Below are 57,211 nucleotides of genomic sequence, written 5' to 3'. Positions count from 1 at the left end.
TAAGGTTCGAGGCACGAGGTTCGAGGCATGAGGTCACAACCTTCGGTTGCTATGAGTCATTTCGGGAATGTCCCCGTATACGCCACCTCAAAATCTCAAAGCCTTGCGACGCAAGGCGAACTCACAACTCATAGCTAAAAATTCTATATTTGTCGCGCCTATGGAAATCGTGGAAGCAAAGACAAAGGTGAGCATCGCCTACACGCTCAAAGAGATGAGCGGGCGCATCTTGGAGGAAATTCCTCCGAGCCACCCCTTTGTATATATCCACGGCTACGACAACATTATCCCCGGACTTGAATCCGCCCTGGAAGGCCGCAAGCTGGGCGAAAAGTTCACCGTAGAGATTCCCTTTGACCAGGGCTACGGACCATACCGCGACGACCTGCTGCTCCAAGTTCCCAAAGAAGAACTCCAGGACGTAGGGGAACTCTGGCTGGGCATGGAGCTGGAGATGATGCTGGACAACGACATCCGGGAATTCCAGCTGCCCGACACCGCCGACGAGTTTGTAGATGGACTGAACCTGGACGACGAGGACGACGCCGACGGCATCTACATCGTGAAAGAAATCTACAAGGATACCGTGCTGGTGGACGGGAACCACCCCTTCGCAGGCAAGGACCTGATTTTCGAAGTCCAGGTGGTGAACATCGAGGAGCCCAGTTTCACCGAGCTGGAATCGGGATTCCCCGACCGGGACGACAACTACGACGACGGCGACTATCCCGAAAACTACGACGACCGCTACGACGATTTCGACGGGCCGGACAACCATCGCCGTTGGCGCTAGGCAGCACCTGACAACCCCATTTATAAAAACATAAAGCCCCCGGTCCTAAGACCGAGGGCTCTATCAAGCTTTTGGCTTTTCGTGATTATGCTTCGTCGGAGAGTTCCGGAGCCTTCTTGATCACGTTGCGGCGGCCATAGCGGACCTTGGCGGGATCGAAGGTGGTTTCGGCGACTTCCACAGCAGGTTCGGCGGCAACGGCGGCAGGTGCTGCAGGAGCCACGGGAGCGCTGACAGGAGCGGCCGGAGTTTCAACCGGAATACGCGGAGCCAGAGGGCGACGACCTTCGGCGGCAGCAGGAGCGGCCGCTTCGGCAGGCTGGGCCACGGGAGCTTCAGAAGAAGCGGCCTGGGCGTCTGCGTTCATTTCACGACGATTGTTGCGGTCAGGACGACCGTCACGACGGTCACGGCGATTGCCGCGATCGCGCTGTTCGTTGCGGTCACGGTTCTGACCCTGCTGGGCCTGGCCGTTCTTTTCACCGCGGTTGTCTTTATTCTGACGATCCTTGCGATCACCCTTGTTGTTGCGATCACCACGCTGTGCCATTTCTTGGGCAGAGACAGGACGACGAGAGTTAGGCCTCAGGTTCATGTCCGGGGTGAGCTTCTTAACGATAGGAGTGTGAAGGTTGTCAAGAATCTTGTTAACCTTAGTCAGGATAACGATACAGAGCACGACTGCAAGAGCAGAGCATGCGAGAGTGATTATTTCCATCTAGGCACCTCATAAGTAAGGGTTAAACCGCGACTGCAGGCTGGAAAAGACCTGCAGAAGGGGTGATTGCAAGTGAATGTGTTAGGGGGCCATCTTAATAACGCCTCGAGGAGACTTGACGGCCAGGTTCGCTCCAAAATAACGGAGCAGGTTTTGCCGAAAAAACGGCAAAAAGAGCAATCACGGCTGCAAATTTATAAAAAAATATTCCACTGAAAGCAAAAAAAGCAGAAAAAAGCACCTTCTTGCCTAACATTTCTAAATTATAGCCCATGAAAAAGTCCGTGAAGATTATCCTGATTGTCGTCGCCGCCCTGTTCGTCCTGGTTTTTGCCGCCCTGAAACTTGCCCCCGGGTTCGTGAAGGACTACATCGTGGCCCACTCCGAAGAATACATCGGCCGTAAGGTCAACATCGAAAGCGTGAGCCTGAGTCCCCTGACCTGGACCGTCAACGTAGATAACTTCGCCCTCCTGGAACGGGACGGCAAAACGCCCTTTGTCTCCTTCGAAAAGTTCCGCATCAACCTGAACCCCACGAGAATCGTTACCGGAACGGCCAGCGTAGGCGAAATCTACATGAAGGGCCTCTACGTGCACGTGGTCCAGAGCGGCGACCGTTTCAACTTCAGCGACATTCTGGATTTTCTCTCCCAGTCTGACTCCACCGCTGCCGAACCCGCCGACACTACCGCCGCCGATTCCACCGGCATGATCAACGCGGCCGAAATCGCCGACGGACTCCCCGTGAGCATTTCCGTCAAGAACATCGTCTTCGAGAACGGCAACATCATCTACGAAGACGCCAAGGTGGGTTCCAAGATCCACATCAAGGACTTTGGAGTGGCCATACCCGCAGTTTACCTGAGCAACAAGCAGACCGACGTGGGCGTGAGCCTCAAATTCGCCGACGGCGGCGACCTGAACGTGAAGGTGACCGTCAATGCGGCCACCAACGACTTCAACGTGAACGTGGGTCTCAAGGACTTCGCATTGGCTGCAGGCAAACCCTACCTGAACGACTTCGTGAACATCAAGGACTTCAAGGGCAACCTCTCCGCAGACATGGACATCCAGGGCAACCTGAACAGCATTCTCGCCTCCAACGTGAAGGGCATTGTCAGCGTGGATAGCGTGGTGATCACAGAGACCAACGACAAGACCATCGGGGCGGGCCATGTGGGCGTAGGCATTGCCGAAGCCAACCTGGAAAAGTTCAAGTTCCGCATCGACTCCGTCGTGGTAGACAGAGCATTCGCCCACCTGGACCTGTACAAGGGCGGAAAGACCAACATCGACGTGCTGCTCACCCCCAAGGGCAAAGCCAAGGCGGACACCGTAGCCACCGATTCCAATGCGGTTCCGCTGGATTCCCTGGTAGCACCCGCACCTGATGCTGCGACGGACTCAGCCAGTGCAAATGCCAAGGTCGAACCCGCCAAAAAGCTGGACGCCATCGTCACAAAACTCCTGGTGCAGAACACCACCGTCACCGCCAACGACTACACCCTTTCCAAACCTTTCAACTACAAAGTCTCCGCCATCACGGTAAGCGGTTCCAACATCAACTTCGACAAACCCTGCAACGTGAACGTGAGCGCCGCCTTCCCCGAAGGAGGCTCCGTGTCCGTCAAGTACAAGGGCGCCCTCAACGACATCGGTACCATGGACGCCTACGTAAGCGTCAAGAACCTGGCCCTTAAGCATTTCAGCAGTTACAGTCTGCACTTCACGGGCTACCCCATCATCGCAGGCACCATGGCCTTTGCCAGCGACAACAAGATGAATAACTTTAATGTCGATAGCAAGAACACCATTGACATCTATAACATTGACGTGGGCGACAAAGACGACAGCGTTGACCCGGAATACCCCGTGCCCATGAAAGTCGGCCTCTATGTGCTCAAGGACAAGGATGACAAGATCCAGTTCGACGTTCCCGTGAAGGGCAACGTGAAGGACCCGGAATTCTCGTACCTGAAAATCGTGTGGGACACGGTGACAAAGTTGCTCATTAAGGTAGCCCTCTCCCCCATCAAGATTGTAGGCAACGTGGCCAACACGGGAGCCTCTGCCGTGGGCCTGAACCTGGGCAAAGACGACGAAATCCTGATCGACGTTTCTAGCGGAACATTTACCAGCGAACAGTTCGCCAAGGCTTCCAAGATGACCGAGGCTCTGGCCAAAGACAAGAACCTGACCCTCACCTACACCCAGTACTACAACCCCGCCAAGATTTCAAAAGAACACAAGGCCCACAAGCTCAAGACCGAATACTACAAGCAAAAAGAAGGCAAGGCTAGCCTCAACGAGATTGACGAAAAGGCCGCCCTCGCCATCAAGGACAGCGATGCCGGTTTCAAAGCCTACGCCAAGGAACACGACGCCGAATTCGACAGCAAGGCCATGCAACAAGACCTGGCAAACCTGGCCGAAAAGCGCAACCAGGAACTGCTGAACGTGCTCAAGCAGCAGAAGGGCGTCACCGCCAAGAACTTGAAAGTCCAGACCGCCAAGGGCCTGAACAGTTACCGCGGCAAGCCCATGTACAAGGTGACGGTGGACGTGAAGTGACGGCTACGCAGTAGCGATTAGAAGGGGGAAGCCTCCCCCTCGCTACAACGGCTCGTCATCCCCACCTCTTTTTTTGTCATCCCCGCGAAGGCGGGGATCTCCTTGCCGTCTCCGCTACCCCCTCGCCTAGGGGCCCCGCCCCTAAAACCCCCATAAGGCGAAATGCCGTGACAACCAAGTTTGCACGAAATTATCATGGCCGTGGCCGCAGGCGGCCTAGGCCCTGGCGCTAGCCTTCGGCTTGCGCCATGTTAGTCCCGGAGACAACGAACTGAATACCCGTAGTCCTTGCTGTAGTTGCCCAGGCCCCCAAGGTCGTAGTCGTAGAACAGGTACATGCAGTACGCGCTGTTGCTATTGCCCTCCGTAGAACTCCAGAAGCTCGCGTAGTTGCCACCGTAGCGGAAGTTGCCATAGTCGTACCTGCCGCCAGCAGGCAACGCCGAAAACCCGAAGGCGTCCGTGCCGTTGCCGCCACTATTCCAGCCTGTCAGGGACTTGAGCTTTGGACCTGCTGTTGAGAAGCCACCCACGGCCGTGAACAGGGCTTCCCATTCCGTTCGGCTCGGCAGGTGCCAGCCCTTGGGGCAAATGCCCTGAACTTTGCCGGAGAGGCCACACTCCACGCCGTAGCCGCAGGTCAACGGATTCGTGGCATCATTTGCGAGTTTCATCGAGTCTATTGCCGCGGCCCAGGTGTAAAGGCGACCATATTTGACACAACTGTCCAGACTGTTTTTGTAGCACCAATTCCGTTCCAGCATACTGGGATAATTCGCGCTATCCGAATAGTTCAGGTTATAGGCCATCCATGTCTGGGTGCCGATGGTAACGAACCTATAGATTTGTAGATCCCTTGCATCGCAGAAATGGGTGGATTTGTCGTATGTCAAGGCATTACAACTCTTTGGTTCTCCGTTTACACAGTGTTCCTCTTCCACATCATACCCGGAGCCGCCACACAAATCATAGGTTTTACCGCCAGAACAGAATTTTGCCGTCACATCATATTCTTCTCCGCCACACAGGTCGTAAGTCTGGCCACCGGAGCAGAATTTCGCCGTCACATCGTAACTTGCTCCGCCGCACAGGTCGTAAGTCTGACCACCGGAGCAGAATTTCGCTGTCACATCGTAACTTGCTCCGCCGCAAAAATTGTAGACTTCGTCGCCAGAACAGAATTCAGTCGCAGTGTCGTATTTTTTGCCGCCGCACAGGTCGTAAAGTTCTCCTGAAACACAGAACTTTTCACTTGCGTCATACGCTTCCGTGCCACAGGTTCCTTGGACTTTTCCGCCCTCACAACGTTCCCTGTCCACATCGAAACTCTTGCCGCCGCACAGGTCATGGAGTTTATCGTCGATGCAGAACTTCTTAGCAGGGTCAAAGGTCTTGCCTCCGCACATGTCGTAAAGGGTATCCCTGACGCAGAAACGCCTGGTGGGGCGGTAGTCTTCGCCACCGCAAAGGGCGTAGAGGGTATCTTCGAAGCAGAACTGCTTGGCAGGGTCGAAGTCCTTGCCGCCACAAAGGGCATAAAGTTTTTCCGCTATACAGAACTTCTCGGCCGGGTCATAGGACCGAGTTCCGCAATATACCGCGTCATCGAACTCCTGTTCCGTCCATCTGCCATCGCACACCATGACCTTGCCGGATTCCTGGACGTATGCCATCTCCCCGTCCCTGTTGGCCGTGCAGTTGGGCAAGTCCGTCTCCGAGACAACCATCTTGCCAAGAACAGTCCACGATTCCCTTCCGCAGCGATAAACCATTGAACTGTCGGTTGTAACCACAAGCATCGAAATGCGGTCCTTGGTACATTCGGGCAATTTATCTTTGGACTTTACCCTCTGAAGCACAAACCCATCGGGTTCCCAGAGCCCGTCGTCGCAGCGATATATGGAGTAGACACTCTTCACGTAGGCGGAATCCCCATCATTGGAAGAGACGCAGGCGGGCAGGTCATCTTCGGTGTCCACCGAGTCCATGGCCAGGGCCGGAATGTCGGGCAGGGGCTTCTTGTCGCCACCCTGGTCGGTGGAATCCCGCTCAACGCCATCTTCAGGGTCAGAACCCTTGCTGCCACTGTCGCTACCGCAGGCGGTAAAAAAGGCCGAAACCAGCACGGCAAGAAAGAGAAATTTTTTCATAAAGGCCCCGTTCGTTTGTTCTTATAATTCAAATATATATTATTCGCCTCCATTATTAAACATCCGTATGTTAACTTTCGTTTACTAAACAAGCCAAATAAATCACCATTCAAGTGCATACTGGCCAAATATTCTATATTTGGTGCACTATGAGCGAAGAACTGTGTGCGAATTTTTCCAAGAAGGTGCAGGAGATTGCAAAGGCCCCCAAGTACAGGGGCGCGATTTTCCAGATTGAAGCCGACGAAAAGGGCCTTGCCCTTGTAGATGTGAAGGAAGCGAGCCTGAAGGTCTACCTGATGATAGACCCGGAATGCGACAAGATTCTGGAGACCCGGTTCTTCACCTACGGCGGGCCAATCTTTACCGCACTTGCCGACACCTTCTGCAAGAAAATCCAGATGGTCACGGTGGAAGAAGCCTGCGCTATCACCGCCGAAAGCCTGGAACAGGAACTGCGGGACACACCCGACGTGCCGGCTTTCGATGCCTCCGCACCTGAGCTCAAACAAATGAACACGCTTATACAGCGGATTCTGGAAGCCTATCCCGAAAAGAAGGCCACCGCTATTTTGGTCCGCGAGAAGATGGAGCGCATCAAGTACCGCACCCAGACCGCCGAGGGCCGTGCCGAAGCCGACGCCGAATGGAACGCCCTCACCAAGCCGCAGAAAATCGAAAAAATCGAAGCCTGGCTCCACCAGTCCGTGCGCGGGATGCTGCAAGGCGACGGTGGCGACCTGGAAGTGCTGGACCTGACCGACGACAACCGCCTGAAAATCCGCTACCAGGGAGCCTGCGCCGGTTGCGGCTCTGCCATGGGCGGCACCCTTTTCTACATCGAAGACGAACTGAAGAACAACGTCTATTACAACCTGATTGTAGAACCCGAAGACCCGCTGGACAACATCGCGCCCAACCCGAATCTGCCGGGTCTCGACGACAACAACCCTCCGGCAACGATGTATTAAATCGAGCCGCGTTAATTCTTGTCACGCCAGTATTATTCTTGTCATGCCCGCCTCCGAGCGGGCATCTCCTTTCTTCTAATTTCCTATATTATCCTATGTAAATCACAAAGGAAAAAACATGTCCGAAGAACTCGTTTTGAAATTCGTTGACCCGAAGCCCATGCGCTACGGTGAAAACTCCCACCAGTCCGCCGTCTTCTACCGCGACCCGACCTGCACCGAAGCAAGCCTCGCCACCGCAAAGCAGCTCTGGGGTAAGGAACTTTCTTACAACAACATCGTGGATGCCGACGCCGCCCTGGAAATGGCCCGCGAATTCGCAGACGAAAATGCCGTTGTTATCGTAAAGCACATGAATCCCTGTGGCCTTGCTACCGGCAAGACACTGCGCAACGCCATGGAAGCCGCCTGGGAAGGCGACCCGGTGTCGGCCTTCGGTTCCGTGATTGCCGTAACCAAGAAGGTGGACCTGAAAACCGCCGAATTCCTGAAGGGCAAGTTCGTCGAAATTCTGCTCGCCCCGGCATTCGACAAGGACGCTCTGGAATTTTTGAAGAACAAGTCCAAGGACATTCGTCTCCTTGAAGTGGGCAAGATCAAGAAGGCGACCCGCTGCAAGGTCTACAAGCACGTGATCGGTGGCATGCTGGTTCAGGACCGCGACGTGGACGTTTACGAAAAGTTCGAATGCGTCACCAAGAAGAAGTTCGCAAAGAACAAGGAAGCCCTCGCCCGCTTCACCTGGATCGTGACCAAGCACACCAAGTCTAACGCCATCGTCATGGGTTACGAATACGCCCGCGGCTACTTCCAGGTCATCGGCCTTGGCCCCGGCCAGCCGAACCGCATCGATAGTAACCTCCGCCTCTGCCAGCCACGCGTACGTGACAACGTCGCCCGCATGAAAGCCGCCAAGAAGTTCTTCAACGAAAAGGGCAAGTGCATCGACAAGGCCGGTCTCAAGGCTCTCGAAAAGAAGGTGTTCAGCGAAGTCGTCATGGGCTCCGACGCCTTCTTCCCGTTCCCGGACAACGTGGAAGCCGCTGCCAAGGCTGGCGTCCAGTACATCGTGCAACCGGGCGGTTCCAAGAAGGACAACCTCTCCATCGAAGCTTGCGACAAGCTTGGGGTGGCCATGGTGTTCACCGGCATGAGGCACTTCCGCCACTAATCCCGAGGGGCTTGCCATGATTCCCGCTTCGCAGAAAGAAATGAACCAGAGAGAAAAGGACCTCTACTACGCCGTCCTGTCCTTCTTGAAGTCCGTGCGCAAGGCGGGAAAGACCACCAACGTGGAATGGAACGCCTACAAGGAAAAGCTCCTGAAAATCGCCCCCAGCGACGACATGGGCAAGGCCGCCGACATGTGGACCATGGACAACCTGGACCAGTTCAGCCCCGACAAGACCCAACTGCCGCCCCTGAACGACATGGACGCAGTGGCGCGGATTTCCCCGAAGTTCGCCTCCCAGCTCATGGAAGCCATGTACTACGGCATGCTGAACCTGACCCAGGCAAACCTGATTTCCGACGAAATCCAGGACGCCGACCCCGAATGCGTCTCCACTGCCTCCCTGGAAGAACTCCTGGTGAAACTCTGGATCGGAAACGCCAAGAGCTACCGGAAAGTGGTGACGAATTAATTCGGAATTCAGATTTCGAAATTCGGAATTGACCGATGAGTAAAACGCAAGTGTGTCATCCTGAATGCGAAGCATAAAGGATCCAGTCCAAGGGAACCGACTAGCACTAACTGGCAAAAAGGGGAAAGCCTTCCCCTCGCTTCCTTCGACCGTCTCAGGTCCCTGAGCCTGCCGAAGGGCGCTACCCCTTCTCCTAGGGGACACCCCTAAAACCCCGTACCTTAAACCACAAAGCGAATGAAATGAGCGAACAGCAACGAGTAAGAGTCATAGGTGGCGGTCTCGCAGGTTGCGAGGCGGCTTTGCAACTGGCGAGCCGCGGTTTCAAGGTGGACCTGTACGAAATGCGTCCGGTCAAGCAGACTCCCGCCCACAAGGACGGCCACCTGGCACAACTCGTCTGCTCCAACAGTTTCAAGGCGCTGGGCGTCACATCGGCACACGGACTTTTAAAGCAGGAACTCACCATGCTGGGGAGTTTCCTTTTGGACTCCGCCCGCGAAGCCGCCGTTCCCGCTGGCGATTCCCTCACCGTGAACCGGGACATTTTCAGCGAATCGGTGGAAAAGAAAATTGCAGAATCTCCAAACATCACGCTCCACCGAGAAGAAGTAACCAGCCTCGAAGGCGACTGCCCGACCTTAGTCGCGGCGGGGCCGCTGGCCAGCGACGCGCTCGCCGACGATATCTTCAAGCGGCTGGGAAGCGAGCGCCTCCATTTCTTCGACGCTATAGCCCCTGTGGTAGAGACCGACAGCATCGACTTCGACCACGCCTTCTACATGAACCGCTGGGAAAAGGGCGAGACGGCAGACTTTATCAACTGCCCCCTGGACAAGGAAACCTATACGGAGTTTGTCCGTAAACTGTGCGAGGCCGAAGCCGTGGAGCCCCGCCCCTTCGAAAAGAACGAACTGTTCGAGGGCTGCCTGCCTGTCGAAGAAATGGCCCGCCGCGGCTATGAGACCCTCCGTCACGGACCCATGCGCCCCATCGGACTCGGACTCGGCAACAATGGGCATTTGTGGTACGCGGTAATACAGCTCCGAGCCGAAAACAAGCAAAAGACCCTCTTTAACATGGTGGGTTTCCAGACCCGCCTCAAGTGGGGCACGCAAAAAGAAATCTTCACCATGGTGCCGGCCTTGCGCAATGCGAAATTTGCCCGCCTAGGTTGCATGCACCGGAACACCTTCATTGAATCGCCCAAGTTCTTGGATGCCACTTTGAGATTGCGGCCTGAACTGCCCTGCGCCAAGGACATTCCGCCCACCTGGTTCGCCGGGCAGATTACCGGAAGCGAAGGCTACACCGAGGCGGTGGCTACCGGATGGTATGCCGCCTGGAACATGGCCCAGACCATTTTGCACGGGCATGCCGACCCGCTCCCCGACGAGAGCTGCATCGGGTCCTTGATGAACCGCTTGGTAGAGGAAAACGAAAATTTTCAGCCAATGAACTTCAACTTCGGGCTGCTCCCCCACCACGAGGGCCTCAAAAAAAAGAACAAGAAAGAGATTCTGGGCGCCCGTGCGGTCGAAGCCGTGCGCAAGTGGATTGCGGAACGCCGCTCCTTCGAATACCCGCCTAACGGAATTCAGGAAGCCGTTCAATCTTAACAAATCTCTTGGTGGCGGCGTCCATTTCAAAAAAACGCTCACAATCCCCCAACGAAAGCATCACGAACCTGGGCGTGAGCACCTGCAGGTACTTGTTCAGCTGAACCTGCAAAGCCTCCCAGGTGTATTCGCCGGGAGCCTTGCATTCCACCAAAAGCCAGGGTTTCGCCTGGTCGTTCCCGTTGCGGAAATCGTGCACCACGATGTCCACCCGGTCATCCGTCTTGGGGTCCACGGAACTCAGGCCGAACTCCACCGTAATCAGGTGGGCAGGGACCTTCACCTCATTCAGCAAGAACTGCACCGTCGCCTGACGCACCCGCTCCTCGGGGGTGTCGGGCACATCCTTTTGGCGAATCGGGTCATATAATGTTCCGTGGGTCATGTGATTCAAGATAGAAAAAAGCACTAGGTTTTAGAGGTCGGCGGAGATGATAATGCGTCCTGAATCTTCTGCGACTCCTTCAGCACTTCCTCTAGTGTAAAATCTTCTTGTGTAAAGAAAAATGTGTTCTTGCCCAAATCTTTCAACGACGCCCCAAAATGATAAGCAACCTCGTCAATGAACAAAAATCTGTCGTGCATACCATAACTTGGCAGGACCCGCATTGGACTGTCGGGATACTGCTCGTTGTAGGTTGCCAAATCCATCTCTAAAACCTTACTTTTGTCGTAGGTGTAAATGGTAACGGAAACACCTTTCTCCCGCTTGAGCATCATGGTTAACGTCTTTTCGGTTACATAGCGGTCAACAAGAACAATCCTCTTTTTTGCGCTGCGAATCAGGTCACAAACGAACACATAGGCGTCAAACTCCTGATTATTGTAAAACAACCCCTTGGACTTGAGTTCTCCCCGGTCCATCGCTTCGAAAACCTCGTCAAATTTGCGATCATATTCGATGTTTTTGCGATCATGGTCCAAAATTTTGGACTCCACATTAGAAAGCCGATTAACCAGCCCACCATTCGCAAGCATATAATGCCGCATTGCGACGAAAACTTTCATTATGTCGATGCTAACCTTTATCGCTTTTTCACTGTGTAAAACGGTAGATAACATCGCTACCCCCTGTTCGGTGAAGGCATAGGGATTTTTACGACCTCCGCCTTTTTGTCCCGAAAAGAACCCTTCTTTCCGTGAAGTCGCAAGTTGCGACTTCACGAATTCAATTTCATCTCGGTCTAACCGAAAGCAAAATTCCTCGGGAAACCGTTCGATATTACGTTTTACCTGCTCGTTGATACGTTTCGTTTCCACGCCATAAAGCATCGCCAGGTCGCGGTCAAGCAGCACCTGCTTGCCCCGAATAACCTGAATCATCTTTTCCACTCCCGATTCCACGAGAGGATTTGTCGTCACAATCTCCGTCTTTTCGGCCTTTTTGGTCATTTTTCCTCCATTTCAAAACAAAAAAAAGCCCCCAAGGCGAGTGAAACGTTGATGCTTGCATCAACACTTCCGAGCCGCTGGACTTTGTGCTAAAAGCACAAAAGCCGTATTTCCATAGCCCGCAACCATTCCGGTTGCTATGGGATATAGCAATACGGCTTTTCGGGAGGTAATATACAAAAATGGAAGCGATTATTCCAACCTAGAGCAATTTTTTCAAATTATCTTCTTTTTATAAATTAACGATATAAACACTTCAAAACGTGATATTAAAACAGGGGTTTTAGGGGCTACGCCCCTAGGCGTGGGGGTGATGGAAGACTTGCCGAGTGGGTAGATGAAGGGAGATCCCCGCCTTCGCGGGGATGACAACGAAGGATGCGCGGGGATGACAACGAAGGATGCGCGGGGATGACAACGAAGGATGCGCGGGGATGGCAAGAATGGCACGCAGGGATGTGACTCAACGAGGCAAGGCTGCAATCAGGGGGAGACCTCCCCCTCTTGACAACTTCTGCACCTGGAACTATATTTTTGCACATGAATAAATTCTTTGGACAGAACATCGCAGCAGCGGCAATGGCAGCAAGCCCGGCAGCAGCCCGAGCTATTGTGGGGCTGTCCAGAGAAACCAAGGTCTGTAAGGCATAACGCCAAAATCCAGATAGCAAGTTTCAAGGGCAGCCCCGTAAAAGGCTGCTTTTTTCATACCCCAAACCATTAACTTAAAGAAATTTCACTGTTTTATTATTCTATAATTACGCAGTAAAATTTGAGAATTTACGATACCTATATAGGAGCATAAAATGCGCAGAAGACTTTTGAGCGAAGGTGCCAAGGAACTTTCTTACGAAATCCGCGAGATCGTGAAGAAGGCAAACCAGCTCAAGGCCCTGGGTCTCCCCATCCACTGGGAAAACATCGGAGACCCTATCGAAAAGAAATGCCAGCTGCCCGACTGGATCAAGGATATCGTGGTGGACCTGGTCAAGACCAACCGCAGTTACGGCTACTGCCCCTCCAAGGGCATGCTGGAAACCCGCGAATTCCTGGTGAAGGAGAACAACAAGCTGGGCGTCGCGCAGATTAGCGTGGACGACATCCTGTTCTTCAACGGCCTGGGTGACGCCATCGCCACCATCTACGGCCTGCTCTCCATGAACACCCGCATTATCGGACCTGCCCCGGCCTACAGCACCCACAGTTCCGCCGAAGCGGCACACGCCCACACGGCCCCCATCACCTACAGCCTCCAGCCCGAAAACCACTGGTATCCGGACCTGGAAGAGCTCGAGAACAAGGTGAAGTACAACCCGAGCATCGCGGGCATCCTGGTGCTGAACCCGGACAACCCGACGGGCATGGTCTATCCGTTGGATATCCTCAAGAAAATCGTGGATATCGCGAAGCGCTACAACCTGTTCATCATCTGCGACGAAATCTACAACAAGATTACCTACAATGGCGCCCACGCCTACGCCCTGGCCGAATACATCGGCGACGTTCCGGGCATCGCGCTGAAGGGAATCTCCAAGGAATACCCCTGGCCGGGCGCTCGTTGCGGCTGGGCCGAATACTACAACCGCGACAAGGACGAACAGTTCGACGCCTTCTGCCGCGCCATCGACAACGCCAAGATGGTGGAAGTCTGCTCCACCACGCTCCCGCAGATGACCATTCCCCGCGTGCTGGGCGATCCGCGCTTTATCGAGCACCGCACCGCGCTGAACGAGAAGATTGGCCGCCGTAGCGCCATCATCAACGAAATACTTTCAGACATTCCGGAACTGTACTTCAACCCAACCTACGGTGCGTTCTACAACACCATCATCTTCCGCGAAGGCACGCTGAACAGCCACCAGACGCTGAAAATCGACAACCCGATTATCAAGAAGAAGGTGGAAGAATGGTGCAGCAAGACCACGAACCTGGACTACCGCTTCGTTTACTACCTGCTAGGCGCGAAGGGCATCTGCGTGGTGCCCAGCACCAGCTTCTGCACCGACCTGAAGGGCTTCCGCGTGACGCTCCTGGAAGAAGACGAAGAGGAACTGCGGGAAGTGTTCACCACCATCCACGACGCCATCGTGGAATACCTGCACTCGTAATTGTCGCAAACAAGTTAAAAGAAAAGTCGCTCGAAAGGGCGACTTTTTTCTACTGGACTTCTGCTTCGGCAGATGCGGACTTTATGGGCAGCGGAGCGAAGGGCGGCTCCAGCTCGATGCTGATGGGGCAATGGTCCGAACCCATAACCGTTGTGTGGATTTCGGAGCGGACCACGTTGGGCATCAGGGCCTCATCTACAAAGGCATAGTCCAGACGCCAACCCACGTTCCTGCCCCGGGCGCCGAAACGGTTGGACCACCAGGAGTAAACGTCCCGTGTGTCCGGATGCAGATTGCGGAAGGAATCCACAAAGCCGTGTTCCACGTACTTGTCCATCCAGGCCCGTTCCACAGGCAAGAAGCCGCTCACGTTCTCGTTTTCCTTGGGGCGGGCAATGTCTATTTCCTTATGGCAGGTGTTGTAGTCGCCTACTGTAAGCACATGCTTGCCGTCGGCAATCCAGCGCTCCGAATTTTCCAAAAAGGCGTCGTAAAAGCGGAGCTTGTAGTCCAGACGGTCGTCGCCGGAGCCGCCATTAGGGAAGTAGATGCTGTTGAGCACCCAGTCCGGGAACACCAGCTGCAGCACGCGGCCTTCGACGTCAAACTCTTCAATATCGAAACCGTAGTTCACCGCATCGGGCTCGATCTTTGTAAGCACGCCTACCCCGCTGTAGCCCTTTTTGCGCTGGCAGGGGTTCCAGTAGGCAAAGTAGCCTTCGGGCTTGGCCATGGATTCCGGAATCTGGTCTGTCTCGGCGCGGACTTCCTGGAGGCACAGGATATCGGGATTGGTCTCGTGGAACCAGTTTTCCAGCCCTTTCTTGAGGGCGGAACGGATTCCGTTGACGTTCCAACTGTAAATGTTCATTACTTACCGTTCTTTATTTTACGGTATAAAGATATAAAAAAAGAAACCCGACGTTGAACGCCGGGCTCTTACACCCAAGTCCGATACCCTAGACTACCACTCAATGTCGAGGGTAAAAACAAACCTGTATTTTGAAAATACACTTCTTTTTGTGAAAAAGCAAGTTTCTATATTAAAAACATGACTAAAAATTATTCCAACTTGGACGAATATTCCGACCTTTTGGCGAAAAACGCCAAAAAAGCAAGCAAGAACCTGCGCACCCTCTCTGGCGAAAAACGGAGTGCCGTGCTGAACCTGGTGGCAAAGTTGCTCCGGGAACACAAGCCGGAAATCCTGGCCGCGAACAAACTTGACCTGGAAGCTGCCGCCGGCAAGCTCGACGACGCCAAGATGGACCGTTTGACATTGAACGACACCCGCATTGAGGCCATGGCCAAGGGCGCCGAAGAAATTGCCGCCTTTACCGACCCGCTGAACCGGGTGCTGGAAAGCCGCGAACTGAAGAACGGCATCAAGATTAGCCGCGTGGCCGTGCCTATCGGCTCCGTGTTCTTTATTTTTGAAAGCCGCCCGAATGTGACGATTGACGGCGCATGCCTCTGCTTCAAGGCGGGAAACGCCGTGATTTTGCGCGGCGGCAAGGAATCCCTGAATTCCGCCAAGTGCCTCGCCGGGATTTTCCACAAGGCCCTTGCCGAAAACGGCATTGACGAAGACGCCGTGCAGCTGGTGACCGAAACCAGCCACGACCTGGTGGGCATGCTGTTGCAGCGTAGCGACTGCATCGACCTGGTGATCCCCCGCGGTGGCGAACGCCTGATCCGCGCCGTCGTGGAACAGAGCAAGATTCCTGTGATCAAGCACTTCAACGGCATCTGCCACGTGTACATCGATAAGTCCGCCGACATGGACAAGGCGGTGAACATTCTGATTAACGCCAAGACGCAGCGCACCGGCGTGTGCAACGCCATGGAATGCGTGATTATCGACCGCCATATCGATGACGCCAACGTGAAGAAACTCCTGGACTGCCTCGCCGACCGTGGCGTGGAACTCTTCGGAAACAAAGATGCCCAGAGCCACGATAGCCGCATCAAGGACATTGGCGACGACAGCAACTACCACCACGAATACCTGGCCCTGAAGGCAAGCGTCAAGTTCGTGGACAACGTGGCCGAAGCCTGCGAGCATATCGAGCAGAACAGCAGCCGCCACACCGAAGCCGTAGTTGCCGAAGACGCAAGCGTGCAGGATTACTTTGTGGCCAATGTCGATAGCAGCAGCGTCATGGTAAACGCCAGCACCCGATTTGCCGACGGCGGCGAATACGGTCTCGGCGCCGAAGTGGGAATCTCTACCGACAAGCTGCATGCTCGCGGCCCCATGGGCGTGGAAAGCCTCTGCACCTACAAGTGGGTTTTGCGCGGGAATGGGCAGGTGCGTGGCTAGTAATAAAACAAACAACAAGATGATTATATACAATGAGCAATAAATGGTCATTTGTTTTCTGCATACTGATTGCGCTTCTTTTTAATGCCTGTGGTGGGGACTCCGGTTCTTCAGCAGAGGATTCATCCAACAGTTCTAGTTCCTTAGAACAGGAAATCGATTCATGGTGTAACGAACAATTCGGAATTACTGAAACCGATCCATGGGTTGATTCACTATCTGGCAATGATTTCATCGCCAATTATATATGCGATGACCTTAACGAGTACATGAGCAACATGCTAGCGTTCTATGCACGATGCACATCTTCCAGGTACAACAAAGCTCAGAATCATTACGACATTGAAATTGTCACTGAACAACGCTACATGCATATTCGTGCCAAAATTTCAAATTGCTCCTATGTACTAGAAAGCGATGGTGATCTTTCCCCCATGATAACAAACTATGGAGAGAAGTCCCTCGAATCATGTATCTGCAAGGTTGAAAACAATAAAGCATATTACCGTAACGTCATCCCGAAAATTTCCGAAGAAGAATCATCGAGTTCCGTTCCTGAATCGTCTAGCAGTTCTTTTTTAAAAGAATCTTCCTCATCAGTTTATTCGTCGTCTGTACAAGAATCTAGTTCCTCCGAAGAATCTAGTTCAAGCGTCTGGATTCCGACTGTATTACCCGAAGGAAAATACAGTTGCAAGGAGTACAATTGCGTTGCAACCGACTACCTAAATCCAGACATCGAGTATGGAGAATTACTAGACGCTCGTGAAAATAAAGTTTATAGAACCGTAAAAATCTTTGACCAGGAATGGATGGCTCAAAACCTGGATTATAGATACGTTTTGAGTGAAACAGATTCCAACAGCTTTTGCTATAACGACAGCCTTGAATATTGTAAAAAATACGGAAGGCTCTATACATGGGCTGCTGCAGTTGACAGCGTCTCTATAGAAAAAGACGGATATGGAACCTGTGGATTTCAGGCTCTCTGTAATTTTTCGGAAGACGAAAAGTTAAGAGGTATTTGCCCAGAAGGATATAGAATTCCCAACAAAACGGATTGGATAACTTTATTAGAATCTATTATGACAGGCATTGAAGATAAAGGTTCATACGCTTACTATCATGGGGCGGCAACAAAATTAAGAGACATGAAAACATGGGAAGAAAAGGATTTAGATGCAACCGATGAATTTGGTTTTTCAATGCTTTCCACTGGCCTAAAATACCAAGGCAATTATCAAGGAATCGACGCATATACAGCTTTTTGGAGTTTAGAAGAATCCCCTAAAAGCGGAACATTCGCTGGTTATTATGCGTACACCGCTATGAACGAAGAGCTTATCTGGTCAAATATTCTTTGGCATACATCAGAGAAAAATTCAGCACATCCCATTCGCTGCATAAAGGAATAAACATGAAATTCGAGGACCTGATTAAAGAGATTAAATTTGAAGTCGTCGTGGACGGGGTTGCACTTGCGCCGGCAATTGTGCAGGACGCAGACAAGGGCGACGTACTGATGATGGCCTGGATGAACGAGGAAGCCCTCCGCCGCACGCACGAATGCGGCGAGATGGTGTTCTGGAGCCGTAGCCGCAAGGAATACTGGCACAAGGGCGACACCAGCGGAAACGTGATGACAGTCGTTGAATGGGCCGCCGACTGCGACTCTGACGCATTGCTCTTTAAGGTCCGCATGCAGGGCCCGCAGGTCGCTTGCCACACGGGCGCGAGAAGCTGCTTTTTTAAAGTGGTGGACCGGAAGTAAAGACGAGTTGTCAGTTATCAGTTACGAGTTATCAGTTCATAAATTGGCGTCAAAGGCGCGATTATAAAAACTCAAAACTCAAAGGTGCGTAGCACCACTCAAAACCCATAACTAAGCATTTTGACCGGTAATTAACGACATGAAAATTATCATTGCGCTATTGCTCACGATTGTGATTTCTGGATTTGCCCAGGACCGCTACCAGATGGGCAGCAACTACTACGCCTACCCCACTCCCACCGCCAAGTACACCAAGGCACCTGCCGGTTACAAGCCGTTCTATATAAGCCATTACGGCAGGCACGGCAGCCGCTTTCATCAGCCCGCCGACCATTATCATTTTCTTTATAGCACTCTTGCAAAAGCCGACTCTGCCGGCAAGCTTACCGACCTGGGCAAGAGCCTGCTGGAGCGCGCCAAATATCTGGACGAATACGCCGCCCCGCGGGCAGGAGACCTGACTCGATTGGGCGTTGCATAGCACCAGGGCATTGCCAAGTGCATGGTGAAGAACTTCCCTGAAGTGTTCAAGAACGACGCCTACATCGAAGCCTACGCAAGCACCAGTGTGCGTTGCGTGGTGAGCATGGCGGCATTCCTTGAAGAACTGCGGGCCCAGAAACCGAAACTGGATATCCATCAGGAATCGGGCAAGTACCTGATGAGCTTTATCAACCCGCTGGATTTCGGAAAAATCATCAGCGAATCCAACACCCCCGCCTGGCAAAAAGAAAACGAAAAGATGTACAGCCATGTGAATCCCGCCCGCATGATGCACGCGATTTTCAATGATTCGACATACGTACAGAAGAACATCGATGCGGGCGACCTTTACAGCAAGATTTACGAAATCGGAAACAGCCTTCAAGGCAGCCCCGAAATAAGCTTTGATTTTTACGACCTGTGGACCGAAGACGAGCTTTTCTCCCGCTGGCGTGCACAGAACGCCTGGTGGTACAGCGTCCTCGGGAACAATCCCTTCGGTAAAAAAGAAGGTCTAGAAAACGCACGCCCCCTCCTGAAAAACGTCCTTGAAATGGCAGACAAGGTGATTGACACCGACACCGCAAAAGCAAAGACCGGGAAACAACCTGCCGCCACGCTGCGCTTTGGTCACGACACCATGGTGTTCCCCTTCGCCGTATTGCTGCAAATGGAAAACGACACGCGGAATACAGGCATCGAAATCGCCGAAATGGAAGGCCTGCACAAGGTCTGGCGGGACTACGAAATCTGCCCCATGGCCGCCAACGTGCAGTTTGTCTTTTACAAGTCCAGTAGGAAGGGCTCCCCCATTCTCGTGAAGGTGATGCTCAACGAAACCGAGCAGAAACTGCCCGTGACTTGCGATTCCACGATGGTAAAGAATTGCCCCGCCGCCCCGTATTACCGCTGGGACGATTTTCGTGAATTCTACGGCAAGATTGCCAACAAGAATTAATCCGCGTTTTCTGTAGTATCGGCAGCTTTAGCTGCCTTGGCGGCCTTTTCTGCCGCGTGTTCCAGACGGGCCGGCTTGCCGGCGATGTTGCGGATTAGCCCGAACAAGGCGGAAAGTTCATTACGTGTCGGGTGCAGCCTCTGCAAAAGCGTATTGAGGAAATTGTCCCGCCAGGCCTGGTCGTGGTACTGCCCCGTGAGGTAGCGGTCCATGAACTTCTTAAAGCTGTCGATCTGCTCGATGGTGGCAGGCCCCGTTTCGGCAACACCCCGTGTGGTCCGTTTGGCACGGCCCTCGCCGTTGGCCAACGCTCCGCTACGGCAAAGTTCGTACAGGCCTACCGTTACCGCCTGGGCCAAGTTCAGGCTCATGAGTCCCGGCACAGGAATCTCGCACTGGTAGGTACAGGCATTTACCTCTTCGGTCTCCAGCCCACAAGATTCACGACCAAACACGAGAGCGACGGTTCCATCTTCGGGCAGCAGTTCCGAAAGCCCGGGCATCATGGTGTGCTTGATGGCCGAACCGTAGATGCGGCGGCTGAAGGCCACCGCGCAGGCGCAGTCCCCGATGGCGTCTTCGAACTTGTGGACGATAGTCGCCTTGTCCAAAACCTCGTGGCTGTTGGGGGCCGTGTGGTAAGAGTTTTCAATTACCTTGTCGCGCCTGGGGTAAACGATATACAGTTCGTCGAGGGCGTAGCAGTGCATGGCACGAGCTACAAAGCCCACATTGTGAGGGTGTTCCGGTTCAACAAGTACAACTCTGAATTTGCGCATGATTTAGGATCTAGGATTTTGGATTTAGGGGCTAGGATCTAGGGAGGTGTGGCATGTGAAATGAGCACTCATAACTCAACACTCACGACTCATCACTGTTTACCACTTTGCAAGGGCATTGGCTACGATCAGGTCTTGCAGTTTCTCGATGGCGCGGGCCTGGCCGTGGCGGTCTTCGGACTCGTTCTTGGCCACATCGTAGGTTCCGTCCGCCGAAAGGGACTTGTTCTCGTAGATAATCTTGTCTTTTACATTGTCGTAGAACTTGACGCTCACCCGGATGGTGACGCGGTAAGTCTCTACGTCACTCGAGCTGTTGTAGTTTTCGGGCTTGTTGGTGTAACTGAGAAGAGTCATCTCGAAATCGGCGTTGGCATTCTCGTTCACAATACGGACACCGCCCGCGTTGCTCTTGAACATGTCCAGCACGCCTGCGCGGATGTTGTTGGCCAGCACCGGATCCAAAGTCTTGTCTTCGACCTCGTGAATCTGGACCGTCTTGATGTGGCTTGGCAGCGTGGACGCCGTAAAGCTGTAACAGCCCGAAAGAAGGCTTGCCAATAGGACGGCCAAAAACATGGGGACAGACCGAAATAAGCATCTTGCAAAAAGCATGGCTCAAATCTAGAAAATACTGATTAGAAAGCGGGGGTCTTAGGGGGTGTCCCCCTAGGCGAAGGGGTAGCGCCCTTCGGCCCCTCGGCAAGCTCGGGGACCTGAGAGGGTCGAAGGAAGCGAGGGGAAGGCTTTCCCCTACACAATCTAGGAGTCTATTTCATCCTTCGTTCCCAGCCACTAGCCACTAACCACTAACCACTTTTGCTAAATTTACCCGCGTAAAATTTTTATCATCCGAGGCATAAAATGCTTGACATCAAGAAAATCCGCGAAAATCCGGAATACTACATTGCTGAAACCGAAAAGAAGTACACCACAGTGAGCCTGAAGGACGTGCTCGCCATCGACAACGAACGTCGCCCGCTCCTCACCGAAGTGGAACGCCTCAAGAGCGAACGCAACGCCGAATCCAAGAAGATTGGCGACCTCAAGAAGAAGGGCGAAAACGCCGACGAGGCCGTGGCCGCCATGCGCGCCCTGGGCGACAAGATTGACGAACTCGACAAGAAGCTCAAGGATTTGGACTACAAGCAGACCGAAATGCTCATGCACGTGCCGAACATCGCCCCGCGTTCCCCGGAAGGCAAGGACAGCTCGGACAACGTGGTGGAGAAGGACGGCCCGATTCCGTTTGACTACTACACCAAGAACGATGACTTTGCCCGCGTGGACCACAAGACCCTGGGCGAACGCCTCGGCATTTTTGACTTCGAACGCGGCGCCAAGATTTCCGGTAGCGGCTTCCCGGTCTACCGTGGTCTCGGTTCCCGCCTGGAACGCGCCCTCATCCAGTTCTTCCTCGACGAACACCAGAAGAACGGCTTCGAGGAATTCACGCCGCCGTACCTGGTGACCCGCAATACCATGCGCGGCACGGGCCAGCTCCCGAAGTTCGAAGAAGACATGTACCGCTGCGACAAGGACGACGACCTGTTCCTCATCCCGACCGCAGAAGTGCCTCTGACCAACCTCTATGCCGGCGAAGTGATTCCGGAATCTGAACTTCCGAAGCGCATCTGCGCCTACTCCGCCTGCTTCCGCCGCGAAGCCGGCTCCTACGGCAAGGATACCCGCGGACTTCTCCGCCTGCACCAGTTCAACAAGGTGGAAATGGTCTACTTTGCCCACCCGGAACACAGCTACGAAGACCACGAGGAACTCACCCGCTTCGGCGAAAAACTCCTGGAAAAGCTCGGCCTCCCCTACCACCGTCTGGCCCTCTGCAAGGGCGACCTCGGTTTCGGTGCCGCCAAGTGCTACGACCTGGAAGTCTACGCTCCGGTGGAAAAGAAGTGGCTCGAAGTCAGCTCCTGCTCCAACTTCGAAGACTACCAGGCACGCCGCGCCAACATCAAGACGAAGATTAACGGCAAGAACACCTTCGTGCACACGCTGAACGGTTCCGGACTTGCCACCCCGCGCGTGATGGTGGGCATTTGCGACAACTACCAGCAGAAGGACGGCTCGCTGTTGATTCCTGAAGTGCTGCGTCCGTACATGGGTGGTCTCGAGAAGATCGAGCCGAAGAAATAGCCCTGTTTGCGGGCAGCCGCAACAGCAAAAAATTCAAGCAAGGTCTAGCGGCCTTGCTTTTTTGCTGTTATCTTAAAGCAACCATTCAAAAAAAAATGAAATTTTGTGCAGTGAACCTATTGACAAATGCCCAATTGTGCATTATATTTATGGTATAGAAATTCCAAACCCTATACTGGGAGGTTCAAAATGGAACATTCAGGCAAAAAAAAGGACTTGACCGACCGCCAGGCCGAGATTTACGAATACATCAAGAAATATTCCAGAGAAAACCACATGCCCCCTACCGTCCGGGAAATCGGCACCCATTTCGAGATTTCCTCCACTAACGGGGTCCGTTCCATCTTGGCCGCCCTCATCAAGAAGGGCTACATCAACCGTTCTCCCCGCCTTAGCCGCGGCATCGAGATTCTCGATACCGACAATGGCAAGAACGCCTCTACCGCCCGCAGCAATACCGTCGAGATTCCCATCGTGGGTCGCGTGGCCGCAGGCGCTCCTATCTTGGCCGTCCAGAACCTGGAAGGCACCGTCACCGTCGATAGGGATTTCCTCGCCTGCCGTAGCGACGTGTTCGCCCTGAGGGTCCGTGGCGATTCCATGATCGACGCCGGCATCTTCGACGGTGACCTGGTCTTTGCCCGCCAGCAAAAATCTGCCGAACGGGGCGAAATCATCGTGGCCCAGATCGACAACGAGGCTACCGTCAAGTATTACCAGCCATCTTCCGACCATATCGAACTCAGGCCCGCAAACCCCAAGTACCGCCCCATCATTGTCAAGAGCAACAAGGACTTTTCCATTGCAGGGCGCGTCATCGGTGTCATGCGCAAGGTGAACTAGAGTTTCCGCATCTTTAATCGCGCACTTTATTCACACATTTCGGTTCGCAAGATTCGTCGTCGCGGCCATACATATTTAAGCAAAAAACGCAGATCCATCTAAGGGTCTGCGCTTTTTTATTCAACGACCTGTAACGATTAATCGTCCATTTCGGCCAGTTCCTCTTCCGCTTCCTTCAAGTCTGCAGCATCGGGACCGTCCATGAATTCATTGTCCTCATCCTCTTCGTCCAGGGAATCCTGGCCGAGAAGACCCATCTGGTAATCTACCTTACGGGCTTCCTTGGACTGGCCAAGCTTGAGGATGGCGGCACATTCTTCGCAGTAGCCCAGGTGCTTGTCCACCCAGAATTCCGGAGAGACCAGGTTCTTGTTGCAGCGGGTGCAAATCTGGGTCGCCGCTTCCCGGGTAAACGCCAGGTTCTGCTCTTCCAGTTCCTTCAAGATGCGTTCCGTCAGCTCTTCCTGGGTCTCTTCGGCAAGAGAGGCCTTGCGGCGGATCGCCATGGTGGGCTTCTTTTCAAGATTCTTGAGCTCAGAGGACACCTTCTTCTTGTTGGCGCCGTCTTCGTGCTCGTCGATTTCGTAGAACATGATGGTCTTGGAAAGGCGCTTGCCACCTTCCAGGAGCACGGCAAAAGGCAGTTCGATCTTGGGCTTGCCGCCCTTGCCCTGCTTTGTTCCCTTGACTTCGGCAGCAGTTTCCATCACTTCTTCAGCTACAGTTTCCGCTTCAACAGGAGCAGACGCAGGCTTCTTGCCGCCCTTGACCTTCTCGACCTTGTCCTTCTTGACGGTCTTCGGAGTTTCCTTGACGGGAGCGGGCTTCTTGACAGCAGGAGCCTTTGTAGGAGCCGGTTTCTTGGCAGGAGCCTTGGCGGGGGGGTTCACCGCAGGTTTCTTTGCGGGAGCGAGCTTCTTTGCCGGAGCTACCTTTTTGGCAGGAGCAACTTTTTTCGCGGGCACAGCCTTCTTGGCGGGAGCCTTCGCAGGTGCCGCCTTTTTCGCGGGAGCAGCCTTCTTGGCCGGAGCCGTTTTCTTGGCTGGAGCCTTTGCCGGAGCAGCCTTCTTTGCAGGGGCCTTCGCAGCAGGCTTCTTGGCAGCAGCCTTTGCGGGAGCGGCCTTCTTGACAGCAGCCTTTACAGGGGCTTTTTTCGCAGGTGAAGCTTTTTTCTTTGTAGCCATAGATTACTTCTTTTCCAGAATTTTGATGTTTATAATGGGATCGCCCTGTTCAATGCGGCAAACGACGTCTTGCCCGGACAAAACTTTTCCAAAGACAGTATGCTTGCCATCTAGATGATGTTGTGGCAACTGTGTTATAAAGAATTGTGAACCATTGGTGTTGGGGCCACGGTTGGCCATAGAAATCACGCCAGTTTCATGTTTTAGTTCACTAATTTCGTCATCGATGGTATAGCCCGGGCCACCCTTGCCATTGCCCTCGGGGTCACCACCTTGAATCATGAAGCCCTGAATAACCCGGTGGAACGTCAGTCCGTTGTAAAAGCCCTTATTTGCAAGTTCCACAAAGTTCGCCACCGTATTGGGAGCAGCCTTAAAATCGAGGGAAAGGACAATTTCACCTTCGTGGGTGGTAATAATCGCCTGAATTTCCTTAATCTCCGAATAGTCCTTGTTAAAAACCTTGCCCTCGGCATGAGAAAGCACAACGGCAAACAGCAAAGCTGCAAAAATGCGGAAAAACAACTTCATAAGCGAGCAACTACCCCATTTTAATTATCGGTCGTAATATAGAAAAAGTAAAGGGTCAAGGCAAAATAAAATGGAAAAACTATGGGCAGATTTCTATATTTGTGCTGACTTTAAAAGAAATTCCCTATGCCGCAAAACGACAACATCAGAAATTTCAGCATTATCGCCCACATCGACCATGGCAAATCCACCCTGGCCGACCGCCTTATTGAACTGACCAAGACCGTTTCCAAGAACGAAATGACGAACCAGCTGCTGGACGACATGGACCTGGAACGGGAGCGCGGCATTACCATCAAGGCCCACGCCATCCGCATGGTTTATGAGCGGAATGGGCAGGAATACATCCTGAACATGATCGACACCCCGGGGCACGTGGACTTTACCTACGAGGTGAGCCGTTCTCTGGCGGCCTGTGAAGGCGCCATCCTGGTGGTGGACGCAAGCCAGGGAATCGAGGCCCAGACACTCAGCAACCTTTACCTCGCCATCGAAAATGACCTGACGGTGATTCCCGTGCTGAACAAGGTGGACCTGCCGGGAGCACAGCCCGACCATATCGCCCAGCTGGTAGGCGACCTTTTGGGCTACGACCCCGACAAGATTCCCCGTATTTCGGCAAAGACGGGCCTGAACGTGGGCGAAGTCCTGGACAAAATCGTCGACGAGATTCCCGCCCCCAAGGGCGATAGCGGAAAGCCCCTGAAGGCCCTGATTTTTGACTCCGTCTATGACAGCTACCGCGGGGTCATCAACTACATCCGTATCGTAGAAGGCTCCATCAAGGCGGGCATGAAAATCCGCATGATGAAAACCGGCGGAGAATACATGGTGACCGAAGTGGGCACCTTCAGTATGCACCGTGACCCCAGGCCCGAACTTACCGAAGGTATGGTTGGCTATGTTCTTGCCAACGTTAAAACCATCAGCGACGTCAAGATCGGCGACACCCTGACCGACACGGCAAACCCTGCCGCAGAACCGCTCCCGGGTTACAAGGATATTTTGCCCATGATTTATTCGGGCATCTACCCTATCGACCCCGAAGATTACAAGGATTTGCGCGAAGCCCTGGAAAAGCTACGCCTGAACGACTCCGCCCTGAGCTGGGAACCGGAAACTTCCGACGCCCTGGGCTTCGGTTTCCGCACCGGATTCTTGGGACTTTTGCACATGGAAATCGTGCAGGAACGCCTGGACCGCGAATTCGGCGTGGATATCATTACCACCGTGCCCAACGTGGAATACCACGTGTACATGAGCGACGGTACCATGGTGAAAATCGAGAGCCCCTCCAAGCTCCCCGACGCGAGCCGTTACGACCACATCGAAGAGCCCTACGTAAAGGCCCAGATTTTTACACCCAAGGACTACGTGGGTGCCCTCATGACCCTCTGCGAAGAAAAGCGCGGGGAATTCGAAACCATGGAATACATCGACGAGGAGAAGGTCATTCTCAAGTATAACCTGCCTCTCGCCGAAATCATGTTCGACTTCTACGACCGTCTCAAGTCCGTGAGCCGTGGCTACGCAGGCCTGGACTACGCTCCCAGCGAGTATAGGCGGAACAACCTGGTGAAGCTGGACATTTTGCTGAACGGCGACCCGGTGGACGCCTTCTCGGTGATTATCCACAGGGACAAGGCAAGCACCTACGCCAACGCCATCTGCGTAAAGCTGAAAGACCTGATTCCGCGGCAACAGTTCGACGTAGCCATCCAGGGAGCTATCGGCGGAAAGATCATCAGCCGTTCTACCGTGAAGGCCGTGCGCAAGGACGTGCTGGCCAAGTGCTACGGCGGTGACATCACCCGCAAGCGCAAGCTCCTGGAAAAGCAGAAAGAGGGTAAAAAACGCATGAAGAGTATCGGCTCGGTAGAAGTACCGCAAAAGGCGTTCCTGGCTGTGCTTTCCCTTTCGGACAACTCCAACGGAAACGGCGACTAGTTCCGCCATTCACTTTCTGGTATGGCTTCTCTCAGGCACATCGTCAACAAGCGTCAGCTACGGAATTCCAAGACATTCATCTTCTTCTTGGTGTTTCTGCTGGTGCTGTTTTTCGCTGCGGCCCTGTACGGCAGGTTTTACGTGCTGGAGCCCTTAAGGCTCAGTGACTCCGCCATGTACCCCAAGTTCAAAGAAGACGACGTGGTCTGGATATGCAAGCTCCCCCGCTGCATCGATGAACTAAAAGTAGGCGACATCGTCTGGGCCCGCCAAAAGAACAGGGAAACTTTGGTCCGCAGAGTGCTGGCCATGCCGGGCGACAAGATCAAGTTCTACAATAACGGTAAAGTCCGCGTCAAGAACAAGACCAAGCAGCTTGAAGACGAAGAGGTGTTCATCGAAACGCGGAAGATAGATGTTCCCAAGAAGGGCGATACCCTTTACATGAGCAAGCTGAACGATGTGGAACAGGATTACGCCATCAACATCATGATGGAGCAAGGCATTCCCTTCTACATCAAGACATCCCTTTGGCAGGGCGAGCGGGAACTTCCCCTGGACATGCTGGGGGCCCTGAAACTCGGGAACCGTCAAGTCAGCCTTAAAGAGGTGGACCTTCTCCCCTGGCAAGACCGTTACTTAATGGAACTGCAAGTTTTCCAGCGGGAAATCGGAAGCACTCCTGTAAAAATCAAGCGGGAATTCTACAACAAGACAGACTCCAGCCGTATTGAAAAAATCGTCGCACAAGACGACTATTATTTCATCATCAGTGAAAAACTGAAACACGCCCCGGATTCTCGCGAACTGGGATTCTTTTCCAAGTCACAACTGCTCGGTAGATACGTCTACTCTCACCGGCACATTCCAAAAATCGCCGGCGGTTACCTGAACAAAGTTACGGCATTCCTGAAAGACGTTCTGGACCTGAGTTCCGCTAACTAAGCTTGTCCTTGACCACCATAATGCCGCTCTGTTCCAGCTTCGGGTAAGAGCGCATTCCTTCGCCACCCTTGCCTTCGTCCAGGACCTGCAAGAGTTCGCCCTTGGCAGAGTATAGCAAAAGCTGCCACGGACCATTAGGGGCGTTGAAATAGCCGGAATTCTTCTGCACATTGCGCTGGAAGGTTCGATTCAGGCGGTCGGCCACACTTCTGGCCTGCACCAAGGAGATGTCGGCCAGAGACCAAGAAATCGGAGTGCCGCCCATATCAAAAATCAGCAGGGCTTCAGCATCGGAATCCTCTTTCATGGTGAACTTCCAGCTGAAACTCTGCCAGCTGGTGCTCAAGTCCAGGATACGGCCGTTAGCATAGGGCGTGTAAATTTCGGCATCTTTCTTAATGTTCACGTTCAAGGTGCGGGGTTTGTCCGCCTTGGCGCGCATACTGAAAATGTAGGTGACACCGTTCCGAAGAGGCAGGTGCTGCTTGAACTGCAGGCCCCAGGTTTCCTTGCCGCCCTTGGTGATGTTGAAATGGACCACACCGTCTTCGACCTTGACGTCGGCCTTGCCACCCCAGAAATCGGTGACCCAGTTTTCCAGCGGATTCTCGTCAGAAAAATCGCCATTCTGGATAAGGTTTGTTCCTGTTCCCTGGAACCCGGTGACGTAGTCCTTGTTCTGGATAAAATTCGGAATCACGCTGGTGTTCTGGATACCGAGAGGGCTATCCACCGCCACTTCCTTGCCCCAGCCCACAAGCGTATTGAAGGAACTATGGGCGGTCATGTCCATTTCGGGACTGTCGTAATTTCCGGGACCCCAGCTCCAGGCCATCCAACCAATGTTCAGGCGTTCCGCCTCGGCCATGATATGCTTATAGGGGATTTCTTTTGCACCACCGGCAGCCACCGGAGCAAACTCGCCCACCACAAAGGGCAGTTTCAGTTCCACGGATTTTTCAAGGGTCGCGGTAATGCGCTCCTGAACGGTTGCAAAACCCGTACGGGCGGGGTCGTGCTTTTCGCTGGGCCACCACATGTGGATAGAAAAAATCAGGTTGTGTTCCGGATCCGCCTGCAAAAGTTTCGGACCCACGGAAAGCAGAATCTTTTCGTCTTGACCCCACATGTCGGCATCAATCATGATGGGCACGCGGATTCCGGCGGCACGCATCTTGGTCACAATCATGCGGTACACGTCAAAAAATTCGCTTTCGGGAATCTCTCCGGCGCCGGGCTCGTTGCCCACATTCAGAATCATGTATTCCTGATGGTTGGAAAGCACCTGCAGGGTTTCTTCACGAAGCCAGTAGTCCAGAGCATCCGGAAGACGGTCCCAGTTACCCGTGGTATCGTGAATCTCGGGAATGGGAATCATGCCGTTGGCTATGCATAGCCCCATGATGTTGTCCAGGTCGCTGATACGACCGCGGGTATTCCAGACGATACGGACACAGTTGGCCCCGGTCTTTGCGATTTCGGGAATGGTCTTGCCTTCCCGGTCGGTCCAGATGAACATGTGGTTCACCCCGCGAAGGATGACCTTCTCGTTGTCCTTGCTGTAAAGGTACCTGTCCTGAACAAAAAATCCCGGTTTCGCAGCCGTTTTTACCATTGGAACACTCCAGTTATCATTTCTTACATAAAATATATAATCTGGAAAAAGAAAAAGGCCAGGATTTTTTCGAAGTTTCGTAAAAAGAAATCAACCTAGACGGCGAAAAACCGCAAAGTCAGGCGGGTCACATGGTCGAGCACTACGTAACCGCCGTTGCTATGGAGCGCTCCGGCAGGTGGTTCCAGTATCGGACCGGCAGGCAACGCCTCAAAAGCTTGGGGTTCTCCCGTTCCTTGATGGCGATGGACTTGTAGAATTCCCTCCACAGGTCGGTAAAAGAATCTTTCAGGTCCATGGCGCCAGACTTGTAGCCCGGTAACGTCACCACTTGACACCCCGTCCGGTCGTGAAACAGGCCGTAGTCCCGCTTGGAATCGTAAATCAGCCATTTTTCATTGGCGAAACGCTTGGAGAAATGAGTTTCCATAAGGGTCAAGATGTCGTATTTCGGTTCAATTTCGGCACAGAGCATGTTATCGGGCCCTACGGCAAAACGGACCAGGCCAAGCATTCCCCCCGCTTCCCTACGCACGGACTGGCCCAGCTTGTAAAGCGGGAGCATTTCCGCCGAAGCTGGATTTTGGCCGTAACTTGGATCAGCTCCTGAAAACAGCTTTTTCAAGAAGGCGAAAATCTTCATTTCGACCCCCTCCTCTTCGGACAAAAAAGCCGCATGAAGCAGGTTATAAACCTCTTCGCTTGCAAAGTTTACGATGGCGCGATGGAGGCGGGCCGCCGACTCCTCGCTGGTCTCGATATGGAAAGGCTGCAGGAACATATCCGCCGGAGCCGTAGAGCGATCCGGACGGATTTCGCCCACTTCGAGATGCTGGCGGTAAATCTCGAAGACTGCACTGAGAAAGCCTTCGAATGTAGAATCGTATTGGATGGAGAGGGACATAGGCGGTGTGAGGTGTGGGGTGTGGGATTAGTAATGAGTTGTCAGTTATGAGTTGTGAGTTCTTATAGTCGCGCCTTTGGCGCCAAATATATACTGAGGACTGAAAACTTTTTAGGATCTAGGATCTAGGATTTAGGGGTTAGGGGAAAGCCTTCCCCTGGTTCGCACTGCGTAGCTCACCACCCCTTCTTGCCGGAATCATAGTCGCGCCTTATGCAGGCAGGGCCAGCGGGGTGTTGCTGAACAAGTCCAGCTGGCCGGACTTGGGCCGCGGAAGGAGCAGGGGCCGCACCATCTCGGGGTAAAGCCTGCGCAGGCTTGCGGGAGTGTCCGGATGGTAGATGAAGTACTTGGCCCGCTTAAGGACCACCCCCATCTTTTTCAGCTGTTCCAGCCGGATTTTGGCAAAGCGACGGCCCGAAACGATAAGCTGGGCCGACTTGACGCCGATTCCCGGGACGCGCAAAATCATCTCGTAATCGGCATGCTGAATGTCCACCGGGAACATTTCCGGATGGCGCAACGCCCAGCCGATTTTCGGATCCAGCTCCAGGTCCAGGTTCGGATGGGCCTCGTCCAGAATCTCGTCATAGCGGAACTTGTAAAACCGCATAAGCCAATCCGCCTGATAAAGCCGATGTTCCCGAACCAGAGGAGGCTTGGTGGTAAGCACCGGCAGGCGCTTGTCTGCATTGATAGGGACATAGCCCGAATAGTAGACCCGCTTGAGTTTTTGCTTGTTGTAAAAGCCCGAGGTCAGGGAAAGAATCTGGTAGTCCGACTCCCCCGACGCCCCCACGATCATCTGGGTGCTCTGACCCGCCGGCAAGAAACTCGGAGTGTAACGGCTTACGGAAGCCTTGTATTCCAGTTTGCGTTCAGCAAAGAAGTTCATGGGCGCATATACTGAGGCAAAGTTCTTCTCGGGAGCGAGGTACTGCAGGGACTTGTCAGAAGGAACCTCAATATTCACGCTGCTCCGGTCGGCATATAGACCCGCCTCGTACAAGAGACGGGCGCTAGCCCCCGGGATTGCCTTCAGGTGGATGTATCCACCAAAGCGGTGCACTGTCCGGAGCTCCCGGGCGATTTTCACCAGAAGTTCCATGGTATAGTCCGGATCTTTAATCACTGCAGAGCTCAGGAACAGGCCCTCGATATAGTTCCGGCGATAAAACTCTATGGTCAGCTGGATAAGCTCTTTAGGCGTAAAGGTGGCCCGGGGAACGTCGTTGCTCCGGCGGTTCACGCAATAGGCACAGTCGTACTTGCAGGCGTTGCTGAGCAATACCTTCAAAAGTGAGACGCAACGCCCGTCGGCGGCCCAGGTGTGGCAAATGCCGGCACTGCAGGCGTCACCCAGCCCGCCAGGAGGCGCACAGCGGCTGGACCCGCTAGAGGAGCAGGATACGTCGTACTTGGCTGCCGCCGATAGAATCCGCAATTTTTCACGAACATCCATAATTGCCTTTTTGTATAGTTGCTCTTACGAGCACTAATATACATAAAACTGCACAAAAAAGCAATAGGTCTTTCTTTACAATCAAGACTTTTTTGCCCGTTCAGGCAAGATTCAACCATCGATGATTTATGTTAAAAACACTCGCGGATAGCCTGGATGATAGCATCCTGCTGTTCGGGGGTCATCTTGTTGTCGCTGGGGAGGCAGAGCCCGCGGGCAAAGATGTCGGCGCCCACGTCGGTGATGCCGCCCGCGATGTAGGCGTTGGTGCGGGCACGGCCGTTACCCTGCGCGGTGATAAAGGCGTGGTTCATGTACATGGGCTGCATGTGCATGGGTTTCCAGATGGGGCGACCTTCGGCGTTCATGGCGGCAATGCGTTCCAGAATTTCCGTGGGGCAGCTCTTGCCCACCTCGTGGATGTACAGGGCGTCGGTTTCGCCGCGGACCTGCTTGCACATGGCTTCTTTATCGATAATCAGGCAGCTGAGCCAGAAGTTCGGTTCGCTGTTGGCGGCGTCGTAGGGGTTCACCTGCACCGGGAGGCCCTTCAGGCCCTCCTTGTAGCGCATGTAGATTGCCTTTTTCTGGGCGATATGTTCTTCCAAATAAGGCATCTGGCCGCGGACCACGCCGGCGATGACATTGCTCATGCGGTAGTTGTAGCCAACCTCTTCGTGCTGGTACCAGGCGGCCGCCTCGCGGCTCTGGGTGCTCCACTTGCGCACCTTCTCGGCGTCGTCCTTGCTATCAGTCAGGAACATGCCGCCGCTAGAACCGGTAATGATCTTGTTGCCGTTAAAACTGATGGCGCTGTAGTCGCCGAACTTGCCGGTCTGTACACCCTTGTAGCTGGCACCGAAGCTTTCGGCGGCGTCTTCGATAAGGAGGGCATTGTGGCGGGCGCAAATCGCGCGGATTTCGTCCACCTTGCCGGGCGTTCCGTACAAATGAACTAGCACCACCAGTCGCACTTCGGGGTAAATCTCGAACGCCTTTTCGAGCGCCATCGGGTCCATGTTCCAGGTATCGTACTCGGTGTCGATGAAAACGGCCTCGCCGTTCTCGTAGGCGATGGGGTTCACCGTCGCGTCGAAAGTCATGTCGCTGCAGAACACCCTGTGGCCGCGCAGGCTCCCCTCGCCCACCTTGGGCATTCCGTAAAGGGCCTCACCCGCAAGCTTTGTGCACAGGTGCAGTGCGGCCGTACCGGCGGAGAGCGCCACGGCATACTTGCAGCCCACCTTTTCGGCAGCGAGGAGTTCCACCTCGTTGATGTTCGCACCCACGGTGCTCATCCAGTTGGTTTCGTACGCTTCGGTCACATACTTGATTTCTTCGCCGTGCATGGTGGGGCTGCTTAGCCAGACTTTCTTTTCAAATCGCATTTTCATACAGATAAAATATAAATCTTAAATGTTAGTCTTTAGAATCAATTATCGACTTGGCGTCTTCCACCTCGACGGTGCTGAGGGTAGCCGACAGCACCTGCTTGCCGCCTACGGTCGCAATACCGTCGAAAGTGACCGCCATGTCCATGCGCATAGTCTGCTTGACGCAGATTTCCACCACGTCGCCGGGCTTGAACGCCGTCAGTTCGGCCTTGCAGTTGGACACGCTCATGATAAAGCCTTCCTTGGGACTCTTGCCGCAAGAACGTCCGTGGATTCCCGAAAGGGCGGAAATGCTCTGGGCCATGTATTCAAAAGCCACATAAGAGGGAACACCGCCCAGCTCTTCGCTGTAGAATATGCAGTCTGCGGAAATGTCCACCTGGGTCGTGATGGTGATTTCTTGCAGGTCAAAACTCTGGATACGGTCCAGCAGGAGCATCTTGCCCTTGTGAGGTACCAGGGTGGAAATTTCGTCGCGGGTCTTGAATTCCATCTTGTCCATCTTACTTTTTCCCCAAGACTAAAGATACATTACAACCGCCAAAGGCAAAGGAATTGCTGATGCAGTAACGCAGGCCAGGAACCGTTTTGCCGGGCTTCACCAGGTTCAGCGCCGGAAGTTCCGGGTCCATGACGCTGTCGTACAGGTGAGCGGGCAGCGCCCCGTCGTGAGTCAAGGCCAGGCAGCAGAAGGCGGCCTCCAGGGCGCCTGCCGCCCCGAGGGTATGGCCCGTAATGGCCTTGGTGGAACTTGCAGGAACATTTTCGCCAAAAATTCGGTTTACCGCACGGGATTCCATGGCGTCGTTCAGCTTGGTGCCTGTACCGTGAAGGTTGATGTAGCCGATGTCGGAGGCGTCCAGGCCCGCATCGGCAAGAGCAGCAGACATGGCAAGGTATGCCCCTTCCCCGTCGGCACGGGGAGCGGTAATGTGGTCGGCGTCGGCACTTTCGCCAAAGCCCAGCACTTGCAAGCCTTCGTAGCCGGGGCGGCACAGGTCCGGGCAGCTTTCCCGAGTCACCACGAAGTAGGCCGCAGCATCGCCCAGAGTCAGGCCCGAACGGTTCGCGCTGAAAGGATTGGTGGGCCTGTCGGACATTGCTTCCAAGGAGGCAAAGCCGAGAATCACAGAAAGGGAAGCAATGTCCACGCCGCCAACGATGGCGGCGTCGCAAGTGCCAGCGTAAATGTTGTTCCGGGCCGACACAAAAGCGCTGGCACTTGACGCACAGGCCGTAGAATGGACCTGGCACATTCCCGTGATGCCGAAACGTTCCGCAATGTAGCGGGCCGGAAATTCTGCACACTGGTATTCCAGCTTGTAGCCCTCGGGAAACTTGCCCGTTTCCTTGAAGCACTTGAGGGCCGCAAGGGACGATTCGGAGCCATTGTCGCAAGAGCCAATGAAAATGCCCACCCTGTCGGGGCCGAACTTTTCCACCGCATGCCGCACGGTATCGTCCATCTGGTCCAAGGCCGCACGGCTCAGGCGATTCACCCGGTTGTCAAATTCGGCATTCTCCACCCGCGGAAGCATGTCCGGCTCGATGGTGGCCGCAGGCCGCATGACTCCGGCCACGTCGTGCATGGTAAAAACACCCCGTTCCCCGCGGGTAAGCTTTTCAAAAACGTTTTCCTTGTCACCACCCCAAATGCAGTGAAGACCGAAATCATTGACATAAAGCGGACGGTTCATTGCTCCTCTCCCAAGGTGATGTGGTAACTGTAATGGCGCAGGCTGTTGACCAGCGTTATCTCTTTACCCTTGCGCTGGGCGGTAAGTACCAGAGTATTTCCGTCCTTCAATGTCCGCACAAAGTCATGTGCAGGCCCGCGGGCCTCTTCAAAAGCAAAACCTGCCGCCTCAAAATTCTTTTTCAGAGCATCGTAAGGATAAAAGCACACCTGGAAATCCGCAAGCACATATTCCGCCTTCATCTTTTCCACATCCATCACGGAACTTTCAAAATGCAGGGAATCCTTACCATAGGTAATTTCGGCAATGGTAGTACCGAACCCGCTAAACAGCATAATGGAAAGAACGCTATCGTTGGCCCTGACCCAGGAATCTCCCTCGAAGGACTTCAGGGAACCGTCCTGCTGGGTGAATTCCCCACGCAGATGCTGGGGCATGTCCAACTTTTCGGTCATGGCCGTCGTAGGGAGGAGCACCACGGAGCGGGAGTCCGAATAATACACAGGGGCGGTTCCGGGCTTTACGTTGGAGCGGCTGCAGCCAACCAACAGCAAAACACACGCCAGCAGCCCCAACAGGTGTCGCATCTTGCAGCCAGGGGATTTGAAACTACCGGCCATCTTCAAAATCAGGGTTCCGCCTCCAGGGCCGCACGGACCTGGTCCACAAAGCAGGGCGGGCACACCATCAGGGACTCCAGCGTCTGCATGTTCACGGCCATCTGCATGCTTTCGGCCTTGCAAAGAAGCGTGCCCGATTCGGCATCGAAAAACTTGTACGAAAGTTTGAGGCACACCTCATATTCTTCCAGTGTCACCTCGGCGCGAATCCGCTGCATAAAGACCATAGGGCGCAGGTAACGCACGTGCATATCTACCACGGGCCAGGCAAAACCGCTCTTTTCCATGGCATAATAGTCGTACTTGATCTTGGTGAGCAAAGCACAGCGGGCCATTTCCATGTACTTCACGTAATTGCCGTGCCAGGCCACCTTCATGGAATCCACGTCGTAGAATTCCACCTGGAATTCCACCGTCGCCTTCAGTTTTTTCTGTGCCATGGCGGGCCCCCGCTATACCGCGTAATGCTTTTCGCGAATCAGTTCAAGAGTCTTGCGCAGGTCGCCTTCCAGCTGGCGGTCGCAGGTCAGGGGCTTGAAATGCTCAAAGACCTGTTCCAGAGTCTTGCGCACGCCATCCAGGCGCTTGGAATCCACCTCGCCCCGTTCCAGGCGGAAATGGAGGGCCTGAGAAGCGGCCAAAAGCACGGCGGCAGCCACCTGTTCAGTAAGCTCAATCACCCGGATGCAGTCGCGGGAAGCGATAGTGCCCATGCTTACCTTGTCCTGGTTGTGGCATTCGGTAGAGCGGCTAAAGACGCTCATGGGCATGGTATTGTGGAGGGCTTCTGCCGTCCAGGCCGACACGCCAATCTGCACTGCCTTGAAACCGTGGTTGATGGAGAATTCCCCGTTACTTCCGGACAAGTTAGGCGGCAAGTTACGGTTGAACTTGATATCCACGATGGTGGCTAGCTGGCGGTCCAGAAGGTCGGCCAGATTCGCCACGATGTTCTTGAGGGTATCCATGGCAAGGCAGATATGACCGCCGTAGAAATGACCGCCGTGGAAAATGTTCTTTGTTTCAGGGTCCACGATGGGGTTGTCGTTGGCGCTGTTCATCTCGATTTCGATGAGCTGGCGAAGCAGAGGTTCGGAATCGTAGAACACGCCCACCACGTGGGGTGCGCAGCGCAGGGAATAAGGGTCCTGAATCTTTTCGGGAACAATGTTCTTTTCCACTTCCAGGTTCAGGGCGTCGCGCATCTTCTTGGCAGCGGTCACCAGGCCCGGATGGGGCTTTACGGCAAAGAGCCTTTCGTAGAAATGGTAGGCGTTACCCTTCATGGCGATGGTGTTCATGGCCGTAATGCGGCAGCTCAGGTCAGAAAGGTATTCGGCACGGCTAAAGGCCATGCAGGCCACGGCATTCATCACAGCCGTTCCGTTCATGATGGCGATGGCTTCCTTGGGGCGGAAACGGTGGGGCGTAATGCCCAGTTCCTTCATCACATCCATCGACGGGCGGCGTTCGCCCTTGTACAGCACATCCCGCTCGCCAATGACGGCCCCGGCCAGGTAAGAAAGCGGCGTCAGGTCGCCACTGGCCCCTACAGAACCTTCTTGCGGAATCAGCGGCAAAATGTCGTTCTGCAAAAAGTCCATAATAATCTTCAGCAGGGCGTAGCTCACACCGGAAAAGCCCTGAGCCAGCGTGTTCAGGCGCACAGCCATGATGGCGCGGGTAGTCTCTTCGTCAAAGTAGGCACCTAGACCGCAGCCGTGGAAACGGGTCAGGTTCACCGGCAGGTCGTAATAATGGTCAGGCGGCACCACCTGGGTGCAGGAATCGCCGTAACCCGTGGTTACGCCGTAAATGCCGCCGTGCTTTGCCAGGGCCTCGTCCAAGAATTCAGCACCGGCGTTGATTTTCTTCTGGAACTCGGGAGAGCTCTCCAATTCTACGGAAACCTTGCGTTTTGCGATGGCCACCACCTGTTCGATAGTGAGCTTTCCACTTCCAATTACGACCTTGTCCATTTCAACAGTCCTTTAAAAATTTTTGTGCCAGAAATTATAGAAATTATACCACTGGTACGGGTGACGCAGGCAATGCTTTTCGAGCATTCCCACGTATTCTTGTACCAGAGCCGCCACACGGGCTAAGCGCTCCTTGCGGCTGCAGTCAAAAGAAGTCTTGGCCCGCACGATATGCATCTCGTAAGAAGAACGGATATCAAAGTCCTTCTTGCGGATAGCAAAGGCAAAATAAATCGGGGCATTCAAGATGCTCGCCAAGGTAAAAGCCCCCTCCGGGAAATTGGCGGTCTCCCCCAGGAACTTCATCTCTACATTGCGGTCGGTAGAGTTGGCCGAGGTGCGGTCCCCGGCAATCACCACCAGGTCGCCAGAAGCAATCCAGTCCTTCATCCCTACGGCGCTATCTACGCCTATCTTGTTGGCGTCCACCACCGTATTCATCAGGTCCGGATTCAGCTCGTACAGGAGGGCATTGAACTTGGATGTTCCCGAAAAATCCACCACCGGGTGTACCGTAAACTGCCTGTGGGTATGAATCTTGCCATACCCCGTGAGGGAGCGCAACATTTCCATGTTCCCTAGGTGCGAACAAATTAAAAAAGCACCTTCCCCACGGTCCAGCTGTTCCACCAGCATGTCCAGGTCATCGCCCTGGGTTTCCACGTTCTTAAGGGGAATCACGCCCCGCCAGCCCAAGAGCTTTTCTATCATGGAAAGGGCAAAAGAAAGCACGTGCCTGTAGGTGGCAAAGGGCGGAACGTTCCGGCCCTGCAAGGCGTAGAGCCGTTTCAGGTAGGCCTTGGATCGAGCCCGCACAGGGGCCGCCCCAAGCCAAAAGAAAAAGCACACCACGGCTACCAGAAATTCCACCACCGGGAGCGGCAGGTGGCAGGTAATCCACAGCATAAAGCGGAAATGCCAAAGGCTTCCGCCCACTTCTTTCAGTTCAAACCAGTTTTGATTTTCGGCACTCATTTCTTTTTCGCCAAGCGGCGGGCCAAAAGCATGGGCAGGCGCAGGAGCATTCCCACACAGAGCTTGGTGTGGGTCCAGGAAATTTCAACATTGCTCCCGAAAACCCTGAAATTCGAAACACCGTCTTCGGGGTAAGTGACCTTGATGGGGTAAAAGCGCATCTTGACTCCCGCCCAAGAAAGGCGGACCAGAATCTCGATGTCAAAACCCATGCGGTAGCTGGTCACTTTCTTTGCCACAGGCATCGTGGACTTTACCGGATAAATCCGGAAACCACACATGGAATCGGGAATGTCCTTCGAAAGCGTCTCGATGGCCACCCAGAAGTTGGTGATTTTCCGCCCCTGTTCCCTCGACTTGGGCACGCTGCCGTCGTACTGCGGTAGCCCCGCAATCAAATCCTCCGGATGCTTGCGGGCGGCCTTCAAAAAGAAGGGGATAGCGTCGGCGTCGTGCTGGCCGTCGGCATCCATCTGCAGGGCGTGAGTAAACCCCAGTTCATGGGCCTTTTCAAGCCCGCATATCACGGCCGCGCCCTTGCCACCGTTCTGGGCGCGGGTCACGAGCACCGTATTCGGCACTTCACTGGCCACAGCCTCCAAGATGGCATGACCCTCGGGAGCATTGCCGTCATCTACCAAAATAACCGAAAGTCCCTGGGCCGAAAGGCTTTCCGCCACCTTGCGGGTGGTAGATTCGTGCCTATACACGGGCACGATAGCGCAAAATTTTAAGTCGGCCAATTCTCTCATGTTTCCGCCTGCATGACTAAGGTTCCCGTAGAAAGCATACGACCTGCATCGTTCGTGTAAGTGAACAGCACCTTGTTCGACTCCGCCTTGTAGGACATCTCCAGATTGGTCTGCACATCGGGCAGCACCGGGTAGCTGAACTTGGTCCGCTGGATTCTCTGTACCGCCCGGGGCGTATCCAGCAGGGCGTGGGCCAGCAAGGCCACCATGTCCACCTGGGCCACGGCAGGCAACAGCTTGAATGCCGGAAAGTGCCCGTCGTAAAAGTCGCTGTCTGCAGGGAACACCAGTTTGAGCGAAAGGGCGCCCGGTTCCTTGTGCATTTTCAGGATCCTGAAATTCTTGGATTCGGGGAGGCCGAACAGGGCCTGGATATCGCGCATCTTGATTTTTCCTTGAGTATCCTGGGGCAGTTCTTCCAGGTAGCGCCATTTCTTGGGCGTCACCGTGTTTTCCAGGAACTGGTTCAGGTGAGCCTTGAAGAAATTGTTTATCTCTAGCTTGGGCTGGTCCTTGAACCGCGCCACCCCATCAGCATTCAGCACGATGGCGGCGGCCAGGTACTGCCGTTTACCCACCATAGGCACCACACGCACGTCCTGCACCAGGCCCGTCTGCTTCAGGCGGTTTTCCACCTCCGGCAGGGAAATGCGTTTCTCCTCAATTTTCACGATGGAATCGGCACGGCCCTTCAACAGGAACCGTCCGTCGTCGTAGATTTCCACCAGATCACCGGTGGTAAAACCTTCGGGCTCCAGGATGTAGCTGGACTTCACGTTCAGGCAGTCGTTCTCGCCGATGCTCATCTTGCAGACCTCGAAGGGCGTCCAGATGGGGCCGTTCTTGGACTGGCGATAGGCGATTCCGCCTGTTTCTGTACTGCCGTAGATTTCGGTGGTCCAGTAGCCCGTAATGCCCTCGCACTTGCGGGCCACTTCCTCTGGCAGGGGGCCTCCCGACGAATAGATGATGGGCGTCGTCTTGAACGCTATGGGCCCTTCGGCATCGGCGGCGAGGCGTTTCAGGTAGGCCGGGCTGGAGGCAATCACAGCCGCCTCCCCCGCAATGCTAGCCAGTTCGCTGGGGTAATCGATGCGGTGTCTGCGGTAAGGCAGCCCCGTAGCCGTGGGGAGCAGCACCGTGAACAGCAGGCCGTAAATGTGGTGGTGGTTCACCGTGCTATAGACCTTGCGGTTCACCCAGTCGTCGCCAAAGACCTTCACCAGCTCGAAAAGTTCGTTCTCGAACTGGCAGAACATCTTGGGGACCATCTTGGGCTCGCCGGTAGTGCCGGAGGTGTACATCACCATGGGGGAGCTGTCCTTGTCGAAGGTATTCCAGCGACCGTCGGATTCCGTGTTCTGCAAAACATCCTGAATCAGGGTAGCCCCCGCAAAAGGCTCATCCGTCAAGAATCCATAGCCGGGCTTCTGGATTTCCTTGATAAAAGCCTCCTGCCGGTTCGCCGTCACCAGCGCCTTGCGGCCTCCCTGGAGCATGGCCAGCAGGCCCACCATAAAGTAGTAGGAATCCTCGCAGTGCAAAATCCAGGGGGCGTTTTCACGCTCTTCCAGATAGCGCCGGACCTTGGAAACATCGTCGGTGAAGTCGGCCCAGGTGCGTACGGAGTCACCGTCAAAGCAGACCACCATGCCGGACGGGCGGGAATCCCGCTGAAGCTCACACACGGGAATATAGGAATGCATCTTTTTCTGCATCATTTTACGAACCATGAATTCTACGGCAAAAAATATACCGATTAAAATATAGGAGATTAGGCCGTTGTACAGCGACCAGATTTTCTCATCGCCTACAAAAACTGTAAAAGACGCCACCACGGCGTTGAACACGAAAAAAAAGCACCAGGCGAGAGTCACCCGGTCGCAGTACCGCTCCACAAAAGCTCGCTCCGGCGAGGCCTGCAGACGCCGGTCGCCGAGGCAGGCCATGCGAAAAGCGAAGCTGGGCTTTTTCCAGAGGGAAATCCCGAAAAAGGCCAAGAGCGAGAGGCTCACCAGCACGGGGTAAAACTCCAGGAACAAGAGGCTGTCCGCAAAAAACGAGACGCCCCCGCAGGCGAGCATCAACACCACCAGGGCGTAGTCCTTGAGGCTGTTCGCCGCGCTTTCCCTACCAGCTATAGATGCGCCGTTCCCTTGAACTGTGTCGGCCCCATCGGCTGTGGCCGCACCGTTCCCCTGAACCGTGCCGGCCCCAACAGATGCGTTCCTGCGGCCCTGGGTCGTGTTGAAAAACAGCACAAAGGCAAGGCCTATAAGCAAGAGGCTCAGACGTCGGGGCGAGATATCCCAAAACACCAGTCCACAAAAGACCAGCGCCGGGTAGAGTACCGAAAGTGCGGCAAAGATGACCTTTCCCGCCACGGATTTCATTACTTGGATTCCGTTTCGTGGATCAGGCCGTAGATGGCGTCCACCACGTCTTGCAGGGTGCGCACGGCCTTGAACACTTCGGGGTCGATATTGCGGGGCAGCATGGACTTGAGCTTCACGATCAGGTCCACGGCGTCGATGCTGTCCAATTCCAAATCTTCGTAAAGCCTAGCCTCGGGAACAAGCTTGGAGGCGTCCATGTCGAATTCCTCGACCAGGGCGTTCTTGATTCTGTCGAAAATTTCCTGTTTTTCCATGTTCAGTCCTTTATCAGCTAGGGGAGTTGGCAGAAATGTAGGCGGCCAGGGCGTTGACGGAGGCAAAGTGCTTCTTGGTCTCTTCGTTCACGGTAGAGAAAGAAACGCCGAAGTTCTCCTTGATGGCAATCCCCAGTTCCAGGGCGTCGATACTGTCGAGCCCAAGGCTGCGGTCGCCTTCCCCGAAAAGGGGCGCGTCGTCGTAAATATCTTCCGGAGTGATATCTTCAAGTTCCAAGGACTTGATAATCACTTCTTTAATCTTCTGGTTCAAATCTGACATAGAATCTCCATTTTACGGCGGAAATATAGAAATTTTCCAATAAGTAAAAAAGCCTTTCCAAAAAAAACTATATTTTGGCCCAAAATAAAGAGACCCGCTATGTTTGACTTTTATACCGAAGACAAGATCAACGCCGTGGACGCCAAGTTCGAGGCTCAAAAAATCGCTTTCGCCCCCCTCAGTTTCCATGCCGCCAAGGCCCTCCGTGACATGGGAATCCTGGAAGAAATCAGTAACGCCCGCAAGAACGGCATTACGGTTTCGGAACTTTCCAAGAAACTGGGCATTTCCCTCTACGGCGTAGGCGTTCTTATCGAAATGGGCCTCGGCATGGGTGCCATCAAGCTCCACAAGGATTCCAAAGAAGACGACCTGCGGCTCACCCTCGGAAAGATTGGATTTTTCCTGATGAAGGACGAAATGACCCAGGTGAACATGGACTTTTCCGAAGACATCTGCTACCTGGGCGCCGAAGATATGCAAGAAGCTATCCGCGAAGGAAAACCCGCCGGACTCAAGCACCTGGGCAACTGGAGCACGGTTTATCAGGGACTTTCCCAGCTCACCGACCAGCAAAAAAAGAGCTGGTTCGGCTTTGACCATTTCTATTCCGACCTTGCCTTCCCCGAAGCACTCCCCATCGTGTTCTCCAACCCCGTGGGCCGCCTGTTCGACATCGGCGGGAATACCGCCAAGTGGGCCATTGCCTGCTGCAAGTACAACCCCGATGTAAAGGTTTCCATCATCGACCTGCCGGGCCAGACCGCCGTGGCCGAAAAGAACGCCAAGGCCGCCGGATTCGAGAACCGTATCGACATGGTGCCCTGCAACGTGCTAGACAACACCACCGAGTTCCCGAAGGGGGCCGACGCCGTGTGGATGAGCCAGTTCCTGGACTGTTTCTCCCTGGAAGAAATCACCAAGATCTTGACTAAAATCCGCACCGCCGCCACTGCAGAAACGGACGTGTACGTGCTGGAACCCCTGTGGGACAAGCAACGCTTCGAAGCGGCCGCCTACTCCCTGCAGGCCACGTCCCTCTACTTCACCTGCATTGCCAACGGCAACTCCAAGATGTACCGTTTCGAGGAACTGAAACACGCCGTTGAAATTGCAGGCTTTGAACTGAAAGAAGCACACCACAACGTTGGCCCCAACAGCTATTCGTTGCTGCGGTTCAGGACAAAATGATCTATATCAAAAAATTCAAGGTTTTTGTCCCGAGTGAAGAGGCTCCTCAGCCCGACGTGAAATTCGTGCCTATGCTCACCCGGCGCAGGCTCAGCCTCCTTTCCAAGATGGTGGTGTTCGTAAATGACGCCATCTCCAAGGACTTACCGCCCTGCAAGGTGACCTTCGCCTCCCAATATGGCGAAATCTCCCAACAACTGAAAATTTCAGACACTCTTTTACAGACCGGCAACGTATCTCCGGCACATTTTAGTTTATCTGTATTCAACGCTTCTATCGCCAATGCCACCATTCTCGAAAAAAACACCGCTGGCTATTCAGCCGTTTTTTCGGGAAGGGACGCCTTCAGGCATGGACTTACGGACTGTGCCGCCGCACTGGAATCGGGTTCCGAAAAAGAACGAATTTTTGTCTTCGCCGACGAAAAGATTCCAGAGACCTACGCCCCCGTGGCAGGGGTCCCCTACCCCAACACTTACTGCGCCTTGGCTCTGAGGCTTTCAACAGAAAAGACCGAAGGGGCTATTGAACTGGACCCGTCGCCTCTAGTTGGCAACTTTGAGACCGCCGCAGACGAAGCCCTGGAATTCATTCGGACTCGGTTACCGGCCTAGATTTTATATTTGCTTTTGTAAAAAGAAAAAGGACTTGAAAATGGCTAGGATCAGCACAAAAAAATCTGCAAAGAAAGATTCTGCTAAAAAAGGCACCCAGACCAACATGTGGACCGGCCGTTTTGCTAGCGGCATGGCGCAGAGCATGGTGGACCTGAGCTTCAGCCTGCAATTTGACGCCGAACTCATCGAAGAAGACATCGAAGGAAGCATCGGCCACGGCAAGGGCCTGGTAGAATCCGGCGTGCTCAGCAAGGCGGAATACAAGAAGATTTGCGATGGCCTCGAGAGCATTCTCAAGGACTACAAGGCTGGCAAGAATCTTTGGCAGGAATCCGACGAAGACATCCACATGGCCGTGGAACGGGTGCTCACCGAACGCATCGGTGCCCTCGGCAAGAAGATTCACACGGGCCGCAGCCGTAACGACCAGGTCTGCACGGACTTCAAGCTTTACATGCGCCACCGCGCCGCCGAAATCCGCGCTCTCGAAGTTTCTTTGATGGAAACGGTGCTGGACCTCGCCAAGAAATACTTCGGCAAGATGATGCCGGGCTACACGCACCTGCAGCAGGCACAGCCCATCTACTTCAGCCATTACCTGATGAGCATGTTCTTTGCCGTGAGCCGCGACGTGAAGCGCCTCGACAACTTTTTGGAACTGCATAGCGAACTTCCGCTGGGTAGCGGCGCCATGGCAGGCTCCGCATTCCCGTACCACCGCGCTTTGGTGGCGAAGGAACTCGGATTCAACGGCGTGAGCCCCAACAGCATCGACGCCGTGAGCCACCGCGACATGATGCTGGAATTCGAAGCGGACCTCGCGATTATCGCGAACACCATGAGCCGCTACGCCGAAGACTTTGTGAACTGGAGCACCAGCGAATTCGGCTACCTCACCCTGCACGACGCCTTCTCTAGCGGATCCTCGATGATGCCGCAGAAGAAGAACCCGGATTCCATGGAACTCATCCGCGGAAAGTCCGGTCGCATGCTCGGTAACTTCAGCGCGCTTTACACGCTGGTGAAGGGAGCCCCGCTCAGCTACAGCCGCGACCTGCAAGAAGACAAGGAACCGGTATTCGACTCCGTCCATAACGTGAAGGTGATTCTCCGCGTCATGAAAGAGGCCTTGGAAAGTGCACGCTTTAACTTCGACAAGATGCACGCAAAGATGCTGCCGGCGCTGCTGGCTACCGACCTCGCTGACTTGCTGGTCGAATCCGGCGTGCCGTTCCGCGACGCCCACCACGTGGTCGGTAGCCTGGTCGGCGAAGCCGCCCGCCAAGGCCTCGAATTCACGGACCTCAGCGACGAGGCCTGGGAAGCCGCCGGCGTCCCGAATGTGGGTCAGATGAAGAAGACCCTCACCTTCGAATACAGCGTAAGCCGCCGTAACATCGAAGGCGGTACCGGTCCCAAGTCCGTGAAGCAGCAATTCGGCAAGGCTGCTGCGGTTCTGAAAGCCTTCAAGAAGTAATCTGAGAACTACTTACAGTAATCTACGACAGCAGGAGTCGGGTGCTTTATTAGGCCAAACACCGACTTGTCTTTTTTGACGGCTTCCATCTGGACAGCCTCGCTGGCCCGTTCAAGGAACTGGATACAGCGAGGGTCAGCGTGGACAGCAGCGAGCTGTACAGGCTCCGTACGGCGCTTGATGCTCACAAATTCCAAAGCGTGGTAATCCTGCTTCACAGCGGCAGCCACCATGGCGGCGGAGGGGCGTTCAATGTCCTGAAGGAGTTTCCAGTCCCGCTCCAGGGCGGCAAGCATGACCTTCTCCCCCGGGTTGCTGACATACTTCAAGGCGTCGGCGCTCACCCGAACAGCCTCTGCCCACAGGTCGTCTCCCGCATCCTTGATCTGGCGGACCACTTTCCAGTCTTCACGGACAGCGGCACGAAGCAGGTCCGGATTGTGAACAAACTTGAAGATGTTCGGGTCAGCCTTCACCGCCGCTGCCATCGCCTCTTCGGAGACGGAATTCAAGGCATCAACCAAAGCATTACAAGGACCGCCCTTCACGTACAAAATGGCCTGAACATTCTTTTCGAAAGCGGCCAGTTGGACTTTTTCCGAGGGATTTTCAATTAAACTAATGGCATACCAGTTAAGGCCAATGGCCTCCAGCTGTTGTTCTTCGGAGGGGTTCTGAATGTTCTTGATTTCGGTCCAGGACTGCATAAAACCTCGCTTTGACACAGAAAATATAAAAAAGCCCGGAAATGCGTAGCAGTGCAAATCCGGGCTTATGGGTTCTATGATTGTTAAACTTGGGCAGTCTTCAGCTCGTACACCTCGGGGTAGACCTTGCGGGCGCAATCGCTACAGAGGGTGGACAGTTTGACACCCCGGGCACGGGCCACGGGAATCTGACAGCCACAATGGGCACACTTGGCAAGGAACACCACGGACGACGGGGCCACATTCTCTATAGCAGGAGCCGTAGCTGTTGCCTCACCGGCCACCATCTTACGGACCGTACTGCGGAAACGAACCTTGCCATAGGCATCCTGCACCGCCTCTCGGGTGATGCTGCACTTGAAACTGCGGCCCTTGCGGGTTCGCATCTTGGCGACAAAGTTGCAGTTCATTGCGTCCGTCCCCGAAAGAAAGGCCACAAAGTCCTTGTGGTAACGGTACAGGTCGTTCAGGTAGTGCCAGCGGATTTCGTTTTCGTCGAAACCGAACATCCGGCAAAAACGCCTGTTCCCCGAAAGGATACGACCGTGCTCGTTCACTTCAAAGCAGGCCGTTTCTTGATTTGCATTCATCTCGATCATGGTGTCCTCCTGCTGTTAGATGGTTCCTTGAAAATTGGTTCCTAGAAAAAGAGTTTCAATTTCATGGCTCTTGTTGCGGAATTCCGCATCGGCTTCGTTCAAGGGTTCCACGGAAATCCGAAGGTCTTCCAGGCTGAACTCCAGGGACTCCTTGCCCACAAAGATGGATTCCTCGGAAGGCAAAATCTTTTCGAACTGCACATCGGTCTCCCCCACCTTCTTGCCGTTCTCGTACAGGGATACCGCATTGCCGTTCCAGGTGGCCATCAGGTAATAGCGCTTACCGAATGCCAATGCGTTCTTGCTCACCACGGCGTTCTTGCAAGAAAGGCTATCGCCGGAACCGTCTGCCATGAAGAAGGCGAAACTGGGCTTGTCTGCACTGCATTCACCCTTGACCACCGCAAGACTGAACACATTCTGGTCATCTTCGGAACCAAATCCCAGCTTGCCCACCAGGTTCTTGCGGTACGTGGCCGCCGTATCCAAGATCTTGTCCACATGCAGAACCACTTCAACAGCAAATCCGGTCGCACTATCCAGAATTCCCCTATCGTCTTCTACCACGCCAAACTGGGAAGCCCCCTTGAAATGAACCGCACCGACAACGTTCGAAGTTTCGTCATAACTGACAAATCCACCCCATTCAGGATTGCCATAGAGCTTCATGCCCGCGGTCCAGGACCTGGAGTCATTCACGAAATCCACGGGACCCTCATTACCGACGGCACTAAAGGCCCACCAGCTGCGAAGGCCGTATTCCATAGAGAGCGGAAGCATCACAAAATCTATACCACTTGCACCGGCCAGAGCGCCTACATTCACCTCATGTTCCACCCTCACAAAACGGGTCAGATCTGCGGGAACTACCTGCAAGGTTGTTTTACCCGCGGGCACACCTTCAAGCTTGTAGAAGCCCAAAGAATCCGTCGTCGCGGTCCAGGAAGAACCGGGTATGCGGACCAGGATGCCCGCCGCCGTAGAATCTTGACGAAGCATGACACGGCCCGAAACATCGGCAGTTTCCTTAAGCGTTGCCGTATTCAGTTCCACATCCTTGCCTTTGAATTCCACCACTTCGTAATAAGCCAGGGAATCTACGGTAGCCGAAATTCCATAGTTGCCGAAACGTTTTACGGGCAGGCTGAACTTGCCCTTGGAATCCGTCTCGTCAGAAGAGGTGACCGTATCTGCCTCAACGGACTTGCAATAGACCATGGCGCTTACTACAGGAGCACCCTTCTTGTCTACCAAAATACCTGCAATGGTGTTGGTCTCTTCGCTGACGCCGCCGGCCACTTCGTTATCGGAGCAGCCCACCCAGGCAAGGGCGGCAAAAAGGAGACCCGCAAAGGCTGTCAAGTAGAACTTATTCATCTTGCGCCCCCTTTTGCGTATTACGGTTTTCTCTGTTGTCGGCACCAAAATTCTTGGTCAACGGGAAAAGCTGCATGTTCAAGCGGTAAACCTTGTCCGTATGGGAATCTTCCAGGGCAATTGCCGCAATGCGCCGGCGGAAAGCCTCGATTTCCATGGACACCCGCTGGAAAGCCTCTTCGGAAAGCCCGAGGGTAAGGCCCGAAATGTCCCGTTCCTTCACGGGAATCTCGTCCAGGGCTCGCACCGCAAGCTCCCCCATCTGGCGGTGCATTTCCCGCACCGAAAGGGAGGCAACGTCCAGGTTACCCGTAGAAATAGCCTTGCTGTTCTGCTTGAAAGCACCCTTCGCATCTTTTTCCAAAAGGCCCGTCTTCTGCAACAGGGCCAGGGACTTTTTGACGTTGGCCGTCTCGCCATCAAAAGCCAACTTGCCCGCCATCTGGGCCGGGGTCGCTCCGGGCATGTTGGGTGCCATTTCACGCAGTACCGGGTTCTGCCAAGACTGGAAATAGTCGTACTGGTCTTCGCCGATAATTTCCCGGTTGTTTTCCCGGGCCATTTTCCGCATGGCAGCAAAGGAATGCTTTTTGGCGGCAGAATCCTTGGACTGGTTGAATGCCACCAGTTCCCTAAAATACTGGAGGTCCACGCCGGTAAGGCCCATGGCGGCAGCGGTGCGTTCCAGCCCCACATCGCTCAGGTTCGCCTTGCCGTCGCAGACAAGCTTCAAAAACACCGGAGAGGAATACCCGGCATCCCGGGCAAAGTCGCGCCAGGTAAACCCTGAACGGTCCTTCCGCTCGGTATAGAAGTCGCGTATAAAAACGCGAAAATTCTGGTATTCCATCACAGGTTTCATACAGGTATAAATATATACTTTTTTGAGGGATTTCGCAACATTATTACGATACAAAAATGAAGATTTTTCACAAAAATCGACACATTTCAATAATTTTACAATCATTTTCACAGTTTTTTATGATACAAATAGGACAAAATGGAATATTCCATATCACAGGAATGCGACTTCAAAGCAAAAAAAACGCCTCTTTTTCAGGCGGCGTTTTGAAAGGAATTCAAAGAATTACCCGTATTAATTTATGGCCTAGCACCCGGGGCAACCGATACAATCCCCAGAACAGAAAATTCCACCGCAGCCAGAGCAATATCCCGAACCTCCACCACCCGAGTTTTCTACGTAGCCCGTACAGAAACCATCGTGAGCAAGGCCATAACGTTCAACACCGTATGTTTCAGCGCACCTAAAATTCGGAGGGCACTGTAAATCTCCATAGGCCAAATCACAGGACAAATTGCAGGATTCATCATATCCTTCTGAAATATCCCCATATCCTGTAGTGCATGAGGACGGCACTCCATACGTTGACACTTTCGATTGGCAATAATGGTAACTCCAGGTTCCTCCCCAGCACTCCGAGTCCTCTGGGCAATCGTCATCGGACGAACAGGCTAGATAGCAACCTCCCGTAGAAGTTATCACGCCACCAAAAGACTCACAATCATCACGAGTCCAGTTCCATTTTTTTATCGAATTTTCGTTATTTGAATAATCCGAATACTCGCCCCAATCATCATCCGAACGGTAATCATCCGAATCGTAATCAGAATCCGAGTTCGCTTTGTAATTCGAATCTGTCGGTTCTACGCTGCAGGCGCTAAGAAAAAACATAAATAACACAGCAAGCAGCCAAATTGCTTTTTTCATATTCTCTCCTGTATAAGCCTGTTTAGAACTCGATTCCCAACGATAAAATGACCATACCAAAAGCCATAATATAGCCTTCGTAAGAATCATTGTAGTCACTTGAATAGTAGGAATTTTCGGGATTGGAATAACGCCAATCCTGGTCAGACACAAAAATGGTTCCCGCCATAAGGCCCATATCCAAATAAAGATGGTGGTTAAACTGGAACCTGTAACCGCCGCTTACACCGGCAACAAAAGTACTCCATCCCTCTTCCTCTTCCCTAAGTTGCCCTTTTCTATACAATGCATTGGTCTTTCCAAAATCAAAGAAAGATCCCAAGACCCAACCTCCGTTACTCTTGGGAACAAGCATCCTGAATTGGACCCCTATCGCAAAACCAGCCATATCATCGGGATCATCAGAAACCGCTCCATAGGCAAAACCAAACTGCGGTAATCTCAAATGAACATCGAACAGGAACGACGTGCCACTGCGATACCCGACGCCAATCATGGGGCCCCACAAAACAAATCCCAATGGTTGAGCCCAAACACTAAACCCATTTTTGGAAGCTTGATACCAAACCGATTCTGGATTATCAAAAGGCGATATCTTTTTCTTTTTAGGAGTTTCCTCTTCTTCTTCAGCAGGCTCCTCTTCAGCAACTACGACTGGGCGTTTCTTCTTCTTTTTTACCACAGGTGCAGGCTCTTCGACAGGGGCTTCTTGTTCAACAGGAGCTGGCGCAACCACCGGTTCGGGAGCAGGTTCAGCGACAGGCACAGGTTCTACAACAGGAGCTGGTTCAGCGGCAGGCACAGGCTCAACAACAGGAGCTGGTTCTGCAACGGGAGCAGGGGCTGGCTCGGCGACAGGAGCAGGAGCCGGGACCGCTGCAGGAGCCGCTTCAGCCGCCGCTGTTTCGTCAAAGACTTCCGTTTCCCCGTTGGCATAAGTAATGCTCACCACCTTGGACATAGGAGCGTTAATGGTCGGACCTTCCAGGTAGCTCCATTTCTTGTAACTGACCACTTCCTCGGTCATTTCCAGGATTTTTACTTGGATTTCTTTGCCGTTCTTAAAACGGACTGTGTCCTGAGCAAGGGCATTATTGAAACAAAAGCCCACCGCTATGAGCAAAAAAAGAACATTGCGCATAAATTCCCCTCTTTTATTTTATTCAAATATAAAAAATCCCCGAGAAACGGGGATTCTCACATATTTCATTAGGCCTTACTTTAATTACAATTCGGCATTAGCCTTTTTCGGCTACGAAGATTCTGCCGTTGCGGAAGAGCTGCATCCACGGACCGTCTTCGCCCCAGTCCGCCGGGTGCCAGGAGTACTGGCAGGTACGGAACACGCGTTCCGGGTGCGGCATCATCACGAGGGCGCGGCCATCTTCGGAGCAGAGGCCGTTGATGCCAAACGGAGAGCCGTTGGGGTTCAGCGGGTAGCGTTCGGTGTATTCGTGCTTGCCGTCCACGTAACGCAACGCCACGAGACCAGTTTTTAAGCATTCCTCGGCGGCGACCCGACTAGCGAATTCCGCGCGGCCTTCGCCGTGTGCCACCGCAATCGGGAGTACGGAGCCTGCCATGCCCTTGAGGAGCACTGCCGGAGTGTCTTCGACCTTGAGCGTGCAGAAGCGGGCTTCGAAGCGTTCGGAGAGGTTCTGCACGAAGCGCGGCCAGTGCTTGGCACCCGGAATCAAGTCCTTGAGGTTAGAGACCATCTGGCAGCCGTTGCAGACGCCGAGCGTGAAGGTGTCCTTGCGGTTAAAGTAAGCCTCAAATTCGGCACGGGCCTTCGGGTTGAAGAGGATGCTCTTGGCCCAGCCTTCGCCAGCACCGAGAACGTCACCGTAGCTGAAGCCACCGCAAGCCACGAGACCGTTGAAGTCCTTGAGGCTTACGCGGCCTTCGAGAATGTCAGTCATGTGAACGTCGATGGATTCGAAGCCGGCCTTCTGGAAGGCGGCAGCCATTTCCAGCTCGCCGTTCACGCCCTGCTCACGGAGTATTGCCATCTTCGGGCGGCTTGCGTAGTCCTTGATAATCTTTGCGGACGCCGCCACGTCGAAGGTGACCTTCGGCGTGATACCTGGATTGTCCTGTTCCAGCTTGAGCTTGTATTCGCTTTCGGCACAATCCGGGTTATCGCGGAGAGCCGCGATGCGGCGGGTCGTGTCGCTCCAGATGGCGCGAAGATCCGAGAGGCCTTCGGCGTAGTCGCCGATGACCAAGTTATAAGTATCGTTGAGCGTTGCAATTTCAGAAACCGTATCGCCGAGACCTGCAGCAGCAAATGCGTCGCGAACGGCCGCGAGGTCAGCATTCTTCACCTGGAGCACGGCACCAAGTTCTTCGTTGAACAATGCGTCGATGAGGTTACCCTTGAGGGCATCGGCCTTCACCGTCACGCCCACGTGACCTGCGAATGCCATTTCGGCGAGAGTCGTGTAGAGGCCGCCATCGCTCTTGTCGTGGTAGGCCATAATCTTGCCAGCCGCATTGAGCTTCTGGATGGTTTCGAAGAAGGCGCGGAGTTCCTTGGCGCTGTCCACATCCGGAGCCTTGTCACCGAGGTTGCAGTAAACCTGAGCGGCGATGGAGGCGCCCATACGGTTCTTGCCGCGAGCAAGGTCCACGAGAACGAGCGTAGAATCCTTACATTGCAAGAGCTGCGGGGTAAGCGTCTTGCGCACATCGGCGCAAGGAGCAAAGGCACTAATCACAAGCGAAATCGGAGCGGTCACGCGGTGGCTACCCTGAGCGTCAGACCACACGGTGCTCATGCTCATGGAGTCCTTGCCCACCGGAATCGTGATGCCAAGTTCCGGGCAGAGTTCCATACCGATGGACTTCACAGCTTCGTACAAGTCGGCGCCATCGCCTTCGTAGTTCGGCGTAGCCATCCAGTTTGCGGACAAGTTCACGCGGCCCATATCAGGCACGCAAGCGGCAGCCATGTTGGTAAGGGATTCAGCCACCGTCATGCGGGCAGCGGCAGCCGGAGAAATGAGGGCAACCGGGGCGCGTTCGCCCATGCTCATGACTTCGCCTTCGTAAGTATCGAGCGTTGCAGAGGTCACGGCGCAGTCGGCGACCGGCACCTGCCACGGACCAACCATCTGGTCACGACAAATCATACCCGTCACAGAACGGTCACCGATAGAAATGAGGAACGTCTTGTCGGCGACGGTGGGGTTTGCAAGCACGCGGTGAGCCACGTCCTTGATAGTTGCATCGGCCGGAACCACCGTGGAATTGAGCGGGCGCTTCTGGCTCTTTTCGTTACGGATCATGCGGGGCGGCTTGCCAAGGAGCACACCCAGCGGCATGTCAATCGGAGTCGTACCGAAATGCTTGTCGGTAAGGGTCAGGTGCTTTTCAGGAATCGCCTCGCCCACCACGGCGTACGGGCAGCGTTCACGCTTACAAATGGCGTCGAACACGTCGAGCTTGTCGCCTGCGATTGCAATCACATAGCGTTCCTGGGATTCGTTACTCCAGATTTCGAAGGGGCTCATGCCCGGTTCATCGTTCGGCACATTGCGCAGTTCAAACTTACCGCCGAGGCCGCCATCGTTCACCAGTTCCGGGAAGGCGTTAGAAAGTCCACCTGCACCCACGTCGTGAATGAAGGTAATCGGGTTTTCTTCGTCCATCGCCCAGCAGCGGTCGATGACTTCCTGGCAGCGGCGTTCCATTTCGGGGTTTTCACGCTGCACAGACGCAAAGTCCAAAGATTCGTTACCGGCACCGTTCTGCACGGAGCTAGCAGCACCACCACCGAGACCGATGAGCATGGCCGGACCGCCGAGCACAATCAGGTGGTCACCTGGGTCGATGTGGCCCTTTTCGATATGTTCATGCTTGATGTTACCAAGACCGCCTGCCAACATAATCGGCTTGTGGTAACCGCGGACTTCCTTGCCGTTCTGGGCATCGACTTCCTGTTCGAAAGTACGGAAGTAACCGAGAATGTTCGGACGGCCGTATTCGTTGTTGAACGCGGCGCCACCCAGCGGGCCTTCAATCATAATGTCGAGGGCAGAAGCAATACGGGACGGGCTACCAAAGTCCTTTTCCCAAGGTTGGACTGCACCCGGCAGTTTCAAGTTCGAAACGCTGAAGCCTGTGAGACCGGCCTTCGGCTTGGAACCCTTACCCGTGGCACCTTCGTCACGGATTTCGCCACCACTACCGGTAGCGGCACCTGGGAACGGAGAAATGGCCGTCGGGTGGTTGTGGGTCTCGACCTTCATGAGGATGTCGACTTCTTCGTTGTGGAAGTCGTACTTGTTGTTGCGCGGGTCGGCGTAGTAGCGGCCAGCGACAGCGCCCTTCATCACAGCGGCGTTGTCCTTGTAGGCACTAAAGATGTTTGAGTTGTGGAGCTGGTAGGTGTTCTTGATCATCTGGAACAGGGACTTGTCCTGTTTGACGCCGTCGATGGTCCATTCGGCACCGAACACCTTGTGGCGGCAGTGCTCCGAGTTGGCCTGCGCGAACATGTAGAGTTCCACGTCGGTGGGGTTGCGCTTGAGTTCGGTGAAGTTCTTCACCAGGTAATCGATTTCATCCGGAGAGAGAGCGAGGCCCATTTCTTTATCTGCTTTTACGAGGGCGTCGCGACCTTCGGTAAGCACCGGAATCACGTTCAGCGGACGCGGTTCTTCTTTGCTGAACAAGACTTCGAGGGATGCGGTGTCGGCGAAAACGGCCTGGGTCATGCGATCGTGAATCTTGGCCGAGATTTTTTCGCGGGCACCGGCAGGCACAGAACCTTCGAACTTCACATAGTAAGCGATTGCGCGTTCGATGCGCTTGATGGCCGGAAGGCCGCAGATGTGAGCGATATCGGTCGCCTTGGAGCTCCACGGGCTAATCGTACCCGGACGCGGGCATACCACGAAGAGTTCGCCTTCGAGAGCCTTGGGTTCGCGGGCCGGACCGTAATGCAGCACCTTCTTGAGCGTTTCAGTTTCTGCATCGGAGAGTTCGGCGGACAGGTCCACCACGTGCAGGAATTCAGCGTAAACAGAAGCGACAGAAAGGCCTGCGCTCTTGAAATCGGAAGAAAGTTTCTGGAGACGGAAATCCGACAGAGCCGGCGTACCACGAAGAATGAGCATTATAAACCTCGGTTTGATTTTTACGAGGGGAAAGATAGAAAATAGGTATGAGGTATGAGGTCGCTCGTTTCACTCGCTTTGAGCTATGAGCTTTTATAATCGCGCCTTCGGCGCCATATTTTAACTCAATGTCCAAACCTAAAAGCCTTGCCTGGGCAAGGCGCATTCATAACTAAAAAACGGCCCGCAGGGCGGGTCGTTTGGTGTTATTTTCTAACTCGTTGAGAGTCAAGAAGATGCCCTTGCAGAGGCGGCAACTATTCCTCGCCTTCCTCACCTTCCTCTTCTTCAGCAACGGCGGCAGCGATAGTTGCATCGCCAAGCAAAGCACCGACGTCAATGGACTTGAGACCGGCAAGGGTCTTCAGGTCGGTCTTCTTGTCCACATCCACCTTGTCGAAGGTCGTGACGATGTAGTAGGCCGCAGTCGGTTCAAAGCGACGGGTCTTCTGGGAAATGCTATTGGAACCCTTGGTAGCCGGGAAATACTTGCCTTCCAGCTTAGCCATGTCCTGGGAAGTCTTTGCCCCCTGCACTGCATCGCAGGTCAGCGCCCACAGCATTTTGGTGGTGCCAGCGGTAGAGTTCACATACTCGATAATCTTGCTGGAACCCTTGAAGCTGTTGCCCGTGGTCTTGGTGTAATGTTCCGTCGCCTGGGTTACGTAGTTTCCCTTCTGCATAAAGAGCATGGCGGCAATGGCCACCACCAGGACCGTCAAAACGATTGCAATGTTCTTGATATTCATCCTAAATCTCCTTATTCAAAGTGGAAAGCCGCAGGAGCTTCCAGTTTAAAGGCTTCGTCCATGTTGTATTCCACCAGGACCTTGTAATCGCTGTCCTTGAGCTTGCCCTTTACAAAGGTAAAGCTGAGGGTGCAATTCTTGCCGCAGGCCACTTCCTTCACGCCGCCTTCATCCTTCAGCAGGAACTTGTCGGCAAGGCCGCCCTTTTCGTTAATATCGTTCTGGACCTTGTCCGGGATACCTGCAGCAGTGTACATGTAAGAAAGCTGTTTCAGGCGGGCATCCTTGTCGCCCTCGATGGCCTTGACGGCGGCATCGAAACTGGCCTCGGACTTGTCTCCCGTAAGGGTCGCATACACCAGCTTCCAGGCCATGCCGTACTGGTCCATGGATTTCCACTGCTCCTGAAGCATTCCGTTGGCCTTTTCCTGATAGGCACCTACCTGCTCCTTAACAGAAGCCTGGGCCTGATCGTTGTAATTACCCTTGAGAATCATCATGACCACAATGAGGACCACGATAAGGACCGCATCCACGATGGCCAGAATCTTGAATTTTTGATTGTTCATATAAAATCCTTCTTGATAGAACGGTTTTAGTAGAATTTAATTCTTAATTTGCAAAAAAGAAGACATTTTTTGAAAAAAAGGTCAAAAAAGGGGACTATTTCCGTAAAAAAAAGGAAATCTCCCCCAAAAAGAGCAATTTTACAGAGAGAACCTTTTTATATTGGAGGCGATGGCAAACGAATCCGAAAAGACAAAAATCCCCTCCCAGATCATCTTCGAGAACTTGAAGGAACTCCTGCGGGCCAAGAACACCGCCCACGAGTCCATGTTCAAGTTCCACTGGAAAAAGATGTGGCCCTTCAGCCTCATCTGGCCCCAAGTGGACTACGAGCGCATCGTGCGACTCATGAGCGAAATCCGCAAGAACGCCATCATCCAGAAAAATTTGGTTTTGCAGGCCAAGAATGTCGCCAAGGAGTTTGAAAAAGAATTCCTGGAAGCCCTCCCCGCCTACCTGGACGCCCTAGATATCTCCTGCCAAAAACTTTCCGCCGCAGCCCAGTGGAAACAGGACATGCTCCTAAAACGCATCCACAAAGACGTGAAGTTCCGCCGGGATGTCTCAGAATACAACCGCATTCTTAAAGAATACGAAGAAGCTCAGGGCAACCTGGTACGGGCTGGAGCCTTTGTGCAGGTCGGCTGGGGAAAAGTGGTGCAGGCAATGTCTAACGTGTAATGTGGAATGTGAAGTGTGTAATGAGGAATTTCACATTACACATTTCACACTACATACTTGAAAAGAGTGCTCTTGCTAAATCAAACCGCCACTTGATTTTTTGGAAAACACCTGCAGGTGATTTTCCGATGTGCGTTGCGTTGTCAGAGTGTTGGCGGTATTCAATAAGAGTCTCCGCAAC

At 53.9% G+C, this 57,211-nt stretch carries 53 protein-coding genes; 20 read left to right on the top strand and 33 right to left on the bottom strand.

Features of this window, described 5'->3' with window-relative positions:
- Positions 1–160: 160 nt before the first annotated feature.
- On the top strand, positions 161–793 hold the full coding sequence (locus IKB43_11135; protein MBR2470681.1) for an FKBP-type peptidyl-prolyl cis-trans isomerase: 633 nt from the start codon (positions 161–163) through the stop codon (positions 791–793).
- A gap of 85 nt (positions 794–878) precedes the next feature.
- Here IKB43_11135 and IKB43_11130 read toward each other — a convergent pair whose 3' ends face one another.
- Together IKB43_11130 and IKB43_11125 are read right to left on the bottom strand one after the other, a co-directional pair.
- Entirely contained in the window at positions 879–1,511 is a 633-nt protein-coding gene (locus tag IKB43_11130) for a hypothetical protein (protein MBR2470680.1), read from the bottom strand.
- A 94-nt stretch (positions 1,512–1,605) separates the two neighbouring features.
- Positions 1,606–1,767, bottom strand: coding sequence for a hypothetical protein (locus IKB43_11125; GenBank protein MBR2470679.1), 162 nt, complete (start codon positions 1,765–1,767; stop codon positions 1,606–1,608).
- Between the two features lie 16 nt (positions 1,768–1,783).
- On the opposite strand from IKB43_11125, the gene IKB43_11120 reads away from it, so the two are divergent.
- The gene (locus tag IKB43_11120; protein ID MBR2470678.1) at positions 1,784–4,084 is read left to right on the top strand and encodes a DUF748 domain-containing protein; all 2,301 of its coding nucleotides are present in this window, start codon (positions 1,784–1,786) and stop codon (positions 4,082–4,084) included.
- 251 nt (positions 4,085–4,335) lie between these two features.
- Here the strand turns inward: IKB43_11120 and IKB43_11115 are convergent, their stop codons facing one another.
- Positions 4,336–5,490 carry a fibrobacter succinogenes major paralogous domain-containing protein gene (locus tag IKB43_11115; GenBank protein ID MBR2470677.1) on the bottom strand — a complete coding sequence of 385 codons (1,155 nt, stop codon included), beginning with the start codon at positions 5,488–5,490 and terminating at the stop codon, positions 4,336–4,338.
- A gap of 893 nt (positions 5,491–6,383) precedes the next feature.
- Between IKB43_11115 and IKB43_11110 the strand changes: the two genes are divergently transcribed.
- The 4 genes from IKB43_11110 (at position 6,384) to trmFO (ending at position 10,467) form a co-directional block, all read left to right on the top strand.
- On the top strand, positions 6,384–7,205 hold the full coding sequence (locus IKB43_11110; protein ID MBR2470676.1) for a NifU family protein: 822 nt from the start codon (positions 6,384–6,386) through the stop codon (positions 7,203–7,205).
- A gap of 118 nt (positions 7,206–7,323) precedes the next feature.
- A complete protein-coding gene (locus IKB43_11105) occupies positions 7,324–8,376 on the top strand; it encodes an IMP cyclohydrolase (GenBank protein ID MBR2470675.1) in 1,053 nt (350 codons plus the stop codon).
- 16 nt (positions 8,377–8,392) lie between these two features.
- A complete protein-coding gene (locus IKB43_11100; GenBank protein MBR2470674.1) occupies positions 8,393–8,848 on the top strand; it encodes a hypothetical protein in 456 nt (151 codons plus the stop codon).
- Between the two features lie 242 nt (positions 8,849–9,090).
- On the top strand, positions 9,091–10,467 hold the full coding sequence (trmFO, locus tag IKB43_11095) for a methylenetetrahydrofolate--tRNA-(uracil(54)-C(5))-methyltransferase (FADH(2)-oxidizing) TrmFO (GenBank protein MBR2470673.1): 1,377 nt from the start codon (positions 9,091–9,093) through the stop codon (positions 10,465–10,467).
- Here trmFO and IKB43_11090 read toward each other — a convergent pair.
- Together IKB43_11090 and IKB43_11085 are read right to left on the bottom strand one after the other, a co-directional pair.
- Positions 10,436–10,852: a type I restriction enzyme HsdR N-terminal domain-containing protein gene (locus IKB43_11090; protein MBR2470672.1), complete on the bottom strand. Its 417-nt coding sequence runs from the start codon at positions 10,850–10,852 to the stop codon at positions 10,436–10,438. The two genes, trmFO and IKB43_11090, sit on opposite strands and share 32 nt — an antisense overlap.
- Before the next feature lie 23 nt (positions 10,853–10,875).
- Entirely contained in the window at positions 10,876–11,859 is a 984-nt protein-coding gene (locus IKB43_11085; GenBank protein MBR2470671.1) for an ORF6N domain-containing protein, read from the bottom strand.
- A gap of 806 nt (positions 11,860–12,665) precedes the next feature.
- Here IKB43_11085 and IKB43_11080 point away from each other — a divergent pair.
- Positions 12,666–13,967 carry a pyridoxal phosphate-dependent aminotransferase gene (locus IKB43_11080; GenBank protein ID MBR2470670.1) on the top strand — a complete coding sequence of 434 codons (1,302 nt, stop codon included), beginning with the start codon at positions 12,666–12,668 and terminating at the stop codon, positions 13,965–13,967.
- 49 nt (positions 13,968–14,016) lie between these two features.
- On the opposite strand, the gene xth is transcribed toward IKB43_11080, so the two are convergent.
- Positions 14,017–14,838 carry an exodeoxyribonuclease III gene (gene xth / locus IKB43_11075; protein ID MBR2470669.1) on the bottom strand — a complete coding sequence of 274 codons (822 nt, stop codon included), beginning with the start codon at positions 14,836–14,838 and terminating at the stop codon, positions 14,017–14,019.
- Positions 14,839–15,018: 180 nt separating this feature from the next.
- On the opposite strand from xth, the gene IKB43_11070 reads away from it, so the two are divergent.
- From IKB43_11070 to IKB43_11050, 5 genes are all read left to right on the top strand, one after another.
- The gene (locus IKB43_11070) at positions 15,019–16,290 is read left to right on the top strand and encodes a glutamate-5-semialdehyde dehydrogenase (GenBank protein ID MBR2470668.1); all 1,272 of its coding nucleotides are present in this window, start codon (positions 15,019–15,021) and stop codon (positions 16,288–16,290) included.
- A gap of 32 nt (positions 16,291–16,322) precedes the next feature.
- The gene (locus IKB43_11065; GenBank protein MBR2470667.1) at positions 16,323–17,705 is read left to right on the top strand and encodes a hypothetical protein; all 1,383 of its coding nucleotides are present in this window, start codon (positions 16,323–16,325) and stop codon (positions 17,703–17,705) included.
- A gap of 2 nt (positions 17,706–17,707) precedes the next feature.
- Complete coding sequence (gene hisI, locus IKB43_11060) at positions 17,708–18,061, top strand: phosphoribosyl-AMP cyclohydrolase (protein MBR2470666.1); 354 nt, start codon at positions 17,708–17,710, stop codon at positions 18,059–18,061.
- Between the two features lie 139 nt (positions 18,062–18,200).
- Complete coding sequence (locus IKB43_11055) at positions 18,201–18,542, top strand: hypothetical protein (GenBank protein MBR2470665.1); 342 nt, start codon at positions 18,201–18,203, stop codon at positions 18,540–18,542.
- 21 nt (positions 18,543–18,563) lie between these two features.
- Entirely contained in the window at positions 18,564–19,502 is a 939-nt protein-coding gene (locus IKB43_11050; GenBank protein ID MBR2470664.1) for a histidine-type phosphatase, read from the top strand.
- On the opposite strand, the gene IKB43_11045 is transcribed toward IKB43_11050, so the two are convergent.
- Both IKB43_11045 and IKB43_11040 read right to left on the bottom strand, forming a co-directional pair.
- Complete coding sequence (locus IKB43_11045; protein ID MBR2470663.1) at positions 19,499–20,281, bottom strand: RNA methyltransferase; 783 nt, start codon at positions 20,279–20,281, stop codon at positions 19,499–19,501. The genes IKB43_11050 and IKB43_11045 overlap by 4 nt on opposite strands.
- 99 nt (positions 20,282–20,380) lie before the next feature.
- A complete protein-coding gene (locus IKB43_11040; protein ID MBR2470662.1) occupies positions 20,381–20,896 on the bottom strand; it encodes a hypothetical protein in 516 nt (171 codons plus the stop codon).
- A gap of 249 nt (positions 20,897–21,145) precedes the next feature.
- On the opposite strand from IKB43_11040, the gene serS reads away from it, so the two are divergent.
- A complete protein-coding gene (gene serS, locus IKB43_11035; GenBank protein ID MBR2470661.1) occupies positions 21,146–22,432 on the top strand; it encodes a serine--tRNA ligase in 1,287 nt (428 codons plus the stop codon).
- A 189-nt stretch (positions 22,433–22,621) separates the two neighbouring features.
- Positions 22,622–23,275, top strand: a complete 654-nt coding sequence (gene lexA / locus IKB43_11030; protein MBR2470660.1) for a transcriptional repressor LexA — start codon at positions 22,622–22,624, stop codon at positions 23,273–23,275.
- Between the two features lie 137 nt (positions 23,276–23,412).
- Here the strand turns inward: lexA and IKB43_11025 are convergent, their stop codons facing one another.
- Both IKB43_11025 and IKB43_11020 read right to left on the bottom strand, forming a co-directional pair.
- Positions 23,413–24,459: a hypothetical protein gene (locus tag IKB43_11025; protein ID MBR2470659.1), complete on the bottom strand. Its 1,047-nt coding sequence runs from the start codon at positions 24,457–24,459 to the stop codon at positions 23,413–23,415.
- A gap of 3 nt (positions 24,460–24,462) precedes the next feature.
- Positions 24,463–24,990, bottom strand: coding sequence for a peptidylprolyl isomerase (locus IKB43_11020; GenBank protein MBR2470658.1), 528 nt, complete (start codon positions 24,988–24,990; stop codon positions 24,463–24,465).
- A 126-nt stretch (positions 24,991–25,116) separates the two neighbouring features.
- Between IKB43_11020 and lepA the strand changes: the two genes are divergently transcribed.
- Positions 25,117–26,937, top strand: coding sequence for a translation elongation factor 4 (gene lepA / locus IKB43_11015; GenBank protein MBR2470657.1), 1,821 nt, complete (start codon positions 25,117–25,119; stop codon positions 26,935–26,937).
- A gap of 21 nt (positions 26,938–26,958) precedes the next feature.
- A complete protein-coding gene (lepB, locus tag IKB43_11010; protein ID MBR2470656.1) occupies positions 26,959–27,882 on the top strand; it encodes a signal peptidase I in 924 nt (307 codons plus the stop codon).
- On the opposite strand, the gene IKB43_11005 is transcribed toward lepB, so the two are convergent.
- From IKB43_11005 to IKB43_10940, 14 genes are all read right to left on the bottom strand, one after another.
- Positions 27,875–29,497: a carbohydrate binding domain-containing protein gene (locus IKB43_11005; protein ID MBR2470655.1), complete on the bottom strand. Its 1,623-nt coding sequence runs from the start codon at positions 29,495–29,497 to the stop codon at positions 27,875–27,877. The genes lepB and IKB43_11005 overlap by 8 nt on opposite strands.
- Before the next feature lie 142 nt (positions 29,498–29,639).
- Positions 29,640–30,401, bottom strand: coding sequence for a TIGR03915 family putative DNA repair protein (locus tag IKB43_11000; protein MBR2470654.1), 762 nt, complete (start codon positions 30,399–30,401; stop codon positions 29,640–29,642).
- A 211-nt stretch (positions 30,402–30,612) separates the two neighbouring features.
- Positions 30,613–31,863 carry a putative DNA modification/repair radical SAM protein gene (locus IKB43_10995; GenBank protein MBR2470653.1) on the bottom strand — a complete coding sequence of 417 codons (1,251 nt, stop codon included), beginning with the start codon at positions 31,861–31,863 and terminating at the stop codon, positions 30,613–30,615.
- A gap of 131 nt (positions 31,864–31,994) precedes the next feature.
- On the bottom strand, positions 31,995–33,251 hold the full coding sequence (locus tag IKB43_10990) for a DegT/DnrJ/EryC1/StrS family aminotransferase (GenBank protein ID MBR2470652.1): 1,257 nt from the start codon (positions 33,249–33,251) through the stop codon (positions 31,995–31,997).
- A 31-nt stretch (positions 33,252–33,282) separates the two neighbouring features.
- Positions 33,283–33,759, bottom strand: a complete 477-nt coding sequence (locus IKB43_10985) for a thioester dehydrase (GenBank protein MBR2470651.1) — start codon at positions 33,757–33,759, stop codon at positions 33,283–33,285.
- Position 33,760: 1 nt separating this feature from the next.
- Complete coding sequence (locus IKB43_10980; protein ID MBR2470650.1) at positions 33,761–34,954, bottom strand: beta-ketoacyl synthase; 1,194 nt, start codon at positions 34,952–34,954, stop codon at positions 33,761–33,763.
- Positions 34,951–35,637 (bottom strand): DUF3261 domain-containing protein, encoded by a 687-nt coding sequence (locus IKB43_10975; GenBank protein MBR2470649.1) that lies wholly within the window; start codon positions 35,635–35,637, stop codon positions 34,951–34,953. Before IKB43_10975 ends, IKB43_10980 begins: the two co-directional genes overlap by 4 nt.
- A complete protein-coding gene (locus IKB43_10970; protein ID MBR2470648.1) occupies positions 35,583–36,014 on the bottom strand; it encodes an acyl-CoA thioesterase in 432 nt (143 codons plus the stop codon). Before IKB43_10970 ends, IKB43_10975 begins: the two co-directional genes overlap by 55 nt.
- 12 nt (positions 36,015–36,026) lie before the next feature.
- Positions 36,027–37,553, bottom strand: a complete 1,527-nt coding sequence (locus tag IKB43_10965) for an aromatic amino acid lyase (GenBank protein ID MBR2470647.1) — start codon at positions 37,551–37,553, stop codon at positions 36,027–36,029.
- 12 nt (positions 37,554–37,565) lie between these two features.
- Positions 37,566–38,528, bottom strand: a complete 963-nt coding sequence (locus IKB43_10960; protein ID MBR2470646.1) for a lipid A biosynthesis acyltransferase — start codon at positions 38,526–38,528, stop codon at positions 37,566–37,568.
- Positions 38,525–39,280: a glycosyltransferase family 2 protein gene (locus IKB43_10955; protein MBR2470645.1), complete on the bottom strand. Its 756-nt coding sequence runs from the start codon at positions 39,278–39,280 to the stop codon at positions 38,525–38,527. Before IKB43_10955 ends, IKB43_10960 begins: the two co-directional genes overlap by 4 nt.
- Positions 39,277–41,673 (bottom strand): AMP-binding protein, encoded by a 2,397-nt coding sequence (locus IKB43_10950; protein ID MBR2470644.1) that lies wholly within the window; start codon positions 41,671–41,673, stop codon positions 39,277–39,279. Before IKB43_10950 ends, IKB43_10955 begins: the two co-directional genes overlap by 4 nt.
- Positions 41,673–41,930 (bottom strand): acyl carrier protein, encoded by a 258-nt coding sequence (locus IKB43_10945; GenBank protein ID MBR2470643.1) that lies wholly within the window; start codon positions 41,928–41,930, stop codon positions 41,673–41,675. The genes IKB43_10950 and IKB43_10945 overlap by 1 nt, the downstream gene beginning before the upstream one ends.
- A gap of 13 nt (positions 41,931–41,943) precedes the next feature.
- Complete coding sequence (locus tag IKB43_10940; GenBank protein ID MBR2470642.1) at positions 41,944–42,213, bottom strand: acyl carrier protein; 270 nt, start codon at positions 42,211–42,213, stop codon at positions 41,944–41,946.
- A gap of 99 nt (positions 42,214–42,312) precedes the next feature.
- Here IKB43_10940 and IKB43_10935 point away from each other — a divergent pair, with 99 nt between their 5' ends.
- Genes IKB43_10935 through argH form a run of 3 tightly spaced genes read left to right on the top strand, consistent with a single transcriptional unit; the run spans position 42,313 to position 45,498 of the window.
- Positions 42,313–43,404 carry a class I SAM-dependent methyltransferase gene (locus tag IKB43_10935; GenBank protein MBR2470641.1) on the top strand — a complete coding sequence of 364 codons (1,092 nt, stop codon included), beginning with the start codon at positions 42,313–42,315 and terminating at the stop codon, positions 43,402–43,404.
- Complete coding sequence (locus IKB43_10930) at positions 43,401–44,018, top strand: beta-ketoacyl synthase chain length factor (protein MBR2470640.1); 618 nt, start codon at positions 43,401–43,403, stop codon at positions 44,016–44,018. The genes IKB43_10935 and IKB43_10930 overlap by 4 nt, the downstream gene beginning before the upstream one ends.
- 40 nt (positions 44,019–44,058) lie before the next feature.
- Positions 44,059–45,498 (top strand): argininosuccinate lyase, encoded by a 1,440-nt coding sequence (gene argH / locus IKB43_10925; GenBank protein MBR2470639.1) that lies wholly within the window; start codon positions 44,059–44,061, stop codon positions 45,496–45,498.
- Between the two features lie 8 nt (positions 45,499–45,506).
- Here the strand turns inward: argH and IKB43_10920 are convergent, their stop codons facing one another.
- The 9 genes from IKB43_10920 to IKB43_10880 form a co-directional block, all read right to left on the bottom strand.
- Complete coding sequence (locus IKB43_10920; protein MBR2470638.1) at positions 45,507–46,205, bottom strand: hypothetical protein; 699 nt, start codon at positions 46,203–46,205, stop codon at positions 45,507–45,509.
- A gap of 83 nt (positions 46,206–46,288) precedes the next feature.
- Positions 46,289–46,804, bottom strand: coding sequence for a PAS domain-containing protein (locus tag IKB43_10915; GenBank protein ID MBR2470637.1), 516 nt, complete (start codon positions 46,802–46,804; stop codon positions 46,289–46,291).
- A gap of 15 nt (positions 46,805–46,819) precedes the next feature.
- On the bottom strand, positions 46,820–48,181 hold the full coding sequence (locus tag IKB43_10910; GenBank protein MBR2470636.1) for a carboxypeptidase regulatory-like domain-containing protein: 1,362 nt from the start codon (positions 48,179–48,181) through the stop codon (positions 46,820–46,822).
- Positions 48,174–49,043, bottom strand: coding sequence for a TIGR02147 family protein (locus tag IKB43_10905; protein ID MBR2470635.1), 870 nt, complete (start codon positions 49,041–49,043; stop codon positions 48,174–48,176). Before IKB43_10905 ends, IKB43_10910 begins: the two co-directional genes overlap by 8 nt.
- Before the next feature lie 246 nt (positions 49,044–49,289).
- A complete protein-coding gene (locus IKB43_10900) occupies positions 49,290–49,910 on the bottom strand; it encodes a hypothetical protein (protein ID MBR2470634.1) in 621 nt (206 codons plus the stop codon).
- Between the two features lie 22 nt (positions 49,911–49,932).
- A complete protein-coding gene (locus IKB43_10895) occupies positions 49,933–51,051 on the bottom strand; it encodes a hypothetical protein (GenBank protein MBR2470633.1) in 1,119 nt (372 codons plus the stop codon).
- Positions 51,052–51,148: 97 nt separating this feature from the next.
- Entirely contained in the window at positions 51,149–55,033 is a 3,885-nt protein-coding gene (gene purL, locus IKB43_10890; protein MBR2470632.1) for a phosphoribosylformylglycinamidine synthase, read from the bottom strand.
- 257 nt (positions 55,034–55,290) lie between these two features.
- Positions 55,291–55,782 carry a hypothetical protein gene (locus tag IKB43_10885; protein ID MBR2470631.1) on the bottom strand — a complete coding sequence of 164 codons (492 nt, stop codon included), beginning with the start codon at positions 55,780–55,782 and terminating at the stop codon, positions 55,291–55,293.
- Positions 55,783–55,793: 11 nt separating this feature from the next.
- Entirely contained in the window at positions 55,794–56,351 is a 558-nt protein-coding gene (locus tag IKB43_10880) for a hypothetical protein (GenBank protein MBR2470630.1), read from the bottom strand.
- Positions 56,352–56,520: 169 nt separating this feature from the next.
- On the opposite strand from IKB43_10880, the gene IKB43_10875 reads away from it, so the two are divergent.
- A complete protein-coding gene (locus tag IKB43_10875) occupies positions 56,521–57,030 on the top strand; it encodes a hypothetical protein (GenBank protein MBR2470629.1) in 510 nt (169 codons plus the stop codon).
- Positions 57,031–57,211: the final 181 nt, after the last annotated feature.

This window comes from Fibrobacter sp. (assembly GCA_017503015.1).
In the GTDB taxonomy this organism is placed as follows: domain Bacteria; phylum Fibrobacterota; class Fibrobacteria; order Fibrobacterales; family Fibrobacteraceae; genus Fibrobacter.
Note: the sequence above shows the minus strand (reverse complement) of the source record. Positions and strands in the feature narration are given on the sequence as shown.

Bases quoted from the DNA above. Each gene is read 5' to 3' on its own strand.
- IKB43_11135 (MBR2470681.1), top strand. From the start codon at position 161: ATGGAAATCGTGGAAGCAAAGACAAAGGTGAGCATCGCCTACACGCTC.
- IKB43_11130 (MBR2470680.1), bottom strand. From the start codon at position 1,511: ATGGAAATAATCACTCTCGCATGCTCTGCTCTTGCAGTCGTGCTCTGT.
- IKB43_11125 (MBR2470679.1), bottom strand. From the start codon at position 1,767: ATGTTAGGCAAGAAGGTGCTTTTTTCTGCTTTTTTTGCTTTCAGTGGA.
- IKB43_11120 (MBR2470678.1), top strand. From the start codon at position 1,784: ATGAAAAAGTCCGTGAAGATTATCCTGATTGTCGTCGCCGCCCTGTTC.
- IKB43_11115 (MBR2470677.1), bottom strand. From the start codon at position 5,490: ATGTGCGGAGGCAAGACCTTTGACCCTGCTAAGAAGTTCTGCATCGAC.
- IKB43_11110 (MBR2470676.1), top strand. From the start codon at position 6,384: ATGAGCGAAGAACTGTGTGCGAATTTTTCCAAGAAGGTGCAGGAGATT.
- IKB43_11105 (MBR2470675.1), top strand. From the start codon at position 7,324: ATGTCCGAAGAACTCGTTTTGAAATTCGTTGACCCGAAGCCCATGCGC.
- IKB43_11100 (MBR2470674.1), top strand. From the start codon at position 8,393: ATGATTCCCGCTTCGCAGAAAGAAATGAACCAGAGAGAAAAGGACCTC.
- trmFO (MBR2470673.1), top strand. From the start codon at position 9,091: ATGAGCGAACAGCAACGAGTAAGAGTCATAGGTGGCGGTCTCGCAGGT.
- IKB43_11090 (MBR2470672.1), bottom strand. From the start codon at position 10,852: ATGACCCACGGAACATTATATGACCCGATTCGCCAAAAGGATGTGCCC.
- IKB43_11085 (MBR2470671.1), bottom strand. From the start codon at position 11,859: ATGACCAAAAAGGCCGAAAAGACGGAGATTGTGACGACAAATCCTCTC.
- IKB43_11080 (MBR2470670.1), top strand. From the start codon at position 12,666: ATGCGCAGAAGACTTTTGAGCGAAGGTGCCAAGGAACTTTCTTACGAA.
- xth (MBR2470669.1), bottom strand. From the start codon at position 14,838: ATGAACATTTACAGTTGGAACGTCAACGGAATCCGTTCCGCCCTCAAG.
- IKB43_11070 (MBR2470668.1), top strand. From the start codon at position 15,019: ATGACTAAAAATTATTCCAACTTGGACGAATATTCCGACCTTTTGGCG.
- IKB43_11065 (MBR2470667.1), top strand. From the start codon at position 16,323: ATGAGCAATAAATGGTCATTTGTTTTCTGCATACTGATTGCGCTTCTT.
- hisI (MBR2470666.1), top strand. From the start codon at position 17,708: ATGAAATTCGAGGACCTGATTAAAGAGATTAAATTTGAAGTCGTCGTG.
- IKB43_11055 (MBR2470665.1), top strand. From the start codon at position 18,201: ATGAAAATTATCATTGCGCTATTGCTCACGATTGTGATTTCTGGATTT.
- IKB43_11050 (MBR2470664.1), top strand. From the start codon at position 18,564: ATGGTGAAGAACTTCCCTGAAGTGTTCAAGAACGACGCCTACATCGAA.
- IKB43_11045 (MBR2470663.1), bottom strand. From the start codon at position 20,281: ATGCGCAAATTCAGAGTTGTACTTGTTGAACCGGAACACCCTCACAAT.
- IKB43_11040 (MBR2470662.1), bottom strand. From the start codon at position 20,896: ATGCTTTTTGCAAGATGCTTATTTCGGTCTGTCCCCATGTTTTTGGCC.
- serS (MBR2470661.1), top strand. From the start codon at position 21,146: ATGCTTGACATCAAGAAAATCCGCGAAAATCCGGAATACTACATTGCT.
- lexA (MBR2470660.1), top strand. From the start codon at position 22,622: ATGGAACATTCAGGCAAAAAAAAGGACTTGACCGACCGCCAGGCCGAG.
- IKB43_11025 (MBR2470659.1), bottom strand. From the start codon at position 24,459: ATGGCTACAAAGAAAAAAGCTTCACCTGCGAAAAAAGCCCCTGTAAAG.
- IKB43_11020 (MBR2470658.1), bottom strand. From the start codon at position 24,990: ATGAAGTTGTTTTTCCGCATTTTTGCAGCTTTGCTGTTTGCCGTTGTG.
- lepA (MBR2470657.1), top strand. From the start codon at position 25,117: ATGCCGCAAAACGACAACATCAGAAATTTCAGCATTATCGCCCACATC.
- lepB (MBR2470656.1), top strand. From the start codon at position 26,959: ATGGCTTCTCTCAGGCACATCGTCAACAAGCGTCAGCTACGGAATTCC.
- IKB43_11005 (MBR2470655.1), bottom strand. From the start codon at position 29,497: ATGGTAAAAACGGCTGCGAAACCGGGATTTTTTGTTCAGGACAGGTAC.
- IKB43_11000 (MBR2470654.1), bottom strand. From the start codon at position 30,401: ATGTCCCTCTCCATCCAATACGATTCTACATTCGAAGGCTTTCTCAGT.
- IKB43_10995 (MBR2470653.1), bottom strand. From the start codon at position 31,863: ATGGATGTTCGTGAAAAATTGCGGATTCTATCGGCGGCAGCCAAGTAC.
- IKB43_10990 (MBR2470652.1), bottom strand. From the start codon at position 33,251: ATGCGATTTGAAAAGAAAGTCTGGCTAAGCAGCCCCACCATGCACGGC.
- IKB43_10985 (MBR2470651.1), bottom strand. From the start codon at position 33,759: ATGGACAAGATGGAATTCAAGACCCGCGACGAAATTTCCACCCTGGTA.
- IKB43_10980 (MBR2470650.1), bottom strand. From the start codon at position 34,954: ATGAACCGTCCGCTTTATGTCAATGATTTCGGTCTTCACTGCATTTGG.
- IKB43_10970 (MBR2470648.1), bottom strand. From the start codon at position 36,014: ATGGCACAGAAAAAACTGAAGGCGACGGTGGAATTCCAGGTGGAATTC.
- IKB43_10965 (MBR2470647.1), bottom strand. From the start codon at position 37,553: ATGGACAAGGTCGTAATTGGAAGTGGAAAGCTCACTATCGAACAGGTG.
- IKB43_10960 (MBR2470646.1), bottom strand. From the start codon at position 38,528: ATGAGTGCCGAAAATCAAAACTGGTTTGAACTGAAAGAAGTGGGCGGA.
- IKB43_10955 (MBR2470645.1), bottom strand. From the start codon at position 39,280: ATGAGAGAATTGGCCGACTTAAAATTTTGCGCTATCGTGCCCGTGTAT.
- IKB43_10950 (MBR2470644.1), bottom strand. From the start codon at position 41,673: ATGAAATCCGTGGCGGGAAAGGTCATCTTTGCCGCACTTTCGGTACTC.
- IKB43_10945 (MBR2470643.1), bottom strand. From the start codon at position 41,930: ATGGAAAAACAGGAAATTTTCGACAGAATCAAGAACGCCCTGGTCGAG.
- IKB43_10940 (MBR2470642.1), bottom strand. From the start codon at position 42,213: ATGTCAGATTTGAACCAGAAGATTAAAGAAGTGATTATCAAGTCCTTG.
- IKB43_10935 (MBR2470641.1), top strand. From the start codon at position 42,313: ATGTTTGACTTTTATACCGAAGACAAGATCAACGCCGTGGACGCCAAG.
- IKB43_10930 (MBR2470640.1), top strand. From the start codon at position 43,401: ATGATCTATATCAAAAAATTCAAGGTTTTTGTCCCGAGTGAAGAGGCT.
- argH (MBR2470639.1), top strand. From the start codon at position 44,059: ATGGCTAGGATCAGCACAAAAAAATCTGCAAAGAAAGATTCTGCTAAA.
- IKB43_10920 (MBR2470638.1), bottom strand. From the start codon at position 46,205: ATGCAGTCCTGGACCGAAATCAAGAACATTCAGAACCCCTCCGAAGAA.
- IKB43_10915 (MBR2470637.1), bottom strand. From the start codon at position 46,804: ATGATCGAGATGAATGCAAATCAAGAAACGGCCTGCTTTGAAGTGAAC.
- IKB43_10910 (MBR2470636.1), bottom strand. From the start codon at position 48,181: ATGAATAAGTTCTACTTGACAGCCTTTGCGGGTCTCCTTTTTGCCGCC.
- IKB43_10905 (MBR2470635.1), bottom strand. From the start codon at position 49,043: ATGAAACCTGTGATGGAATACCAGAATTTTCGCGTTTTTATACGCGAC.
- IKB43_10900 (MBR2470634.1), bottom strand. From the start codon at position 49,910: ATGAAAAAAGCAATTTGGCTGCTTGCTGTGTTATTTATGTTTTTTCTT.
- IKB43_10895 (MBR2470633.1), bottom strand. From the start codon at position 51,051: ATGCGCAATGTTCTTTTTTTGCTCATAGCGGTGGGCTTTTGTTTCAAT.
- purL (MBR2470632.1), bottom strand. From the start codon at position 55,033: ATGCTCATTCTTCGTGGTACGCCGGCTCTGTCGGATTTCCGTCTCCAG.
- IKB43_10885 (MBR2470631.1), bottom strand. From the start codon at position 55,782: ATGAATATCAAGAACATTGCAATCGTTTTGACGGTCCTGGTGGTGGCC.
- IKB43_10880 (MBR2470630.1), bottom strand. From the start codon at position 56,351: ATGAACAATCAAAAATTCAAGATTCTGGCCATCGTGGATGCGGTCCTT.
- IKB43_10875 (MBR2470629.1), top strand. From the start codon at position 56,521: ATGGCAAACGAATCCGAAAAGACAAAAATCCCCTCCCAGATCATCTTC.